This is a genomic window from Serratia sp. TSO36 (assembly GCF_057808395.1).
Window position 1 is genome coordinate 56,267 of the sequence record NZ_JBJZOU010000011.1, and the last position, 57,671, is coordinate 113,937.

The 57,671-nt window shown below is 59.0% G+C and carries 46 protein-coding genes (2 of these 46 running past the window's edge); 28 read left to right on the plus strand and 18 right to left on the minus strand.

Going from position 1 to position 57,671, the window contains the following annotated elements:
- The 3 genes from lolA to serS all read left to right on the plus strand — a co-directional run.
- Positions 1 to 176: the end of an outer membrane lipoprotein periplasmic chaperone LolA gene (gene lolA, locus ACK3CV_RS09000; protein WP_019454555.1), read on the plus strand. It extends 436 nt beyond the left edge of the window; only the last 176 of its 612 coding nucleotides appear in the window; the start codon falls outside the window, past its left edge; its stop codon occupies positions 174 to 176.
- A gap of 67 nt (positions 177 to 243) precedes the next feature.
- A complete protein-coding gene (locus tag ACK3CV_RS09005) occupies positions 244 to 1,530 on the plus strand; it encodes a replication-associated recombination protein A (RefSeq protein WP_048322053.1) in 1,287 nt (428 codons plus the stop codon).
- Between the two features lie 109 nt (positions 1,531 to 1,639).
- Positions 1,640 to 2,932: a serine--tRNA ligase gene (gene serS, locus ACK3CV_RS09010; protein ID WP_033637847.1), complete on the plus strand. Its 1,293-nt coding sequence runs from the start codon at positions 1,640 to 1,642 to the stop codon at positions 2,930 to 2,932.
- A 51-nt stretch (positions 2,933 to 2,983) separates the two neighbouring features.
- Here the strand turns inward: serS and ACK3CV_RS09015 are convergent, their stop codons facing one another.
- The gene (locus ACK3CV_RS09015) at positions 2,984 to 3,349 is read right to left on the minus strand and encodes a DUF1801 domain-containing protein (protein WP_164037156.1); all 366 of its coding nucleotides are present in this window, start codon (positions 3,347 to 3,349) and stop codon (positions 2,984 to 2,986) included.
- 163 nt (positions 3,350 to 3,512) lie between these two features.
- Between ACK3CV_RS09015 and ACK3CV_RS09020 the strand changes: the two genes are divergently transcribed.
- Entirely contained in the window at positions 3,513 to 4,664 is a 1,152-nt protein-coding gene (locus tag ACK3CV_RS09020; RefSeq protein WP_033637849.1) for an MFS transporter, read from the plus strand.
- Between the two features lie 48 nt (positions 4,665 to 4,712).
- Here the strand turns inward: ACK3CV_RS09020 and pflA are convergent, their stop codons facing one another.
- The 4 genes from pflA to ycaO form a co-directional block, all read right to left on the minus strand.
- Positions 4,713 to 5,453 carry a pyruvate formate lyase 1-activating protein gene (gene pflA, locus ACK3CV_RS09025; protein WP_033637850.1) on the minus strand — a complete coding sequence of 247 codons (741 nt, stop codon included), beginning with the start codon at positions 5,451 to 5,453 and terminating at the stop codon, positions 4,713 to 4,715.
- Between the two features lie 279 nt (positions 5,454 to 5,732).
- Positions 5,733 to 8,015, minus strand: coding sequence for a formate C-acetyltransferase (gene pflB, locus ACK3CV_RS09030; protein ID WP_004928286.1), 2,283 nt, complete (start codon positions 8,013 to 8,015; stop codon positions 5,733 to 5,735).
- 54 nt (positions 8,016 to 8,069) lie between these two features.
- A complete protein-coding gene (gene focA, locus ACK3CV_RS09035) occupies positions 8,070 to 8,930 on the minus strand; it encodes a formate transporter FocA (RefSeq protein WP_019454548.1) in 861 nt (286 codons plus the stop codon).
- 468 nt (positions 8,931 to 9,398) lie between these two features.
- Positions 9,399 to 11,162 carry a 30S ribosomal protein S12 methylthiotransferase accessory factor YcaO gene (gene ycaO, locus ACK3CV_RS09040; protein WP_033637851.1) on the minus strand — a complete coding sequence of 588 codons (1,764 nt, stop codon included), beginning with the start codon at positions 11,160 to 11,162 and terminating at the stop codon, positions 9,399 to 9,401.
- Positions 11,163 to 11,310: 148 nt separating this feature from the next.
- Here ycaO and ansB point away from each other — a divergent pair, with 148 nt between their 5' ends.
- The 6 genes from ansB (at position 11,311) to ihfB (ending at position 18,300) form a co-directional block, all read left to right on the plus strand.
- Entirely contained in the window at positions 11,311 to 12,357 is a 1,047-nt protein-coding gene (gene ansB / locus ACK3CV_RS09045; RefSeq protein WP_164037152.1) for an L-asparaginase 2, read from the plus strand.
- Between the two features lie 302 nt (positions 12,358 to 12,659).
- Positions 12,660 to 13,745 (plus strand): 3-phosphoserine/phosphohydroxythreonine transaminase, encoded by a 1,086-nt coding sequence (serC, locus tag ACK3CV_RS09050; RefSeq protein WP_033637853.1) that lies wholly within the window; start codon positions 12,660 to 12,662, stop codon positions 13,743 to 13,745.
- Positions 13,746 to 13,859: 114 nt separating this feature from the next.
- Positions 13,860 to 15,146, plus strand: coding sequence for a 3-phosphoshikimate 1-carboxyvinyltransferase (gene aroA / locus ACK3CV_RS09055; RefSeq protein ID WP_033637854.1), 1,287 nt, complete (start codon positions 13,860 to 13,862; stop codon positions 15,144 to 15,146).
- Positions 15,147 to 15,405: 259 nt separating this feature from the next.
- Complete coding sequence (gene cmk / locus ACK3CV_RS09060) at positions 15,406 to 16,095, plus strand: (d)CMP kinase (protein ID WP_004928270.1); 690 nt, start codon at positions 15,406 to 15,408, stop codon at positions 16,093 to 16,095.
- Positions 16,096 to 16,279: 184 nt separating this feature from the next.
- Positions 16,280 to 17,953, plus strand: coding sequence for a 30S ribosomal protein S1 (gene rpsA, locus ACK3CV_RS09065; RefSeq protein ID WP_004928267.1), 1,674 nt, complete (start codon positions 16,280 to 16,282; stop codon positions 17,951 to 17,953).
- A 62-nt stretch (positions 17,954 to 18,015) separates the two neighbouring features.
- Complete coding sequence (gene ihfB / locus ACK3CV_RS09070; RefSeq protein ID WP_004928264.1) at positions 18,016 to 18,300, plus strand: integration host factor subunit beta; 285 nt, start codon at positions 18,016 to 18,018, stop codon at positions 18,298 to 18,300.
- On the opposite strand, the gene ACK3CV_RS09075 is transcribed toward ihfB, so the two are convergent.
- Positions 18,297 to 18,443, minus strand: a complete 147-nt coding sequence (locus ACK3CV_RS09075; RefSeq protein WP_164037133.1) for a hypothetical protein — start codon at positions 18,441 to 18,443, stop codon at positions 18,297 to 18,299. The genes ihfB and ACK3CV_RS09075 overlap by 4 nt on opposite strands.
- Before the next feature lie 137 nt (positions 18,444 to 18,580).
- Between ACK3CV_RS09075 and ACK3CV_RS09080 the strand changes: the two genes are divergently transcribed.
- Genes ACK3CV_RS09080 through lpxK form a run of 3 tightly spaced genes read left to right on the plus strand, consistent with a single transcriptional unit; the run spans position 18,581 to position 23,615 of the window.
- Positions 18,581 to 20,851, plus strand: coding sequence for a ComEC family protein (locus ACK3CV_RS09080; RefSeq protein ID WP_489009829.1), 2,271 nt, complete (start codon positions 18,581 to 18,583; stop codon positions 20,849 to 20,851).
- A 35-nt stretch (positions 20,852 to 20,886) separates the two neighbouring features.
- On the plus strand, positions 20,887 to 22,635 hold the full coding sequence (gene msbA / locus ACK3CV_RS09085; RefSeq protein WP_021504329.1) for a lipid A ABC transporter ATP-binding protein/permease MsbA: 1,749 nt from the start codon (positions 20,887 to 20,889) through the stop codon (positions 22,633 to 22,635).
- Entirely contained in the window at positions 22,635 to 23,615 is a 981-nt protein-coding gene (gene lpxK, locus ACK3CV_RS09090) for a tetraacyldisaccharide 4'-kinase (RefSeq protein ID WP_033637855.1), read from the plus strand. Before msbA ends, lpxK begins: the two co-directional genes overlap by 1 nt.
- Before the next feature lie 2 nt (positions 23,616 to 23,617).
- Here lpxK and hglS read toward each other — a convergent pair whose 3' ends face one another.
- Positions 23,618 to 25,024: a 2-oxoadipate dioxygenase/decarboxylase HglS gene (hglS, locus tag ACK3CV_RS09095; protein ID WP_164037128.1), complete on the minus strand. Its 1,407-nt coding sequence runs from the start codon at positions 25,022 to 25,024 to the stop codon at positions 23,618 to 23,620.
- 525 nt (positions 25,025 to 25,549) lie between these two features.
- Here hglS and cspE point away from each other — a divergent pair.
- The 6 genes from cspE to ACK3CV_RS09125 all read left to right on the plus strand — a co-directional run bounded on the left by cspE (position 25,550) and on the right by ACK3CV_RS09125 (position 29,814).
- Positions 25,550 to 25,759: a transcription antiterminator/RNA stability regulator CspE gene (gene cspE, locus ACK3CV_RS09100; protein ID WP_019454537.1), complete on the plus strand. Its 210-nt coding sequence runs from the start codon at positions 25,550 to 25,552 to the stop codon at positions 25,757 to 25,759.
- 221 nt (positions 25,760 to 25,980) lie between these two features.
- Entirely contained in the window at positions 25,981 to 26,202 is a 222-nt protein-coding gene (locus tag ACK3CV_RS09105; protein WP_004928241.1) for a cold-shock protein, read from the plus strand.
- A gap of 113 nt (positions 26,203 to 26,315) precedes the next feature.
- On the plus strand, positions 26,316 to 27,542 hold the full coding sequence (locus ACK3CV_RS09110) for a winged helix-turn-helix domain-containing protein (protein WP_033646612.1): 1,227 nt from the start codon (positions 26,316 to 26,318) through the stop codon (positions 27,540 to 27,542).
- A gap of 296 nt (positions 27,543 to 27,838) precedes the next feature.
- Complete coding sequence (locus tag ACK3CV_RS09115) at positions 27,839 to 28,021, plus strand: Trm112 family protein (protein WP_004928237.1); 183 nt, start codon at positions 27,839 to 27,841, stop codon at positions 28,019 to 28,021.
- The gene (gene kdsB, locus ACK3CV_RS09120) at positions 28,018 to 28,767 is read left to right on the plus strand and encodes a 3-deoxy-manno-octulosonate cytidylyltransferase (RefSeq protein ID WP_004928235.1); all 750 of its coding nucleotides are present in this window, start codon (positions 28,018 to 28,020) and stop codon (positions 28,765 to 28,767) included. Before ACK3CV_RS09115 ends, kdsB begins: the two co-directional genes overlap by 4 nt.
- A gap of 150 nt (positions 28,768 to 28,917) precedes the next feature.
- Entirely contained in the window at positions 28,918 to 29,814 is an 897-nt protein-coding gene (locus ACK3CV_RS09125) for a YcbJ family phosphotransferase (protein ID WP_033637859.1), read from the plus strand.
- Positions 29,815 to 29,821: 7 nt separating this feature from the next.
- On the opposite strand, the gene elyC is transcribed toward ACK3CV_RS09125, so the two are convergent.
- Positions 29,822 to 30,595: an envelope biogenesis factor ElyC gene (gene elyC / locus ACK3CV_RS09130; protein WP_033637860.1), complete on the minus strand. Its 774-nt coding sequence runs from the start codon at positions 30,593 to 30,595 to the stop codon at positions 29,822 to 29,824.
- Between the two features lie 152 nt (positions 30,596 to 30,747).
- On the opposite strand from elyC, the gene cmoM reads away from it, so the two are divergent.
- The 7 genes from cmoM (at position 30,748) to ACK3CV_RS09165 (ending at position 41,476) form a co-directional block, all read left to right on the plus strand.
- Complete coding sequence (gene cmoM, locus ACK3CV_RS09135) at positions 30,748 to 31,533, plus strand: tRNA uridine 5-oxyacetic acid(34) methyltransferase CmoM (RefSeq protein ID WP_033646604.1); 786 nt, start codon at positions 30,748 to 30,750, stop codon at positions 31,531 to 31,533.
- Positions 31,530 to 32,852, plus strand: a complete 1,323-nt coding sequence (gene mukF / locus ACK3CV_RS09140; protein ID WP_004928228.1) for a chromosome partition protein MukF — start codon at positions 31,530 to 31,532, stop codon at positions 32,850 to 32,852. Before cmoM ends, mukF begins: the two co-directional genes overlap by 4 nt.
- Complete coding sequence (gene mukE, locus ACK3CV_RS09145; protein ID WP_033637863.1) at positions 32,833 to 33,561, plus strand: chromosome partition protein MukE; 729 nt, start codon at positions 32,833 to 32,835, stop codon at positions 33,559 to 33,561. Before mukF ends, mukE begins: the two co-directional genes overlap by 20 nt.
- Entirely contained in the window at positions 33,558 to 38,006 is a 4,449-nt protein-coding gene (gene mukB, locus ACK3CV_RS09150) for a chromosome partition protein MukB (protein WP_164140792.1), read from the plus strand. Before mukE ends, mukB begins: the two co-directional genes overlap by 4 nt.
- Before the next feature lie 220 nt (positions 38,007 to 38,226).
- On the plus strand, positions 38,227 to 40,035 hold the full coding sequence (gene ldtD, locus ACK3CV_RS09155; RefSeq protein WP_075206130.1) for a L,D-transpeptidase: 1,809 nt from the start codon (positions 38,227 to 38,229) through the stop codon (positions 40,033 to 40,035).
- A 180-nt stretch (positions 40,036 to 40,215) separates the two neighbouring features.
- Positions 40,216 to 40,764 (plus strand): peptidoglycan L,D-endopeptidase MepK, encoded by a 549-nt coding sequence (gene mepK, locus ACK3CV_RS09160; protein WP_033637866.1) that lies wholly within the window; start codon positions 40,216 to 40,218, stop codon positions 40,762 to 40,764.
- A gap of 64 nt (positions 40,765 to 40,828) precedes the next feature.
- The gene (locus ACK3CV_RS09165) at positions 40,829 to 41,476 is read left to right on the plus strand and encodes an MBL fold metallo-hydrolase (RefSeq protein ID WP_049195843.1); all 648 of its coding nucleotides are present in this window, start codon (positions 40,829 to 40,831) and stop codon (positions 41,474 to 41,476) included.
- Between the two features lie 76 nt (positions 41,477 to 41,552).
- Here the strand turns inward: ACK3CV_RS09165 and ACK3CV_RS09170 are convergent, their stop codons facing one another.
- The 5 genes from ACK3CV_RS09170 to ACK3CV_RS09190 all read right to left on the minus strand — a co-directional run bounded on the left by ACK3CV_RS09170 (position 41,553) and on the right by ACK3CV_RS09190 (position 49,173).
- Positions 41,553 to 42,743: an amino acid aminotransferase gene (locus ACK3CV_RS09170; RefSeq protein ID WP_039566691.1), complete on the minus strand. Its 1,191-nt coding sequence runs from the start codon at positions 42,741 to 42,743 to the stop codon at positions 41,553 to 41,555.
- A 244-nt stretch (positions 42,744 to 42,987) separates the two neighbouring features.
- The gene (gene ompC, locus ACK3CV_RS09175) at positions 42,988 to 44,097 is read right to left on the minus strand and encodes a porin OmpC (protein ID WP_033637869.1); all 1,110 of its coding nucleotides are present in this window, start codon (positions 44,095 to 44,097) and stop codon (positions 42,988 to 42,990) included.
- A gap of 301 nt (positions 44,098 to 44,398) precedes the next feature.
- On the minus strand, positions 44,399 to 45,799 hold the full coding sequence (gene asnS / locus ACK3CV_RS09180; RefSeq protein ID WP_033637870.1) for an asparagine--tRNA ligase: 1,401 nt from the start codon (positions 45,797 to 45,799) through the stop codon (positions 44,399 to 44,401).
- A 212-nt stretch (positions 45,800 to 46,011) separates the two neighbouring features.
- Positions 46,012 to 47,217, minus strand: coding sequence for a nicotinate phosphoribosyltransferase (gene pncB, locus ACK3CV_RS09185; protein WP_049195842.1), 1,206 nt, complete (start codon positions 47,215 to 47,217; stop codon positions 46,012 to 46,014).
- A gap of 255 nt (positions 47,218 to 47,472) precedes the next feature.
- Positions 47,473 to 49,173, minus strand: a complete 1,701-nt coding sequence (locus ACK3CV_RS09190; protein ID WP_033637872.1) for a GGDEF domain-containing protein — start codon at positions 49,171 to 49,173, stop codon at positions 47,473 to 47,475.
- A gap of 336 nt (positions 49,174 to 49,509) precedes the next feature.
- On the opposite strand from ACK3CV_RS09190, the gene pepN reads away from it, so the two are divergent.
- The gene (gene pepN / locus ACK3CV_RS09195; protein ID WP_039566687.1) at positions 49,510 to 52,128 is read left to right on the plus strand and encodes an aminopeptidase N; all 2,619 of its coding nucleotides are present in this window, start codon (positions 49,510 to 49,512) and stop codon (positions 52,126 to 52,128) included.
- A 56-nt stretch (positions 52,129 to 52,184) separates the two neighbouring features.
- Here the strand turns inward: pepN and ssuB are convergent, their stop codons facing one another.
- Genes ssuB through ssuE form a run of 5 tightly spaced genes read right to left on the minus strand, consistent with a single transcriptional unit; the run spans position 52,185 to position 56,498 of the window.
- On the minus strand, positions 52,185 to 52,958 hold the full coding sequence (gene ssuB, locus ACK3CV_RS09200; protein ID WP_033637874.1) for an aliphatic sulfonates ABC transporter ATP-binding protein: 774 nt from the start codon (positions 52,956 to 52,958) through the stop codon (positions 52,185 to 52,187).
- Complete coding sequence (gene ssuC / locus ACK3CV_RS09205; RefSeq protein WP_033637875.1) at positions 52,955 to 53,749, minus strand: aliphatic sulfonate ABC transporter permease SsuC; 795 nt, start codon at positions 53,747 to 53,749, stop codon at positions 52,955 to 52,957. The genes ssuB and ssuC overlap by 4 nt, the downstream gene beginning before the upstream one ends.
- A gap of 11 nt (positions 53,750 to 53,760) precedes the next feature.
- Positions 53,761 to 54,909, minus strand: coding sequence for an FMNH2-dependent alkanesulfonate monooxygenase (ssuD, locus tag ACK3CV_RS09210; RefSeq protein ID WP_033637877.1), 1,149 nt, complete (start codon positions 54,907 to 54,909; stop codon positions 53,761 to 53,763).
- Between the two features lie 20 nt (positions 54,910 to 54,929).
- Positions 54,930 to 55,895 (minus strand): sulfonate ABC transporter substrate-binding protein, encoded by a 966-nt coding sequence (locus ACK3CV_RS09215; protein WP_033637878.1) that lies wholly within the window; start codon positions 55,893 to 55,895, stop codon positions 54,930 to 54,932.
- A 24-nt stretch (positions 55,896 to 55,919) separates the two neighbouring features.
- Positions 55,920 to 56,498: an NADPH-dependent FMN reductase gene (gene ssuE / locus ACK3CV_RS09220; protein WP_033654227.1), complete on the minus strand. Its 579-nt coding sequence runs from the start codon at positions 56,496 to 56,498 to the stop codon at positions 55,920 to 55,922.
- Between the two features lie 258 nt (positions 56,499 to 56,756).
- On the opposite strand from ssuE, the gene pyrD reads away from it, so the two are divergent.
- Positions 56,757 to 57,671: the 5' portion of a quinone-dependent dihydroorotate dehydrogenase gene (pyrD, locus tag ACK3CV_RS09225; protein WP_019454516.1), read on the plus strand. It continues 96 nt past the right edge of the window; the window shows 915 of its 1,011 coding nt (coding positions 1-915); its start codon is at positions 56,757 to 56,759; the stop codon falls past the right edge of the window.

The following is a 57,671-nucleotide window of genomic DNA, read 5'->3' on the forward strand; positions in this document are numbered from 1 at the left end:
AGCAGTTCGCCATCAGCGTGACCAACAGCGGCACCATCCGCAGCTTCGCCGCGGTGGAGCAGGACGGCCAGCGCAGTTCCTACACGCTGAAAAGCCAGCAGAACGTCGCCGCCGATCCGGCCAAATTCAAATTTACCCCGCCGAAGGGGGTGACGCTGGACGACCAGCGCCAGTGAGGTGCAAGTGAGTAATAATCTGTCGCTCGATTTTTCCCAGAACGAGTTCCAGCCGTTGGCCGCGCGTATGCGGCCGACCACGCTGGCGCAGTATATCGGCCAGCAGCACCTGCTGGCCGCCGGCAAGCCGCTGCCGCGCGCCATTGAGGCCGGGCAGCTGCACTCGATGATTTTATGGGGGCCGCCGGGCACCGGGAAGACGACGCTGGCAGAACTGATCGGCCGTTACGGCCAGGCGGATGTCGAACGGATCTCAGCCGTGACCTCCGGTATCAAGGAGATCCGCGAGGCGATCGAGCGGGCGCGGCAAAATCGCGACGCCGGCCGCCGCACCATCCTGTTCGTCGACGAAGTGCACCGCTTCAATAAGAGCCAGCAGGACGCTTTCCTGCCGCACATCGAAGACGGCACCATCACCTTTATCGGCGCCACCACCGAAAATCCGTCGTTCGAGCTGAACTCGGCGCTGTTGTCCCGCGCCCGCGTTTACCTGCTGAAGGCGCTGACCGCCGAAGATATCGGTCAGGTGCTGGATCAGGCGATGGGCGATAAGGCGCGCGGCTTTGGCGGCCAGAATATCGAGCTGCCGGCGGAAACGCGCCGCCTGCTGTCGGAGCTGGTGGGCGGCGACGCGCGCCGGGCGCTGAACAGCCTGGAAATGATGGCCGACATGGCGGAGTTGGACGCCAAAGGCGTGCGGGTGCTGACGCCGGAGCTGCTGAAAGAAGTGTCGGGCGAGCGCAGCGCGCGCTTCGACAACAAGGGCGACCGTTATTACGATCTGATTTCCGCGCTGCATAAATCGGTGCGCGGCTCGGCGCCGGACGCCGCGCTGTATTGGTATGCGCGCATCATTACCGCCGGCGGCGATCCGCTTTACGTGGCGCGCCGTCTGTTGGCGATTGCCTCTGAAGACGTGGGCAACGCCGATCCGCGCGGCATGCAGGTGGCGATCGCCGCCTGGGATTGCTTCACCCGCGTGGGGCCTGCGGAGGGCGAGCGCGCCATCGCGCAGGCGATCGTCTACCTGGCCTGCGCGCCGAAGAGCAATGCGGTTTACACCGCGTTCAAGGCTGCCATGCGCGACGCCAAAGAGCAGGCCGATTATGACGTGCCGGAGCACCTGCGCAACGCGCCGACCAAGCTGATGAAGGAAATGGGGCTGGGGGCGGAGTACCGTTACGCCCACGACGAACCCAACGCCTACGCCGCCGGCGAGAACTATTTCCCGCCCGAAATGGCCCATACGCGCTACTATCAACCGACCTCGCGCGGGCTGGAAGGGAAAATCGGCGAAAAGTTGGCATGGCTGGCTGAGCAGGATCAAAATAGCCCGACAAAACGCTACCGCTAGCGAGGCCGTTGCGGTAAGGTTAGCGGGTATCACTCTTCTTTTATGCGGCTATAAATCAGCCGCATAGAACAACAACACTTCTTTCAATAACAACAAGCACAGGATTAGCATGCTCGATCCCAATCTGCTGCGTAATGAGCTAGACGCAGTCGCCGTCAAACTGGCTCGCCGAGGCTTTAAACTCGATCTGGATCTGCTGCGTTCGCAGGAAGAACGTCGCAAAGTTCTGCAGGTAGAAACTGAAACGCTGCAAGCGGAACGCAACTCCCGATCGAAATCCATCGGCGCGGCCAAAGCGCGTGGGGAAGACATCGAGCCGCTGCGTCGCGAAGTGAACGAGCTGGGTGACAAGCTGGATGCCGCCAAGGCGGCGCTGGATGCGTTGCAGAGCGAGATCCGCGATTACGCCCTGACGCTGCCTAACCTGCCGGACGACGCCGTGCCGGATGGTAAAGACGACAGCGAAAACCTGGAAGTTGCCCGCTGGGGCGAACCGCGCCAGTACGACTTCGCGGTGCGCGATCACGTCGATCTGGGCGAAATGGCCGGCGGGCTGGATTTTGCCGCCGCGGTTAAGCTGACCGGTTCGCGCTTCGTGGTGATGAAAGGGCAAATCGCCCGCATGCACCGCGCGCTGTCCCAGTTCATGCTGGATCTGCACACCGAGCAGCACGGCTACCTGGAGGCCTACGTGCCTTACCTGGTTAACCACGCCACGCTGTACGGTACCGGCCAGCTGCCGAAGTTCGGCGAAGACCTGTTCCATACCCGTCCGCTGGAAGAAGAAGCCGACAGCAGCAACTACGCGCTGATCCCAACGGCGGAAGTGCCTCTGACCAACCTGGTGCGCGACGAGATCGTGGAAGAGGAAACTCTGCCGCTGAAAATGACCGCACACACGCCATGCTTCCGCGCGGAAGCCGGTTCTTACGGCCGCGACACCCGCGGTTTGATCCGCATGCACCAGTTCGACAAGGTCGAGATGGTGCAGATCGTTCGTCCGGAAGATTCGATGGATGCCCTGGAAGAGCTGACCGGCCACGCGGAAAAAGTGCTGCAGCTGCTGAACCTGCCTTACCGCAAGGTGCTGTTGTGCACCGGCGACATGGGCTTCGGCGCGTGCAAAACTTACGATCTGGAAGTGTGGCTGCCAGCGCAGGATACCTACCGCGAGATCTCGTCCTGCTCCAACATGTGGGACTTCCAGGCGCGTCGCATGCAGGCGCGCTGCCGCAGCAAAGCCGACAAGAAACCGCGTCTGGTTCACACCCTGAACGGCTCCGGCCTGGCGGTTGGCCGTACGCTGGTAGCGGTGCTGGAAAACTACCAGCAGGCCGACGGCCGCATTCAGGTGCCTGAAGTGCTGCGTCCTTATATGGGCGGCCTGGAATATATCGGCTAAACGGCAAACCACGAAAAAAGCGCCTGCGGGCGTTTTTTTTATGTCGAGAATTCAGTCTGTCGCCAGCGTATAAGCCTGTTGAAGGTAGTCCGCCAGATGCTTGCTTTTCACCTCGGCGGGCGAGTGGAGCTTGATGTGTCGCCGATACTGGCCGCTGCCTTCGAGCTGGTGATAACGATCTTCCAATCGGTAGCCGTGGCCGAACTCCACCGTGACGTGGTGGCGATAGGCGAAAACGCCGCAGAAAAATTGGCTATGCGCAAACATGATGCCGCCGTATTTTACCGATTCGGTGACGCCACTGCCGCACGCTGCAGCTATCCGGCGCACCTGCTGCACAATGGCCAGCAGGTCACCGTGCGTGCTGCCGATGTCTGCCAGCAGGGCCTCTACCGCCGCATTATTTGCCTGACTCATCTTGCCTCTTTGTCGTTAAATTCGCTCAGCGCTGAGCATAGCGCTTTTTCAGCCGGTTAGCCGGAAACAAATCGTGCGGTGCAATGATAAGAGGCGATTGACTTTTTTATCGCCAGTGGCATGATGCGCGCACTCTCATTGCGCGTTCGGTCACAATTTCACTATGTCCGCATACTCCCGCCCAGTGCTCTTATTGCTCTGCGGCCTTTTGCTGCTCACGGTATCCATTGCCGTTTTGAATACGTTAGTGCCCCTTTGGTTAACCCATGCTCAGCTGTCGACTTGGCAGGTGGGAATGGTCAGCTCTTCTTACTTCAGCGGCAACCTGTTGGGCACGCTGGTGGCGGGCAAACTGATCCAGCGCGTCGGTTTTACCCGCAGCTATCATCTTTCTTGTCTGGTGTTCGCCGCCGCGACTGCCGGCATGGTGCTGTCGATCGATTTTTGGAGCTGGCTGGGCTGGCGCTTCTTCGCCGGCGTCGGTTGCGCCTGGATCTGGGTGATCGTGGAGAGCGCGCTATTGCGCAGCGGCAACCTGAGCAACCGCGGCCAGCTGCTGGCGGCCTATATGATCGTTTATTACCTTGGTACGGTGACCGGCCAATTGCTGTTGAGCATGACCTCGACCGAATTGCTGCACGTGGTGCCGTGGGTGACCGCCATTGTGATCAGCGCCATGCTGCCGATGCTGTTCGCGCGGGTCAACCGCCATGAAGACGAGCCGCAGCAGGCGGCGGTATGGACCATGCTGAGACGCCGCAGCGCGCGCCTCGGCATCAACGGTTGCATCATTTCCGGCATCGTGCTCGGTTCGCTGTACGGCCTGATGCCGTTGTACCTCTCCCATCAGGGCATGAGCGACGCCAACGTCGGCTACTGGATGGCGCTGCTGGTCAGCTCCGGCATCGTCGGCCAATGGCCGGTCGGGCGCCTGGCCGATCGTTACGGGCGCCTGCTGGTGCTGCGCATTCAGGTGTTCGTGGTGATCCTAGCCAGCGTGGCGATGCTCGGCAACTACGCCATGGCGCCTTCGCTGTTCATCCTCGGCTGCGCTGGCTTTACCCTGTACCCGGTGGCGATGTCCTGGGCCTGCGAGAAGGCGCTGCCGCACGAGTTGGTGGCGATGAACCAGGCGCTGTTGATGAGTTACACCATCGGCAGCCTGCTGGGGCCGTCGATGACGGCGTTGCTGATGCAAAACTATTCCGACCGCGTGCTGTTCGTGATGATCGCCGCCGTGGCGCTGGTTTACCTGCTGATGCTGCTGAAGAAACAGAAGCCGGATCACCATCACACGCCGTTCGCCGCCGCCTGAGCATGAAAAAACCGGCCATGAGCCGGTTTTTCTTTTGGCGTGCGCCAATCAGTAAATCACTTTGTGGCCGTAGCTTTCCAGGATGCCTTTGACGCGATCCATGGTCTCGGCTTTCGGCGGGTGCACGCCGTCCAGCTTGTACTCTTCCCCCATCGCTATCCATTTGTGCTTGCCCAGCTCGTGGTAAGGCAGCAGCTCGATTTTCTCGATGTTGGTCATGTCTTTGGTGAACTCGCCCAGCAGGTGCGCCGACTTATCGTCGTCTGACCAGCCCGGCACCACCACGTAGCGGATCCAGGTGCGCTGGTTGCGTTTCGCCAGGTAGCGGGCGAATTCCAGCGTGCGGTGATTGGAGACGCCGACCAGGTTCTGGTGGATCTCGTCGTTCATCTGTTTCAGATCCAGCATCACCAGATCGGTGGTGTCCAGCAGCTCGTCGATCACCGGATCGTAGCGGCGCACAAAGCCATTGGTGTCCAGGCAGGTATTGATGCCTTCGGCGTGGCAGGCGCGGAACCAGTCGCGCACGAATTCAGCCTGCAGGATCGCCTCGCCGCCGGACGCGGTTACGCCGCCGCCGGAGGCGTTCATGAAGTGGCGGTAGGCCACCGCGTCTTTCATCAGCTCTTCGACGGTCACTTCCTTGCCGCCGTGGGTGTCCCAGGTGTCGCGGTTATGGCAATAGAGGCAGCGCATCAGGCAGCCCTGGAAGAAGACGATAAAACGAATCCCGGGCCCATCGACGGTGCCGCAGGATTCGAAGGAGTGGATGCGACCAATTGCTGACATTGCGGGGTTTTCTCCAATATTGACTGTCAAACGCAGTCTAAAAATAGGCGCGTGGCCGCCGGCCAGGTATCTGCGATGCAGCAGCGGGTGGAACCGCCACCGGGGTAATGATGCCTGTCGGCCGGTCAGTTGCCGGATAACTGTTTTGCCGGCTATCCATTCAGTATAGATGTCCGGCAAAACAGACTCGTACAGAGTCAGGGGAGAGCGCTGGGAGAAAAGGGCCGGCAAAACCGGCCCCTGCGTTGGTGCCGAGCGGTTTCCCGCCCGGCCGGCGTATTACATCGTTTGAGTGAAGGTACGAGTAATCACGTCCTGCTGTTGCTCTTTGGTCAGCGAGTTGAAGCGCACGGCGTAACCGGAAACGCGGATGGTCAGCTGAGGGTATTTCTCAGGGTTTTCCATCGCGTCCAGCAGCATTTCGCGGTTCATCACGTTGACGTTCAGGTGCTGGCCGCCTTCGATGGAGGCTTCATGGTGGAAGTAACCATCCATCAGGCCCGCCAGGTTGGCTTTACGCACGTCGTCGTCTTTACCCAGCGCGTTAGGCACGATGGAGAAGGTGTAGGAGATCCCGTCTTTCGCGTAGGCAAACGGCAGTTTGGCTACCGAGGTCAGGGAGGCTACTGCGCCTTTCTGGTCGCGGCCATGCATTGGGTTGGCGCCAGGGCCGAACGGTGCGCCTGCGCGGCGGCCATCCGGGGTGTTACCGGTTTTCTTACCGTACACCACGTTGGAGGTGATGGTCAGCACGGACTGGGTCGGTACCGCATTGCGGTAGGTGCGCAGTTTCTGAATTTTCTTCATGAAACGTTCCACCAGGTCGCAGGCGATATCATCGACGCGAGCGTCGTTGTTACCGAACTGCGGATACTCGCCTTCCACTTTGAAGTCGATGGCCAGGCCGTCTTCGTCGCGAATGGTGGTGACTTTCGCGTACTTGATGGCAGACAGGGAGTCGGCTGCAACGGACAGGCCGGCGATGCCGCAAGCCATGGTGCGATAAACGTCACGGTCATGCAGGGCCATCAGCGCAGCTTCGTAGCTGTATTTGTCGTGCATGTAGTGAATGATGTTCAGCGCGGTCACGTACTGCTTGGCCAGCCAATCCATAAAGTGGTCCATGCGCGCCATGACTTTGTCATAGTCCAGCACTTCGTCCATCATCGGCGCTTCTTTAGGGCCGACCTGCATTTTCAGTTTTTCGTCAACGCCGCCGTTGATGGCGTACAGCATGGTTTTCGCCAGGTTGGCGCGGGCGCCGAAGAACTGCATTTGTTTGCCGACGATCATCGGGCTGACGCAGCAAGCGATGGCGTAGTCATCGTTGTTGAAGTCAGGGCGCATCAGGTCGTCGTTTTCGTACTGAACGGAAGAGGTGTCGATGGACACTTTCGCCGCGAATTTCTTGAAGTTCAGCGGCAGCTTCTCAGACCACAGGATGGTCATGTTCGGCTCCGGAGACGGCCCCATGGTGTACAGGGTGTTCAGGAAGCGGAAGCTGTTTTTGGTGACCAGAGTACGGCCGTCGACGCCCATACCGGCCAGGGATTCTGTCGCCCAGATTGGGTCGCCGGAGAACAGCTCATCGTACTCAGGGGTACGCAGGAAGCGCACCATACGCAGTTTCATCACCAGGTGGTCGATCAGTTCCTGCGCTTGTTCTTCGGTCAGTTTGCCCGCCTTGATGTCGCGCTCGATGAACACGTCGAGGAAGGTGGACACGCGGCCGAAGGACATGGCGGCGCCGTTCTGGGATTTCACCGCGGCCAGGTAGCCGAAGTAGGTCCACTGCACCGCTTCTTGCGCGCTGGTGGCCGGGCCGGAGATGTCGTAGCCGTATTTGGCGGCCATCTCTTTGATCTGAGCCAGAGCGCGATGCTGTTCAGCGATCTCTTCGCGCAGCTGGATGGTCATTTCCAGATCTTCGCCGTTTTCCAGTTTTTCCTGCAGCGATTTGAACTGGTTCAGCTTGTCGGCCATCAGGAAGTCGATGCCGTACAGCGCCACGCGGCGGTAGTCGCCGATGATGCGGCCGCGGCCGTAGGCGTCCGGCAGGCCGGTCAGCACGCCGGATTTACGGCAGTTCAGGATGTCTTTGGTGTAAACGTCGAATACGCCCTGGTTGTGGGTTTTACGGTATTCGGTGAACACTTTTTTCAGCTGCGGATCCAGCTCGCGGCCGTACACTTTGCACGAACCTTCGACCATTTTGATGCCGCCGAACGGGATCAGCGCGCGTTTCAGAGGGGCGTCGGTCTGCAGACCGACGATGGTTTCCAGCTCTTTGGCGATGTAACCCGCGTCGTGAGAAACGATGGTTGAAGCAACGTTGGTGTCGAAATCAACCGGCGCATGAGTGCGGTTTTCCAGTTTGATTCCTTCCATAACCTTGTCCCACAAGGTGGTGGTGGCCTGAGTTGCCCCAGCCAGGAAGGACTCGTCACCTTCATAAGGCGTGTAGTTTTTCTGGATGAAGTCACGAACGTTGACTTCATTCTGCCAGTCACCCTTGCTGAAACCTTCCCAAGCGTTGGCTAATTTCTCGTTAAGTTCGGTCATTGTACACCTACCTTTGATTGTGGATTTCTAACTCTGCGCGCGGTAACTCACAGCTTAGTGCTGTTCGCGGCCCCCGCGCAGATAAATTACCCAGTAAGTCAACCCAACCAGCAGACCGCCACCGATGATGTTGCCGATGGTGACCGGAATCAGGTTGTCGATGATGAAGTTGCTTACTGTCAGATGAGCGAATTGCTCAGGTACCGCCCCTACGGCTTGCCAGAATTCCGGCGTGGCGAAGTGTTTGACCACGATGCCCATAGGGATCATAAACATGTTGGCGATGCTGTGCTCGAAGCCGCTGGCGACAAACATCCCGACCGGCAGCACCATGGCGAGCATCTTGTCGGTCAGGGTGCGGCCGGAGTAGCTCATCCAGACCGCCAGGCAGACCATCAGGTTAGCCAGAATGCCGAGGCACACGGCTTCGATAAAGGTGTGATGCAGCTTGTGGTCTGCGGTTTGCAGGACATTCAGGCCCCACTGGCCGTTGGCGACCATATACTCGCCGGAGAACCAGATCAGCGCCACGAAGAACAACGCGCCGACCAGATTGCCGAGATAAACGTTCAGCCAGTTGGCGCCCAGCTGGCCCCAGCTGATGCGGCCGCTGGCCTTGGCGATGACGATGAGCACGGTAGAGGTGAACAGGTCGGCGCCCGACACCACCACCAGCATTAACCCGAGAGAGAAGCAGATGCCGCCGACCAGTTTCGCCAGCCCGAAAGGCACGCCGGCGGTGCCGGTGGTCGCCGTGATGTAGAAGACGAAGGCGATGGAAATGAAGACACCGGCGGTGATCGCCAAATAAAACGTTTTCAGCGGATGTTTGGTGGCTTTATACACGCCGGCATCTTCAGCGATTTTCGCCGTTGCCGCAGGTAAAATCAGATCGAAGGGGCTGTCAGTTTTCAAACTAACTCTCGCTCTTAAGGGTTAAAACAACGCAATGAGATACTAGCAAAGCAGTATAGGGGAAAATTTGATTTGGATCATAAGGCGGGGAAGTAGAGCGGCAAAATGGCGTGTTTTTTGTATGGTTTTTATGGTTAACTTGTTGATTTTTAAATTAAAACAAATTTTTAATGTTTGCAAATTTTTTTGAATGAGCAGGGTGGGCCGCAGGCGCTAAAGTTAAATTTTTAGGCGTTTTGTCGCCGCGCAGCGCTGAGAGTTTAATTATCGGTTAATTATTATTTCACCGTCCGGCAACAATTGACGGTTTATTTATTTTTATGGTCGTTTAACCGCCTATTTTCCGGCGAAAAAATAAAATCGCATGCGTTGAAATAAACCGCAAAAATGAAAACGCCGCAACGCCGCAACGGCGTGCGGCGTTTGGCAACAGGGGTACTCCCAAAGTGGCAGTACCCCTGATGACGCTTAGGCTTTGGCCCAGTGGCGGCGTTTGGCCGCCTGCAGCTTCTCGTAGGCCGCCAGCAGCGCCTGATGGGCCGGCAGCGCCTTCAGATCGGCATCGACGGCGAACAGCCCGTTGAAGCGTTCTTCACCGCTGATGGCGGCGGAGGCGGCGTCGACCGCTTCCTGGCCATACATCTTCACGAACGCGGTATAGTATTGCGCCGCTTCGCGTTCAGGCTCCTGCGCCAGCAGCAGCAGCGTTTGCAGGCAGCGGTAGTAGTTGCTGCGCGCCGGGCTCAGCACCGAGGCGTTGAAGTCCTGCGTCCATTCGGTCCAGATCAGCGCCTGATCCAGATCGCCGCCCGCCAGCGCCAGCATCGCCTTCAGCTCGCCCACGCGCAGGGTATGCCAGGCGTTGTCTTTGCCGCTGGCAATGCCCAACAGTTCGCGTACGCGGGTGAAATCGTCCAGCCCTTCGTCGTCCAGCTGCTCGATCAGCGCCAGGTATTCTTCCGGCTCCCACTCGCTGCCCGGCAGCGCCAGCAGCGTGTCGCGCAGGTGCGCGCCCATGCTGTTGTTGGCCAGCAGCAGGTCTTCCGCCGGATAAATGTCGGACATGCCCGGCACGATGATGCGGCAAGCGTAGACGCCCAGGTGCTCGTAGTCGGCGATGTACACTTCCGCGTCTTCCTTGTCGAAGATGCTCATCAGGGTGGCGAACTCTTCCTGCGTGCTGCCGCTGAAGTTCCAGTCAACGAACGGGTAATCCGCGTCCTGTTTGAACAGATCCCAGGAGATCAGGCCGCTGGAGTCGATGAAGTGCGTTTCCAGGTTGGTGTGTTCCGCCACTTCTTCGTCATCGAAGGTCGGCGCGGTGAACACGTCGAGATCTTTCAGGCTGCGGCCCTGCAGCAGTTCGGTCACCGTGCGCTCCAGCGCCACGCCGAAGTCCGGGTGCGCGCCGAACGAGGCGAAGCAGGTGCCGTTGGTCGGGTTGAACAGCACCACGCAGATCACCGGGTAGTTGCCGCCCAGCGAGGCGTCATAGGAGAGGATCGGGAAACCTTCCTCTTCCAGTTTGGCGATGGCTTCCACCACGCCCGGGTAGCGGTTCAGCACTTCGTCCGGGATCGCCGGCAGGCTGATGGATTCGGCGATGATGCGGTTTTTCACATAGCGCTCGAACACTTCCGACAGGCCCTGCACGCGCGCTTCGTTGGCGGTGTTGCCGGCGGACATGCCGTTGGAAACATACAGGTTGCCGATGATGTTCATCGGGATGTACACGGTTTGCTGGTCGGACTGACGGGTAAACGGCAGCGCACACACGCCGCGATCGGCGTTGCCGGATTGCAGATCGACCAGATCGCTGGCGCTCAGCTCTTGCTGCGGATCGTAGAAGGCGTGCAGGCGTTCGTCGAGGATGCCGGCCGGCAGCGCGTCGTCTTCAGGGATCGGGAACCATTTCTCATTCGGGTAGTGCACGAAGTCGCCTTCGGCGATCTGCCGGCCCAGATAGAAATCGGCGAAGAAGTAGTTGGTGGACAGGCGCTCGAAATATTCACCCAGCGCGGAGGCCAGCGCGGCTTTTTTGCTGGCGCCTTTGCCGTTGGTGAAGCACAGCGGGCAATCGCGATCGCGAATGTGTACTGACCACACGTGCGGCACCGGGTTCAGCCAGGAGGCTTCTTCGATGTTGAAACCGAGATCGCTCAGTTTCTGCTGGAAACGGGCGATGGAGTCTTCCAGGGCGGCGTCTTTACCGGGGATAAAAGTTTGCGTCATTGTCTTCACTTTTTGCGCGTACTAAAAACGCGCAATGATACGGGGTTTTACGCTGGAGCTCCACGTATTCCTAAAGCGGCGGCAAAGTCACAGTTTTTTTAAGGATAGGCGCCATAATTCAGCGAGTTATCTGTCACGGAGAAATCTAATGAAATCAGTGAAACTCAGCGCGTTAACCCTCTTGTTGACCGGCGTCAGCGCCTCGGCGCTGGCGCTGCCCAACATCACCCTGCTGGCGACCGGCGGCACTATCGCCGGTGGCGGTGAGTCGGCGACGAAATCCAACTATACCGCGGGCAAGCTGGGCGTCGAGGCGCTGGTCGATGCGGTGCCGGAGTTGAAGAACGTCGCCAACGTGCAGGGGGAGCAGGTGGTGAACATCGGCTCGCAGGACATGAACGATCAGGTCTGGCTGACGCTGGCGAAGAAAATTGACGCCGACTGCGGCAAGACCGACGGCTTCGTCATCACCCACGGCACCGATACGCTGGAGGAGACGGCCTATTTCCTCGATTTGACGGTGAAATGCGACAAGCCGGTGGTGCTGGTGGGGGCGATGCGGCCGGCGACAGCGATGAGCGCCGACGGCCCGTTCAATCTGTACAACGCGGTGGTGACGGCGGCGGATCCGCAATCGGCCAACCGCGGGGTGCTGGTGGCGATGAACGACACCGTGCTGGATGCGCGCGACGTCACCAAGACCAACACCACCGCCGTGCAGACCTTCCAGTCGCCGAACTTCGGCCCGCTGGGCTATATCCACAACGGCAAGATCGATTACCAGCGCTCGCCGCAGCGTAAGCATACCCGGGATACGCCGTTCGACGTCAGCAAGCTGAACGAATTGCCGAAGGTCGGCATCGTCTACAACTATGCCAACGCCTCCGATGCGCCGGCCAAGGCGCTGATCGCCGAAGGCTACCAGGGCATCGTCAGCGCCGGGGTCGGCAACGGCAACCTGTATAAAACCGTGTTCGACACCCTGGCGACGGCGGCGCACAATGGTGTGGCGGTGGTGCGCTCATCGCGCTTGCCGACCGGCGCCACCACCGAAGATGCGGAAGTGGACGACGCCAAGTACGGCTTTGTGGCCGCCGGCACGCTGAATCCGCAAAAAGCGCGCATACTGCTGCAGCTGGCGCTGACGCAAACCAAAGACGCGAAGCAGATCCAGCAGATGTTCAATCAGTACTGATCGTTTTCTCTCCTGCGGGGGCCGGCCGGGCTCTCGCAGCCATCTTGGCTGAATACAGCATAAAACACCGCGTTAACCCGCTGAATTTCCCCATGTCACAGGGTTTTATCGTCCAAACAATCGCGACGGCCGCAGAGCCTGTCATCACCCGGCGCGGCCGTTTGCCGCCGACGGGCGAATAAGCGTTGCAGCCATGGGGCGTGAGTGATAAAACCGATGGGTTGGTTAACGCGAGCGTTAACTTCGGGCGTCTTTTCGACAGGTCGCTTTTCTGCGGCGAACAGTGAATGTGGTGAGGGGAAATGACTCAGGTTTATAATTTTAGCTCTGGCCCGGCGATGCTGCCGGTGGAAGTGTTGCGTCGTGCGGAACAGGAACTGTGCAACTGGCACGGGCTGGGCACGTCAGTGATGGAGATCAGTCACCGCAGCAAAGAATTCATCGCCGTTGCCGAGCAGGCGGAACAGGATCTGCGCGATCTGCTGAAAGTCCCCTCCAACTATAAAGTGCTGTTTTGCCACGGCGGCGCCCGCGCGCAGTTCGCGGCGCTGCCGCTGAACCTGCTGGGCGACAAGGCCACCGCCGACTATATCGACGGCGGCTATTGGGCGCACAGCGCCATCAAGGAAGCGGAAAAGTATTGCGCCCCGAACGTCATCGACGTGAAAACCCGCATCGACGGCCTGAGCGGCATCAAGCCGATGAAAGAGTGGCAGCTCAGCGACGACGCGGCTTACGTGCACTATTGCCCGAATGAGACCATCGACGGCGTGGCCATCGATGAAACGCCGGACTTCGGCGACAAGGTGGTGATCGGCGATTACTCCTCGACCATCCTGTCCCGCCCGCTCGACGTCAGCCGCTTCGGCGTGATTTACGCCGGCGCGCAGAAAAACATCGGCCCGGCCGGCCTGACGCTGGTGATCGTGCGCGACGATCTTTTGGGCAAGGCGCGCAAAGAAGTGCCGTCGATCCTCGATTACACCGTGCTGGCCGAGAACGACTCGATGTTCAACACCCCGCCGACTTTCGCGTGGTACCTGTCCGGGTTGGTGTTCAAATGGCTGAAAGAGCAGGGCGGCCTGGTGGAGATGCAAAAACGCAATCAGGCCAAGGCCGAGCTGCTGTACGCGACCATCGATAAATCCGACTTCTACCGCAGCCAGGTGGCGATCGCCAACCGTTCCTGGATGAACGTGCCGTTCCAACTGGCCGATGCGGCGCTGGACAAGGTGTTCCTCAGCGAAGCCGAGGCCATCGGCCTGCAGGCGCTGAAAGGCCACCGGGTAGTTGGCGGCATGCGCGCTTCTATTTACAATGCCATGCCGCTGGCCGGCGTGCAGGCGCTGACCGATTTCATGGCCGACTTCGAACGTCGTCACGGTTGATTCCGTCAGCCTGCCAGGCGCGGGCTGCCTCAGGCTGTTGTCCTTTTGCATTAAAGCGGCTCCGGCATTATTCCGGAGCCGTTTCGTTTATCAGAATTGGAGAGTTTTGTTCACATGGTGGATTCCCTGACGTTACAACCGGTCGCCCTGGTCAATGGCACCGTCAACTTACCCGGCTCGAAGAGCGTTTCTAACCGCGCTCTGCTGCTGGCGGCGCTGGCGAAAGGCACGACCCGGCTGACCAACCTGCTGGACAGCGACGACGTGCGTCATATGCTGAACGCGCTGCAGGCGTTGGGCGTGAACTACCAGCTTTCCGCCGATCGCACCCTGTGCGAAGTGACCGGCGTGGCCGGCCCGCTGGTGGCCGAACGGCCGCTGGAACTGTTCCTCGGCAATGCCGGGACGGCGATGCGCCCATTGGCGGCGGCGCTGTGCCTCGGCGAAGGCGACGTGGTGCTGACCGGCGAACCGCGCATGAAAGAGCGCCCGATCGGCCATCTGGTGGACGCGCTGCGCCAGGGCGGGGCGCAGATTGATTACCTCGAGCAAACCGATTACCCGCCGATTCGCCTGCGCGGCGGCTTCCAGGGTGGCGACGTCACCGTTGACGGCAGCGTCTCCAGCCAGTTCCTGACCGCGTTGCTGATGACTGCGCCGCTGGCGCCGCAGGATACGCAGATCCACATCAAGGGCGAGCTGGTTTCCAAGCCGTACATCGACATCACGTTGCATCTGATGCGCACCTTCGGCGTATCGGTGAGTCACGACAACTACCGGGTGTTCCATATCCAGGGGCGCCAGACGTATATCGCGCCGGGCGATTACCTGGTTGAGGGCGACGCGTCTTCCGCTTCTTACTTCCTGGCGGCGGCGGCTATCAAGGGCGGCACCGTGCGCGTGACCGGCATCGGCCGCAAAAGCGTGCAGGGCGACACCAGGTTTGCCGACGTGCTGGAGAAAATGGGCGCGCGTATTACCTGGGGCGACGATTTCATCGAGTGCAGCCGCGGTGAACTGCGCGGCATCGACATGGACATGAACCACATTCCGGACGCGGCGATGACCATCGCCACCGCGGCGCTGTTCGCCGAGGGGCCGACCACCATCCGCAATATCTACAACTGGCGGGTGAAGGAGACCGACCGTCTGGCAGCGATGGCCACCGAGCTGCGTAAAGTGGGGGCGGAAGTGGACGAAGGGGAAGACTACATTCACGTCGTGCCGCCGGCCAAACTGCAGTTCGCCGAGATCGGCACCTACAACGATCACCGCATGGCGATGTGTTTCTCGCTGGTGGCGCTGTCGGATACACCGGTTACCATTCTCGATCCGAAATGCACCGCGAAAACCTTCCCGGACTATTTCGAACAGTTGGCCCGCATCAGCCAGCCGGCGTAACCCGTCAAATCGTTTATTTTAAGGCCCCTTTGTGGGCCTTTATCGTTTTTAACCTTTGGCGGCCGGCATTTCTTCTATACTTTTTCGCGGTTGTGCGCTTATTTTCAACAACCGGACAGTTCCAGGGTAACAGATCGCCGTAGGGCAGCGTATAATACGCCACCGTATTTGCCCCTGATTGGGCAGGTGACAGAGCGCACGGGCTTCGAGTCGAAGCACGCCGTGTCTCTGTGAGGTTTTCTACCTGAAGGAGAGAGAAATGACGGCTACAGCCCCGGTGATAACCGTTGATGGACCAAGTGGCGCAGGCAAAGGCACGCTGTGTAAAGCGTTGGCCGAGTCTCTGGGTTGGCGTTTGCTGGACTCCGGCGCGATCTATCGCGTGCTGGCGCTGGCAGCGTTGCATCATCAGGTGGATATCACTTCTGAGGAAGCGCTGGTTCCGCTGGCCGCACATCTCGATGTTCGCTTCGTTGCCCAGGACGGCAAGCTGCAGGTGATTTTGGAAGGTGAGGACGTCAGCAACGAGATCCGCACCGAAACCGTCGGCAACACCGCGTCGCAAGCGGCGGCGTTTCCGCGTGTGCGCGAGGCGCTGCTGCGCCGCCAGCGCGCATTCCGCGAGGCGCCCGGCCTGATTGCCGATGGCCGCGACATGGGCACGGTGGTGTTCCCGGACGCGCCGGTCAAGATTTTCCTCGACGCCAGCTCGGAGGAGCGCGCGCACCGCCGCATGCTGCAGTTGCAGGAGAAGGGCTTTAATGTTAACTTTGAACGTCTTTTAGCCGAGATAAAGGAACGGGACGACCGTGACCGTAATCGGCCTATCGCGCCTCTGGTGCCCGCTTCTGACGCCCTCGTGCTGGACTCTACCAGCATGTCGATCGAAGAAGTGATCCGGCAGGCGCTGACGTATGCACAGAAAGTGTTGGCGTTGCCGCAGCAATAAGCGCGGCGGCGCTATTGGCTTTTTGTCATATTTGTCATAGCGGTATCGCAATATATCGGGTAAAATTTTACCCCTGTAACCTTAAACCCTGTCGGCATGGAGCCAATGGCGGGGTATGTGAAACAACCCCATTCGGCGGGACGCTAAATGGACGTTAAACTAAAGAACCCTGAAGATTAACAACATGACTGAATCTTTCGCTCAACTCTTTGAAGAATCCTTAAAAGAAATCGAAACCCGCCCGGGTTCCATCGTTCGTGGCGTCGTTGTTGCTATCGACAAAGATATCGTGCTGGTTGACGCCGGTCTGAAATCTGAGTCTGCCATCCCGGCTGAGCAATTCAAAAACGCCCAGGGCGAGCTGGAAATCCAGGTTGGTGACGAAGTTGACGTTGCTCTGGATGCTGTTGAAGACGGCTTCGGTGAAACCCTGCTGTCCCGTGAGAAAGCTAAGCGTCACGAAGCTTGGATCACGCTGGAAAAAGCTTACGAAGAAGCTGAGACTGTAACCGGTGTTATCAACGGCAAAGTGAAGGGTGGCTTCACCGTCGAGCTGAACGGCATCCGCGCGTTCCTGCCAGGTTCCCTGGTTGACGTGCGTCCGGTACGTGACACTCTGCACCTGGAAGGCAAAGAGCTTGAGTTCAAAGTCATCAAGCTGGATCAGAAGCGCAACAACGTTGTCGTTTCTCGCCGTGCGGTTATCGAATCCGAGAACAGCGCTGAGCGCGATCAACTGCTGGAAAACCTGCAGGAAGGCATGGAAGTTAAAGGTATCGTTAAGAACCTCACTGACTACGGTGCATTCGTTGATCTGGGCGGCGTAGACGGCCTGCTGCACATCACTGACATGGCTTGGAAACGCGTTAAGCACCCAAGCGAAATCGTCAACGTTGGCGATGAAATCACTGTTAAAGTGCTGAAGTTCGACCGCGAGCGTACTCGTGTATCCCTGGGCCTGAAACAGCTGGGCGAAGATCCATGGGTTGCTATCGCGAAACGTTACCCAGAAGGCACCAAGCTGACTGGTCGTGTAACCAACCTGACTGATTACGGCTGCTTCGTAGAAATCGAAGAAGGCGTTGAAGGTCTGGTACACGTTTCTGAAATGGATTGGACCAACAAAAACATCCATCCGTCCAAAGTTGTTAACGTGGGCGACGTAGTGGAAGTGATGGTTCTGGACATCGATGAAGAACGTCGTCGTATCTCCCTGGGCCTGAAGCAGTGCAAATCCAACCCGTGGCAGCAGTTCGCAGAAACCCACAACAAGGGCGACCGCGTTGAAGGTAAAATCAAGTCTATCACTGACTTCGGTATCTTCATCGGCCTGGACGGCGGCATCGACGGCCTGGTTCACCTGTCTGACATCTCCTGGAACGTTGCAGGCGAAGAAGCAGTTCGTGAATACAAGAAAGGCGACGAAATCGCAGCGGTTGTTCTGCAAGTTGACGCAGAGCGCGAGCGTATCTCCCTGGGCGTGAAGCAGCTGGCTGAAGACCCGTTCAATAACTACCTGTCTATGAACAAGAAAGGTGCTATTGTTACTGGTAAAGTCACTGCAGTTGACGCCAAAGGTGCTACAGTTGAATTGGCAGGCGGCGTAGAAGGTTACCTGCGTGCATCTGAAGCCTCTCGCGACCGCATTGAAGATGCAACTCTGGTTCTGAACGTAGGTGACGAAGTTGAAGCCAAATTCACCGGCGTTGACCGTAAGAACCGCGTTGTAAGCCTGTCCGTACGTGCTAAGGACGAAGCTGACGAGAAAGACGCCATCGCAACTGTTAACAACAAACAGGAAGAAGGCAACTTCTCTAACGCAATGGCTGAAGCTTTCAAAGCGGCTAAAGGCGAGTAATGACGGGGGGCGGTCTCTGACCGCCCCGATACGGTAGTTTAGCTGCAAAGCTTGGAGGTACTATGACCAAGTCTGAACTTATTGAAAGACTTGCTGGCCAGCAATCTCATATTCCGGCGAAGGCCGTTGAGGATGCAGTGAAAGAGATGCTTGAGCACATGGCCGCAACGCTGGCCGAGGGCGAACGCATTGAGATCCGCGGATTCGGCAGTTTTTCTCTTCACTACCGTGCCCCGCGTGTAGGCCGCAACCCGAAAACCGGCGACAAAGTCGAGCTGGACGGCAAGTACGTTCCTCACTTCAAACCAGGCAAAGAGTTGCGTGACCGCGCCAATATCTATGGCTAGTCGCTGACTGACTGCCCATAGCGTTGTTGCTTGTAAAGAATATAAAACGGTGCCTTTAAGGCGCCGTTTTTTTTCGCCTGCAATTCCCCGAGATCTGCTTGTGAATTGCGTACCGCGCCGCATTTGCGGTGTGGCTGCTGCATATGCTTCTCTTATCCTGCCGTGCTCGCCGCATCCTCACTAAAGCCCGCTGGCGGCGACATGTCGCTTGAATAATCCTGCTTGCTCTTCGTGACGCGTTTTGGCTCATGGTGAAGCTGATGGGAGAAGAGCGATCAAAATTTCGCTGGATCTGGCGATATTCGCCGTTATCTGCGGCATCCTGCCGCTGCTGCTTTTACCGCAGTTGCCAGAGCAATGGTTGCTGTGGCCGATGCTGCTGGTCGCCGGTTTACTGCTGCGCACCCGTTGGCCGTTCTGCCGTTATTTGGCCTGCCTGGGATTGGGATTCATATGGGCAGTTTTCAACGCCGGAAGCCTGCTCGGGCAAATGGATCGCTTAAGCCGCGTGCCGGAAGTGACGGCGGTGGTGCAGATAAGCAGCGTCGCACTGGAGCCTGCCGTCAGTAAGCAGACCCTGATGCGCATCGAGCGGGTCGACGGTCATTGGCTGGTGCCTGCGCTGGCGTTTACCACGACATGGGCTCCGAAAGAGCAACGGCTGTGTGCCGGGCAGCGTTGGCAATTGAAACTGCGCATGCGGCCGGTGCATGGCAAGCTCAATGAAGGAGGCTTCGACAGCCAACGTTGGGCGATCGCACAGCGCCAGCCGTTGACCGCTCAGGTCAGGCAGGCGCGCTTGCTGGAGGGGAACTGCGGCCTGCGCCAGCGCATTATCAGCCATGCTGAAGCCAACATTGGTGAATTGCGTTACAAGACGGTGTTGCTGGCGTTGGCGTTTGGGGAAAGAACCGCGCTCGAACAGGCTTTGCGCACGCTGATGTTGAAAACCGGTATCGCTCATCTGATGGCCATATCGGGGCTACATGTTGCGATGGTCGCCATTTTGTTCTGGGCAGTGCTGCGCGCGCTGCAGTTTTTCCTCCCCGCCCATCTGATTGGTTATCGATTTCCGTTGATCGCGGGCTGGGTGGCGACGCTGATCTATGTTTGGTTGGTGGGCGCCCAGCCGCCGGCGGTGCGTACCGCGTTGGCGATGACGCTGTGGATGCTGCTGCGTTTGCGCGGCGTGCATTGCTCTTCATGGCAAGTGTGGCTGTGGTGCATCGGGCTTATTTTGCTGTGCGATCCGTTGGCGGTCTTGTCAGACAGTTTCTGGTTGTCGGTACTGGCGGTCGGGTGCCTGATTTTTTGGTTCGAGTGGGCACCGCTCGGCGAGCGATTTCGTTCGGCGTGGTATTGGGCGCCGGTGCGCTGGCTGCATATTCAGCTAGGCATGACGTTGCTGCTGGTGCCGATGCAGGCCGCGCTGTTTCTGGGCCTGACGTTGACCTCGCTGCCGGCCAATCTCTGGGCGGTGCCCATCGTCTCATTGGTGACGGTGCCGTTGATTTTGCTGGCGTTGATTTGCGGCATCTTCCCCTCGCTAAGTTACGGGCTTTGGTGGTTGGCGGATTTCACGTTGGGATGGGTGTTTGTGCCGTTAAATTATCTGCAGCGCGGTTGGGTGGATTTGGGGGCCGCCTCGTTGCTTGCCAGCGCGTCGGGATGGCTTCTCGTTATCTGTTGGCGCTTTCATTGGTGGTGGCGCTATGCGCCTGGACTGGCAGCGATAGCCATATGCTGCGTGTTATGGCGAGGTAAAGCACCGGATTACCATTGGCGAGTCGACATGCTCGATGTCGGGCACGGCCTGGCGGTGGTGATCGAGCAAAACGGCAAGGGGATACTGTACGACACCGGCGATCGTTGGGCGACAGGCAGTGCCGCAGAACGGCATATATTGCCGATGCTGAACTGGCGGGGCATTGAGCTGGAGCAGATCATTATCAGCCATATTCATCTCGATCATATCGGCGGGCTCCCGACGATGCGGCGAGCGTTCCCGCAAGCTACCGTGCGCAGCCCGATACGCGGGGAAGGGCATTTACCCTGCATCGCCGGCGAGCGTTGGCGCTGGCAGTCGTTGCAATTCGAGGTACTGTGGCCGCCGAAAATGCTCAAAAGGCCGGTTAATGACGACTCTTGCGTGATCCGTATCGACGACGGGAAATACAGTCTGCTGCTCACCGGCGATGCGGAAAAGAGGGCGGAGGCGCAGCTGCTCCGATTGCGGCGCGACCGCTTAACGGCCACGGTATTGCAGGTGGGGCACCATGGCAGCAAAACTTCCTCAACACCGCCTTTTTTGCGCGCGGTTAATCCCGAAGCTGCGCTGGCGTCCGCATCTCGTTACGGTAAATGGCGTTTGCCGGCGCGTAAAGTGGTCGCCCGATATCGGGCAAATGGCATTACATGGCACGATACGACGCGCTCCGGCCAGTTGTCGGTGCTTTTTTTCGACAACGATTGGCAAATTAAAGGCTTTCGCGAACAATTAATGCCCCGTTGGTACCATCAGCGGTTTGGCGTAGAGGGCGATAATGAGTAAAATAGGCCGCTATTTCTTCCGATGCTGGTATTTGCATGATGAATGATAAAGATCTCTCGACCTGGCAGACGTTCCGTCGACTCTGGCCGATGATCACTCCTTTTAAGACCGGGCTGATTGTGGCCGCCATTGCGTTGATTATGAACGCAGCGGGGGACACGCTGATGCTGTCTCTGCTTAAACCGTTATTGGACGATGGGTTTGGAAAAACCGACAGCAGCGTGCTGGTGTGGATGCCGCTGGCGGTGATTGCGCTGATGCTGATGCGCGGCGTGACCAGCTTTGTTTCAAGCTACTGCATTTCCTGGGTTTCCGGCATGGTGGTGATGCAGATGCGCCGCCGCCTGTTTGGCCACATGATGAGAATGCCGGTGGCCTTCTTCGATCAGCAATCCACCGGGACGTTGCTGTCGCGCATTACCTATGATTCCGAGCAGGTGGCGTCTTCTTCTTCCAGCGCGCTGGTGACCGTGGTGCGCGAAGGGGCCTCGATCATTGGCCTGTTCATCATGATGTTCTACTACAGCTGGCAGCTGTCGGTGATCCTGATCGTGCTGGCGCCGATCGTTTCCATCGCCATTCGCCTGGTGTCCAAGCGTTTTCGCAACATCAGCAAGAACATGCAGAACACCATGGGGCAGGTGACCACCAGCGCCGAACAGATGCTGAAAGGCCATAAAGAAGTGCTGATCTTCGGTGGCCAGCAGGTGGAAACCGAGCGCTTTAACTCGGTGAGCAACCGCATGCGTCAACAGGGCATGAAACTGGTCTCTGCGTCTTCCATTTCCGATCCGATCATTCAGCTGATCGCTTCGCTGGCCCTGGCGTTCGTGCTGTTTGCCGCCAGCTTCCCGAGCGTGATGGAAACCCTGACCGCCGGCACCATTACCGTGGTGTTCTCGTCAATGATCGCGCTGATGCGTCCGCTGAAGTCGCTGACCAACGTCAATGCCCAGTTCCAGCGTGGGATGGCGGCCTGCCAGACGCTGTTCTCCATCTTGGATATGGAACAGGAAAAAGACACCGGCACCCGCGAAGTGAAGCGCGCGAAAGGCGACATCGAATTCCGCAACGTCACCTTCTACTATCCGGCTAAAGAAACGCCGGCGCTGCGTGATATCAACCTGAAAATCGCCGAAGGCAAGACTGTGGCGTTGGTGGGCCGCTCGGGTTCGGGTAAATCCACCATCGCCAACCTGCTGACGCGCTTCTACGATATTCAGGAAGGCGAAATCCTGATGGATGGCCACGATCTGCGTGAATATACCCTGGCCTCACTGCGTAATCAGGTGGCGCTGGTCTCGCAAAACGTGCACCTGTTCAACGATACCATCGCCAATAACATCGCCTATGCGCGCGAGAGCGAATACAGCCGCGAGCAGATTGAGAAAGCGGCCGAAATGGCGTACGCGATGGACTTCATCAACAAGATGGAAAACGGCCTGGATACGGTGATCGGTGAAAACGGCGTGATGCTGTCCGGCGGCCAACGTCAGCGCATCGCCATCGCGCGTGCTTTGCTGCGCGATTGCCCGATCCTGATCCTGGATGAGGCGACTTCTGCGCTGGATACCGAATCCGAGCGTGCCATTCAGGCCGCACTGGACGAGCTGCAGAAAGACCGCACTTCGCTGGTGATCGCACACCGTCTGTCGACGATTGAGAAGGCGGACGAGATCCTGGTGGTGGAGGACGGTCGCATCGTCGAACGCGGCGAACACGCCGAGTTGCTTGAACGGCAGGGCGCCTATGCGCAACTGCACCGCATGCAGTTTGGTCAATAATGATTGAGCGCATTTGGTCCGGCGGTTCGCTGCTTTATCTGGCGCTGTTGCCGCTCTCCTGGCTGTATGGCCTGTTCAGCTGGCTGATCCGCCTCAGCTACCGCTGTGGCCTGCGCAAAAGCTGGCGTTCGCCGGTGCCGGTGGTGGTGGTGGGCAACCTCACCGCCGGTGGCAACGGCAAAACGCCGATGGTGATCTGGCTGGTGGAACACCTGCAGCAGCGGGGCTATCGCGTTGGTGTGGTGTCACGCGGTTACGGCGGTAAGTCGGCGGTCTATCCCCTGGTGCTCAATCAGAATACCTCGACCCGCGAGGCGGGCGATGAGCCGGTGCTGATTTATCAGCGGACCGGTGCGCCCGTGGCGATCGCGCCCAAGCGAGCAGAGGCGGTGCAGGCCTTGCTGCAACAACAGCCGCTGGATGCGATCGTCACCGACGATGGCTTGCAGCACTATGCTTTACAGCGTGACTTCGAGCTGGTGGTCATCGACGGCGTGCGTCGCTTCGGCAACGGCTGGTGGTTGCCGGCCGGGCCGATGCGCGAGCGTGCTGCGCGGCTTGGCAGCGTCAATGCGCGCGTCGCCAATGGCGGCGTGGCGCAGGCCGGGGAAATTGCCATGCGCCTGCAGGCGCGTGATGCGGTGAACCTGCTGAGCGGTGAACGTCGCCCGGCGGCCGAGCTGCCGCGCGTGGTAGCGATGGCGGGCATCGGCCATCCGCCGCGTTTCTTCGCGACGTTGGAAAAATTGAACGTCGAGGTGGTGCAGGAAGTGGCGTTTGCCGATCATCAGGAATATCAGCAGGCGCAGCTGGCGGCGCTGGTTGCTGCCGATCAAACGCTGTTGATGACGGAGAAGGACGCGGTGAAATGTCGCGCCTTTGCCCAGCCCAATTGGTGGTATTTGCCGGTTGATGCGGTGCTACCGTCCGCTCAGGCTGAGCAACTGCTGCAGGATATCGAATCTCTGCTGACCAAGTAACCTCAGGATGTCAGCGTGGCAAGCCCCAAGGCTTGCGCGCAGGCTTCCAGCGAACGCTGCTGGGTTTGCTGATACAGCGCCAGCTCGTCGATCACCTCACTGCCCAACGATTGTTCAAACGTTGCCCGGCTGGAAGCGGCGTTGTACTGCGCGTGGTGGCTGTCCCCCAGATTCGACTGGAAAATCCCCGCGGCGCTGACCGGCAGAAAATCTTCATACACCAGCGGCTGGAAGCGAACGTGTTCCTTCTCGATCAGTTGCTCCAGAGTGCTGTGCTTATCCAGCGACTCTTTGGCCGCCAGGCCGCATTCGGTCGGGAAATAGCGGAACCAGGCCAGCTGTTGCTCGCGCAGCGTGGCGTAATCATCCGGAAACGCCCGGAAGTTTTCCTCCAACAGTTGATAGTAGCGCTCGGCATTCTTCTCGCTCGGCGGCCCCTGCAGCGCATCGTTGGTGGCCTGCAGCAGACGGTCGTAGAGTTCTCGTCCTTTCGTCGTCAGCGCCACACCGCGCTGTTCGATCTCGCCGAAGCGCGCGGTATGGTGGCCGGCGACGGCGCGGCCGTCATGCTCAACGAAATCGACGCGTTCTTCCAACGCCTTGAAGCTGGTTTGGCGCAGCAGGATCGCGCGACGGCGGCGCGGCGGGCCCTCGATGACCGCCTTGGGCGTAATGCCGCGGCCGGGCATCGCCTGCTGAACGCGATCGATATCCAGCGTGCGCGGTGTCAGATGGTTGATATGCGGCCCTTTAAACGCCACCACGTCGGCGATCAGGCGATGCTGATCGTGCAGCTGCCGGTATTCTTCGGCGCTGACCGTCGCCTGGTTGTGCCAGCGGAAGGTTTCCAGTGCTTGCTCGACAAATTCTTGCGCCTGCACTTCATTCAGCCCGCCTTGCGCTTCCTGCAGCGCGATCAGCTCCAGCGCGCGATCGGTAAAGATGCGGCGGCGCGCCAGCAAGCGCTCGGCCAGCGCACGCAGCGCGGGATCTTCTATCAGTTCCAGGCGCAGCAGGGAGGTGAACACGCGGAAAGGGCTGATCTGCAGCGCGTCTTCGTGTACGGCGCGAAAAGCGGTGGAGTGCACCGGAACGCCCGCCACCGACAGGTCATAGTAACCGACCGGCGCCATGCCCATCACCCGGAACAGGCGGCGCAGGGTGGCCAGCTCGTCCGCGGTGCCGACCCGGATGGCGCCGTGGCGCTCCATCGCCAGGCGTTCTATCTCGCCGGTAATTTGCAGTTGATGAGCCAGTGCGGCATCTTCGCGCAGAACCTGTCGGTTGGTTTCCGCCACCAGCTCCAGCAGATCGCCGTACAGCGGCACCTCCTTTTGATACATGTCCGACATCGCGTGAGAGAATCTGGCGCGGATTTCATTAGGTGAAACGAACTGCTGGGCGGTCATGCGCATAGCTCCTTGATTCAGCATAATCTGAAAAATCGTGTTTTTAGCGGCAAAAGTGCTGGCGAAAAAGCCGTCTGCCTTGTTTTCCCCTCAAGTTTAGCTATCTGGTTTGGGATTTGTTATAGACGTGGCAAGCATATTAGAGTTTTATGCGTCAGCTCTCATTTGCAGCGCACAGACGGGCAAAAGATGCCCTGGCGAGGGGAGATACGCGGTGGTTCGGCCGCGGCGACCATTAAATTAAGTCATGCATATTCAGGGAGATAAAAATAAATTCGGCTTATTTATGAATTTAAGGCAATAAACCTCTTGTGCATTCACCAGTTTTATGAGTAAATGCAAGTCGGCCTGTAATCCAGACCTATTTATGTTCGAGTTTAGAGTTAAGCAGTTCCTCCAAAAACGTTATCATCCGATTCCGCTTCAAAGACGAACCTTCTAAGTACCTCCCATAAGTAATGTTTCTGAAACGGCCCCAATTGCCTCTTATGGCAGGTTTTGTAAATATATTTAAAGGTAAATGTAATGTCTAAGAAGACTGGTCAGGTTAAGTGGTTCAACGAAAGCAAAGGTTTTGGTTTCATTGAGCAGAACGACGGCGGCAAAGATGTATTCGTACACTTCTCCGCAATCATGACCGACGGTTTCAAGACCCTGGCTGAAGGCCAGCGCGTCGAGTACACCATCCAGGACAGCCCGCGCGGGCCGGCTGCCGCCAACGTAGTTGCTCTGTAAGAATACAGGGAACGCGTATAAGAGATCTTAATACAACCATGGTGATGCGTCAGCGCTGAGTCATGCGGAAGATATTAAGTTCAACAAGCCCGCCTTAGTGCGGGTTTTTTATTTTTTGCTCACGAGAGGTTTGTTACGAAAAACTTTAGGATGGGCTGGTAGCGTCCAGACAATATAAAAAATGACGTTGTCAAGGATGCTCAAGTAAAAGGATATAAGTTATGTTTAAAAATACTGTGTTAAAAATGGGCCGCGTGAAATGGTTTAATCAGGCCGAAGGCTATGGTTTTATTTCACCGGTAGATGGTAGCGACGAAATCTATGTCAATCGCAACGCTATCGCCAACACCAAAAATAAGTCGTTGAACGAAGGTCAGAACGTCGAGTTCTCGATCTATCGCAGCTCACATGGGCTGTCCGCGGCAGACGTTATCGCGTTCTGATCGCATCCACCTTCCTCGCCAGTGCCGGTGTCGCCACCCGCATGCACTGGCGAAGATAAATCCCTCGATATCCACTATTATCAGGCCATTGCCTACTTGCCACGGATATCAGGATGACCACCCCGATAATTTCCCTTACCGCCGCTCGCGCGCTGCACCTTGCCGCCCAGGGGCTGCTTTCTCCGCTTAAACGCCAGGCTCGGCCCGACGACGTCGTGAACGCGATCCAGCGCATGGGGCTGTTACAAATCGATACCATTAGCGTCGTTGCCCGCAGCCCGTATCTGGTGCTGTTCAGCCGTTTGGGGGCCTATCAACCGGAATGGCTGGAGCAGGCGCTCGCCGGCCGCAAGCTGTTCGAGTATTGGGCGCACGAAGCCTGTTTCCTGCCGATCGAGGATTTTGGTCTGCTGCGGCATCGCATGCTGGCGCCGCATGATATGGGCTGGAAATATTCCGCCGACTGGGTGCAGCAGCACCAGGCGGCGATGGACAACCTGCTGCGGCACATCGAACAACAGGGGCCGGTGCGCTCCGCCGATTTCAGCGCCGAGAAGAAAGGCAACAGCGGATGGTGGGACTGGAAACCGGAGAAGCGGCATCTGGAGATCCTGTTTACCGCCGGTAAGCTGATGGTGGCCGAGCGTCGCAACTTCCACCGGGTTTACGATCTGACCGAAAGGCTGCTGCCGGCCTGGGACGATGCGCGTCATGCGCTGCCTGCGGAGCGGGCGCGCCGGCAAATGTTGCATCGCACCTGCCGCTATCTGGGCATTTTCCGCGCCGAATGGTTGGCGGATTACTATCGGCTGAAACGCGTGGCGCCAAAAACTTTGCTGGCAGAGCTGCAGGATCAGGGGGAGATTTCGCCGGTGCGGGTAGAGGGGCTGGAAGGGCAGTTCTATGTGCATGGCTCACTGACGGAACTGCTGCCGCTGGCGGAACAGGGCAAGCTGAAATCGACGGTCACCAGCCTGCTGTCGCCGTTTGATCCGGTGGTTTGGGATCGCCGCCGGGCGCTCGAGCTGTTCAACTTTGACTATCGGCTGGAGTGCTACACGCCGAAAGAAAAACGCCGCTATGGCTACTTCACCTTGCCGGTGCTGCATCGGGGTGAACTGGTGGGGCGCATTGACGCCAAGGCGCACCGCCGCCAGGGGGTGTTTGAGATCATCAGCTTTCATGCGGAGCCGCGGGTGCGCTTTGGCAAACGGCGGGCCCAGGATATTCGGCAGGCCATCGCGCGTATGGCCAAATGGCACGGCGCGCAACGCGTCGCGCTGGGCGACATTCCGGCGGCGTTGGCCGCTGAATGGGGTGCCGGCTGGGAAGTGGGATAACGAGCGACGCCGTCGGTGGGGTAAAACGAAGTTCAGCGCCGCTCGTTACAAAGGGGCTCAGTGGCTGAAGTTAGCGAACAGAGCGATGATTTTATGCAGACGTTTGATCACGTATCACGGCCTTTTTGTGATTTGTATCACAAAATTCTACGCCGGGATGCGCCGCAGTTCAAGCTGTTGCGCCGGCGCGCTGAGGAAATATCGGTGGGTTGGCGCCGCCGGTGATTAACCTGAGGCCGGGCGTTATGCTATCCTCACTGCCTTTCCCTGATGACCAATCCCCTAGCGGAGGATGCATGGACCACCGTTTACTCGAAATCGTTGCCTGCCCGGTATGTAACGGCAAACTCTATTTCAATAAAGAAAACCAGGAACTGGTGTGCAAAGCGGACGGGTTGGCTTACCCGCTGCGCGACGGCATTCCGGTGCTGTTGGAAAATGAAGCGCGTGCGCTGTCGCTGGATGAGAAGCACGCATGAGTTTTATCGCTATTATTCCCGCCCGCTACGCCTCAACCCGTTTGCCGGGCAAACCGCTGGCCGATATTCACGGCAAGCCGATGGTGGTGCACGTGATGGAGCGCGCCCGCGAGTCCGGCGCCAGCCGCGTCATCGTGGCGACCGATCACCCTGAAGTCGCCAAAGCGGTGGAAGCCGCCGGCGGCGAAGTGTGCATGACCAGCCCGGATCACCATTCCGGCACCGAGCGTCTGGCGGAAGTGATCGCGCACTACGGCTTTGCCGACGATCAGATCATCGTTAACGTGCAGGGCGACGAACCGCTGATCCCGCCGGTGATCGTGCGTCAGGTGGCTGAGAACCTGGCGGGCAGCCAGGCCGGCATGGCGACGCTGGCAGTGCCGATCGAGAGCGCCGAAGAGGCTTTCAACCCCAACGCGGTGAAGGTCGTGATGGACGCGCAGGGCTACGCGCTCTATTTCTCTCGCGCCACCATTCCGTGGGATCGCGAGCGTTTCGCCGCGTCGAAAGAGAGCATCGGCGACAGCCTGCTGCGTCATATCGGCATCTACGCCTATCGCGCCGGCTTCGTGCGCCGCTACGTCAGCTGGGCGCCGAGCCAACTGGAGCAGATCGAGCTGTTGGAACAGCTGCGGGTGCTGTGGTACGGTGAAAAAATCCACGTGGCGGTCGCGAAAGCGATCCCGAGCGTGGGGGTCGATACGCCGGAAGATCTCCAGCGCGTGCGCGACAGCATTCAACCCTGAGCCTGAGTTCGTCGGCGCGGCGCGCAACGCGCCGACGATGTAATACCCTCCATTATTGATCCCCGTTTTGTTGATCTGCGTTGAAGAATTTTTCCGCTCACCGTTCGATGATGTTACGCATCCCCCCTATTAGCCAGAGGTGAATGCCTTATGGAGCAGTTACGCGCCGAACTGAGCATTGTGCTGGGTGAGTCCATCAGCCGGCTGGAGCGGGTGAGCGAGCAGCCTTATGCGCATATGTATTCGCTGTACGATCGGCAGGGCAACGCGATCCCGCTGATGGCGAAAAGCTTTATCTGTCAGGGTATCGCCCAGCAGGAGGCGTACAAGCTGTCAATGCTGGCGCGCGACGGGGATATTCGCCTGCCTACGGTGTACGGCGTGGTGTGTACCCACCAGGCGCCGTACAAGGAAATCCTGCTGATCGAGCGCCTGCGCGGCGTGTCGGCTGAAGCGCCGACGCGTTCGCCGGATCGCTGGAATATGCTGATGGAGCAGATCGTTGACGGGATATTGGCCTGGCACCGCATCGACAGCCACGGCAGCGTCGGCAGCGTTGACAGCACGCAGGAGAACGACTGGTTTTGCTGGTATCAACAGCGGGTCGAAGTGCTGTGGGCGACGGTGGTCAATCTCACCACCCCGCAGCTGACCATGGCGGATCGCCGTTTGCTGTACCGCACGCGCGAAGCGCTGACCCATTTTTTCGTCGGCTTCGACGATCCTTGCGTTCTGGTGCACGGCAACCTGTCGCTGCGCAGCATGCTGAAAGATCCCAAAAGCGATCAACTGCTGGCGATGCTCAATCCCGGCGTGGTGCTGTGGGCGCCACGCGAATACGATCTTTTCCGCCTGTGCGAGGCGGGTATGCCCAGCCAACTGCTGTTCAGCTATCTGCAGCGCGCGCCGGTCGCCGACGCTTTTCTGGCGCGGCGCTGGCTGTACGTGGTGTGGGAAGCGGTGGGGCGTTTGATCCATACCGGCAAGCTGGAGCGGCGGCCGTTCGACTATGCGTCGCAACAGCTGCTGCCCTGGCTGGCCGGTTGAACGGGCCTTACTCGGCGCCGGCGCGGTCCGCGCCTTTCAGCCACTGCCACAGGCTGCCCAGCGTTTCATACCAGGCGCGCTCGGTATGGCCGAGGAACATTGACGACGGCGTGGCGCGATCCCAGATATTCAGCGGCGAGTCGATCGCCAACTGGTTGGCCGGCGCCGGGATCGGGTGCAGGCCCTTGGCCTTGAAGAAACGCATGGCGCGCGGCAGATGGTTGGCGGAGGTCACCAGAATGAACGGTTGATCGCCGACCAACTTGGCGACCTGAGCGGCCTCTTGCTCGGTATCGCGCGGTTCCCCCAGGATCACCATATCGCTGCGCGGCACGCCCAGGCTTTCGGCCACCAGCGCCGCCGTGGCGGCGTTGCTTTGCATGCGTCCGGCGGACGCGCCGGTAAACACCATCCTGGCGCCGGGATGCGCAAGATAAAGCCGCACGCCTTCCGTCACGCGCGGCAGACTGTTGCCGAGCAGGTTCGAGCTGGGCGCCCAATCGGGATTGTAGGTATAGCCCCCGCCCAATACCACGATGTAGCTGACCGGATCGTTGCCGCGATAAGTCTGGTATTCGGCTTCGATCGGCCGCAGCAGCCGGTCGGCCACCGGTTGCAGGCTGAAAAGCAGTAAAAACAGCCAGCTCAGCGTGAAAATCGTCTTACCGCTTTTTTGCCAGCGGGTGAACCACAGCAGCAGCAGCGCCAGCCCCATCAGCAGCATCAACAGCGGCAGCGGCATCAGCAGGGCGCCAAAGAACTTTTTCAGGTTGAACAGCATCGAAAATCAGATCCTTTTGGGTGAAAAAGCGGCATCCAGGCATAAACCGGCCGCAAGAAGATACATTCTAAGCCAGTCTGTGCCAAAATAGCAGGTTTGAATGGGCGTGCGCTTTGCCGCCGACAAGAATGAGATCAGCGGAGCCGTTGTCCATGCAGGATCGCAATTTTGACGATATTGCTGAAAAATTTGCGCGTAATATTTACGGCACCACGAAAGGAAAAATCCGCCAGGCGGTGGTTTGGCAGGATCTGACCGGGCTGCTGGCGCAGTTGCCGCAGCGGCCGCTGCGCATCCTCGACGCCGGGGGCGGTGAAGGCCATATGGCCTGCCAACTGGCAGAATTAGGACATCAGGTGTTGTTGTGCGATCTTTCTGGTGAGATGATCCAGCGCGCCGCGCAGCTGGCGGAGCAGAAAGGTGTGAGCCAGAACATGCAATTCGTACAAAGTTCTGCGCAGGATATCGCTCAACATTTGGAACAGCCGGTTGATCTGATATTGTTTCATGCAGTGCTTGAATGGATTGCCGAGCCCGAAGCGGCGCTGCGGGCGTTGTATGACTGCCTGACGCCGGGCGGCGCGCTGTCGCTGATGTTTTTCAACGCCAACGGCCTCTTGATGCGCAACGTGGTGTTGGGTAATTTCCAACTGGTGGATCCCGAGGTCAGGCGGCGCCGCAAGCGTTCGCTGTCGCCGCAATATCCGCACGATCCGCTATTGGTCTACGGTTGGCTGGAACAGCTGGGCATGCGCATCAGCGGCAAAACCGGGGTGCGGGTGTTCCACGACTATCTGCAGAGCAGACAGCTGCAAACACAAAAATTTGAAGAGTTACTGGCGCTTGAACAGCACTATTGCCGGCAGGAGCCGTACGTGAGTTTGGGGCGCTATATTCACGTCATGGCGCATAAACCAAACCTGAAGGACGAACTATGAGTGAATTTTCCCAGACAGTACCCGAACTGGTCGCCTGGGCACGGAAAAATGATTTCTCTATTTCGCTCCCTACTGAGCGTCTCGCATTTTTGCTCGCCATCGCCACCCTGAACGGCGAACGGCTGGACGGCGAGATGAGCGAAGGTGAGCTGGTTGATGCATTTCGCCATGTCAGCAAGGGTTTTGAACAGACGCATGAAACGGTGGCGATGCGCGCCAACAATGCGATCAACGACATGGTGCGCCAGCGCCTGTTGAACCGCTTTACCAGCGAACTGGCGGACGGTAACGCGATTTACCGCCTCACGCCGCTGGGCATCGGCATTACCGATTACTATATTCGCCAACGCGAATTCTCCACGCTGCGTCTGTCGATGCAGCTGTCTATCGTGGCGCAGGAGCTCAAGCGCGCCGCCGACGCCGCCGACGAGGGCGGTGACGATTTCCATTGGCACCGCAACGTGTTCGCGCCGTTGAAATATTCGGTGGCGGAAATCTTCGACAGCATCGACATGACCCAACGCGTGATGGACGAGCAGCAGCAGAGCGTGAAAAACGACATCGCGGCGCTGCTGAGCAAAGACTGGCGGGCGGCGATCTCCAGCTGCGAGATGCTGCTGTCGGAAACCTCGGGCACCCTGCGCGAGCTGCAGGATACGCTGGATGCGGCGGGCGACAAGCTGCAGGCCAACCTGCTGCGCATCCAGGACGCCACCCTCGGCAACGTGGAGCTGGGCTTCGTCGACAAGCTGGTGTTCGATCTGCAAAGCAAGCTGGATCGCATCATCAGCTGGGGCCAGCAGGCGATTGACCTGTGGATCGGCTACGATCGCCACGTGCATAAATTTATCCGTACCGCTATCGATATGGATAAAAACCGCGTGTTCGCCCAACGCCTGCGCCAGTCGGTGCAAACCTATTTCGACCACCCGTGGGCGCTGACCCATGCCAATGCCGATCGTCTGCTGGACATGCGCGACGAAGAACTGGCGCTGCGCAGCGAGGAAGTGACCGGGGAACTGCCGCCGGATCTGGAGTTCGAAGAGTTCAGCGAAATTCGCGAACAGCTGGCGGCGATGATCGAAGAGGCGCTGAAGGTGTATCAGGAACAGCAGATGCCGCTCAACCTTGCAGCGGTGATGCGCGATTATCTGGCGCAATATCCGCGTGCGCGTCATTTCGACGTGGCACGTTTAGTGGTCGACCAGGCAGTGCGCCTCGGTGTGGCTGAAGCAGATTTCTCAGGGTTGCCGGCGGAATGGCAGGCAATCAATGATTACGGAGCCAAGGTCCAGGCCCATGTCATCGACAAATATTGAACAAGTAATGCCAGTCAAGCTGGCCAAGGCACTGTCCAACTCGCTGTTCCCGGCGCTGGACAGCCAACTGCGCGCGGGTCGTCACATCGGTATCGATGAGCTGGACAACCACGCTTTTTTAATGGATTTCCAGGATGAGCTGGAAGAATTTTACACCCGTTACAGCGTCGAGCTGATTCGGGCGCCGGAAGGTTTCTTCTATTTGCGCCCGCGCTCTACCACGCTGATCCCGCGCTCGGTGCTGTCCGAGCTGGATATGATGGTGGGTAAGATCTTGTGCTACCTGTACCTCAGCCCCGAGCGCCTGGCGCACGAAGGCATTTTCAGCCATCAGGAGCTGTACGACGAGCTGCTGAGCCTGGCCGATGAGAACAAGCTGCTGAAGTTCGTTAATCAGCGCTCCACCGGTTCGGATCTCGATCGGCAGAAGCTGCACGAAAAGGTGCGCACCTCGCTGAACCGCCTGCGCCGCCTTGGCATGGTTTACTTCATGGGCAATGACAGCAGCAAGTTCCGCATTACCGAGGCGGTGTTCCGCTTCGGCGCCGACGTGCGCAGCGGCGACGATCCGCGTGAAGCGCAGCTGCGCATGATTCGCGACGGCGAAGCGATGCCGGTTGAAACCAGTCTGTCGCTGAACGATGAGAATGAGGCTGAGGATCAGCAGGTTGATAACGCTCCTGACGGTGCAGAGGATGAACAGGAATGATTGAACGCGGTAAATTTCGCTCGCTGACGCTGGTTAACTGGAACGGCTTCTTTGCCCGCACCTTTGATCTGGATGAGCTGGTGACCACGCTGTCCGGCGGTAACGGGGCAGGGAAATCCACCACCATGGCGGCTTTCGTCACCGCACTGATCCCCGATCTGACGCTGCTGCACTTCCGTAACACCACCGAAGCGGGCGCCACCAGCGGCTCGCGCGATAAAGGCCTGCACGGCAAGCTGCGCGCCGGCGTGTGCTACTCCACCCTCGACGTCGTCAACTCGCGCCACCAGCGCGTGGTGGTCGGCGTGCGCTTGCAGCAGGTAGCGGGGCGCGATCGCAAGGTCGACATCAAACCGTTCACCATCCAGGGCCTGCCGACTGCGGTGCAGCCGACCGAACTGCTGACCCAGACCGTGGGTGAGCGCCAGGCGCGCGTGCTGTCGCTGCAGGAACTGAAGGATCGCGTGGAAGAGATGGAGGGCGTGCAGTTCAAGCAGTTCAACTCCATCACCGATTACCACTCGCTGATGTTCGATCTGGGCGTGATCCCGAAACGCCTGCGTTCGTCCGCCGATCGCAGCAAATTCTACCGTCTGATTGAAGCGTCGCTGTACGGCGGTATCTCAAGCGCCATCACCCGCTCGCTGCGCGACTACCTGCTGCCGGAAAACAGCGGCGTGCGCAAGGCGTTCCAGGATATGGAAGCGGCGCTGCGCGAAAACCGCATGACGCTGGAAGCGATCCGCGTCACCCAGTCGGATCGCGATCTGTTCAAGCATCTGATCTCCGAGGCCACTTCCTATGTGGCGGCGGACTATATGCGCCACGCCAACGAACGCCGCATCCATCTGGACGGCGCGCTGGCGCTGCGCAGCGATCTGTTGGGCAGCCGCAAGCAGCTGGCCGCCGAACAGTATCGCCATGTGGAAATGGCGCGCGAGCTGAGCGAACAGAGCGGTGCCGAATCCGATCTGGAAACCGATTACCAAGCCGCCAGCGACCACCTGAATCTGGTGCAGACGGCGATGCGTCAGCAGGAGAAGATCGAGCGCTATGAAGCCGATCTGGAAGAGCTGACCTACCGTTTGGAAGAGCAGAACGAAGTGGTGGCCGAGGCCAGCGAGCAACAGGCCGAAAATGAAGCGCGCGCCGAAGCGGCCGAGCTGGAAGTGGATGAGCTGAAGAGCCAACTGGCCGACTACCAGCAGGCGCTCGACGTGCAGCAGACCCGCGCCATTCAGTACCAGCAGGCGCTGCAGGCGCTGGAGCGCGCACGCGCGCTGTGCCAACTGCCGGACCTGACCGCAGACAACGCCGAACAGTGGCTGGATACCTTCCAGGCCCGCGAGCAGGAGGCGACCGAAGCGCTGCTGATGCTGGAACAGAAGCTGAGCGTGGCCGACGCCGCGCACGGCCAGTTCGAACAGGCCTATCAGCTGGTGGGTAAAATCGCCGGCCAGGTCAGCCGCAGCGAAGCCTGGCAGTGCGCGCGCGAATTGCTGCGCGACTGGCCTTCGCAGCAACACCTCGCCGAGCGCGTTCAGCCGCTGCGCCTGCGCCTGAGCGAACTGGAACAGCGCCTGCGCTCGCAGCAGGACGCCGAGCGCCTGCTGCAAGAGTTTTGCAAACGCCATGGCCAAGAGTACCAGCCTGACGATCTCGATATGCTGCAGCAGGAGCTGGAAGAGCGCCTGGAAGCGCTGTCGCAGAACGTCAGCGAAGCCGGCGAACGCCGCATGGAGATGCGCCAGGAGCTGGAGCAGATCCAGCAGCGCATCCGTGAGCTGACGGCGCGCGCGCCGGTGTGGCTGGCGGCGCAGGACGCTCTGAGCCAGCTCAGCGATCAGAGCGGAGAGCCGCTGGAAAACAGCCAGCAGGTGACCGAATACATGCAGCAGCTGCTGGAGCGCGAGCGTGAAACCACCGTCGAGCGCGACGAAGTGGCGGCCCGCAAACGTGAAGTGGAAGCGCAGATCGAACGTCTCAGCCAGCCGGGCGGCGCGGAAGATCAACGCCTGGTCACGCTGGCCGAACGTTTCGGCGGCGTGCTGCTGTCGGAAATTTACGATGACGTCACCATCGACGACGCGCCTTACTTCTCGGCGCTGTACGGCCCTTCGCGCCACGCCATCGTGGTGCCGGATCTGTCGCTGGTGCGCGAGATGCTGGAAGGGCTGGAAGATTGCCCGGAAGATCTTTACCTGATCGAAGGGGATCCGCAGTCGTTCGATGACAGCGTATTCGCCGTCGAAGAGCAGGAAAAAGCGGTGGTGGTGAAAATCGCCGATCGCCAGTGGCGTTATTCCCGCTACCCGGAAGTGCCGCTGTTCGGCCGCGCGGCGCGCGAAAACCGCCTGGAAGTGCTGCATGCCGAGCGTGAAACGCTGGCGGAGCGCTATGCCACGCTGTCGTTCGACGTGCAGAAAACCCAGCGTTCGCACCAGGCTTTCAGCCGCTTTATCGGTACCCATCTGGCGGTGGCGTTCGACGCCGATCCAGAAGCGGAGATCCGCGGCCTGAACGCCCGCCGTGGCGAGATCGAACGTGCGCTGAACAATCACGAAGCGCAGAACCAGCAGCAGCGTCAGCAGTACGATCAGGCCAAAGAGGGTATTTCCGCGCTCAACCGCCTGATGCCGCTGGTGTCGTTGCTGAACGATGAAACGTTGCAGGACCGCGTCGACGAGATGCGCGAAGAGCTGGAAGAAGCGCAGGACGCCGCGCGTCATATTCAGCAGCACGGCGTGTCGCTGGCCAAGCTGGAGCCGCTGCTGTCGGTGCTGCAGAGCGATCCGCAGCAGCATGAACAGCTGCAGCAGGATTACGCGCAGGCGCAAAGCGTGCAGCGTCAGGCGAAACAGCAGGCGTTCGCGCTCACTGAAGTGGTGCAGCGTCGCGCGCACTTCAGCTATACCGACTCCGCCGGCATGCAGAACGCCAACAACGATCTGAACGACAAGCTGCGCCAGCGTCTGGAGCAGGCGGAAGCCGAACGCGCCCGCGCCCGTGAGCAGCTGCGTCAGTATCAAACCCAGTTCACCCAGTACAGTCAGGTGCTGGCTTCGCTGAAAAGCTCGTACGACGCCAAGCGCGACATGCTGAAAGAGCTGAGCCAGGAGCTGGTGGATATCGGCGTGCAGGCCGACGCCAACGCCGAAGCGCGCGCGCGTCAGCGCCGCGACGAGCTGCATGCGGCGCTGAGCAACAACCGCGCTCGCCGCAATCAGCTGGAGAAACAGCTGACCTTCTGCGAAGCCGAAATGGACGGCCTGCAGAAGAAGCTGCGCAAGCTGGAACGCGATTATCACCAGCTGCGCGAGCAGGTGGTGACCGCCAAGGCGGGCTGGTGCGCGGTGATGCGCCTGGTGAAAGACAACGGCATGGAACGCCGCCTGCACCGCCGCGAGCTGGCGTATATGGATGGCGACGAGCTGCGCTCGATGTCGGATAAGGCGCTCGGTGCGCTGCGTCTGGCCGTGGCAGATAACGAACACCTGCGCGATGTGCTGCGCCTGTCGGAAGATCCGAAGCGGCCGGAGCGTAAGATTCAGTTCTATATCGCGGTGTACCAGCACCTGCGCGAGCGCATCCGCCAGGACATCATCCGCACCGACGATCCGGTCGAGGCCATCGAACAGATGGAAATCGAGCTGGGCCGTCTGACCGAAGAGCTGACCGCGCGCGAGCAGAAGCTGGCGATCAGTTCGAAAAGCGTGGCCAACATTATTCGCAAAACCATTCAGCGCGAACAGAACCGCATTCGCATGCTGAACCAGGGGCTGCAGGCCGTTTCCTTCGGCCAGGTGAAGAGCGTGCGGCTGAACGTCAATGTGCGCGAAGCGCACGCCACTCTGCTGGACGTGCTCTCCGAGCAGCAGGAACAGCATCAGGATCTGTTCAACAGCAACCGCCTGACCTTCTCCGAAGCGTTGGCCAAACTGTATCAGCGCCTGAATCCGCAGATCGACATGGGGCAGCGCACGCCACAGACCATCGGCGAGGAGTTGCTGGACTACCGCAACTACCTGGAGATGGAAGTGGAGGTATACCGTGGCTCCGACGGCTGGCTGCGTGCGGAAAGCGGCGCGTTGTCTACCGGTGAAGCCATCGGTACCGGGATGTCAATCCTGGTGATGGTGGTGCAGAGCTGGGAAGAAGAGTCCCGTCGCCTGCGCGGCAAAGACATCTCGCCGTGCCGCCTGCTGTTCCTCGATGAAGCGGCGCGTCTGGATGCCAAGTCGATCGCCACGCTGTTCGAACTGTGCGACCGTCTGGAGATGCAGCTGATCATCGCGGCGCCGGAAAACATCAGCCCGGAGAAGGGCACCACCTATAAACTGGTGCGTAAGGTGTTTCAGAACCACGAGCATGTGCACGTGGTGGGGCTGCGCGGTTTCGCCGGCGAGCCGCCGGCGCTGGGTGCTGCGCCGGTTGAAACGCCGTAACGTAGAAAAACGCCCTAAAAATCCGAAAATAGCCGCCGCAGGGTGGCTATTTTTTTGTGCGCGTGGATGATAGTCCTGCTTTTTTATCCGTTGAAAAGCGGTTAGTTTAATCACATAAACAGTTATTCGGCGCCCGCAGGGCGAAACGGCCTTTCTGTTTGTATACTGAAACTATATGCAGTTTTTGACGTTTTTTTTGTGAGCATACAGGGGGCAAGGGATGTTGCTTAAAAAGGGAAACTCTCTACGACGTTTGGCGCTGAGTGGCGCTATCGCCTGTAGTCTTGTGTCGTCGTTTTCCGCATCGGCCACCGTCCCGGCGTTGCCGGTGGCATCAGCAGGCATGTCCGTTGCGCAGAGCCGTTCTGAACTGCTGGCCGCGTTGCCGCGCGGCATGGATTTGCACTACCTGTCCACGCTGGCGCCGCTGTATGCGGCGAATCACATGCAGCCGATGTGGCAAGATCGCGAAGCCGTTCAGCAGTTTCAGCAGCAGCTGGCCGAGCTGGCGATGTCCGGCGTGCAGCCACAGTTCACCCAATGGGTGAAGATGTTGACCGATCCGGCGCTCAGTGAAGCGGGCCGCGATGCGGTGCTGTCCGATGCGATGCTGGGCTATTTGCAGTTCGTCTCCGCCATCGGTGCCAACGGCAACAACTGGCTGTACAGCAATATTCCCTACAAGCTTGGCTTGCCGCCCACCGCGGTGATCAACCAATGGCAGCTGGCGGTGCGCCAGGCGCGTACTCTGAGCTACGTGAATTCGCTCGCGCCGCAGCATCCGCAATACGCCAAGATGCATCAGGCGCTGCGCGACATGCTGGCGGACAATCGTCCCTGGCCGCAGGTGGGCAGCGGCCCGAGCCTGCGTCCAGGCCAAATGAGCAATGATATTCCGGCGCTGCGTGAGATCCTGACGCGCACCGGTATGCTCGCCGCCTCGGCGCCGGAAGCGGATCCGGAACCGGCGGTGGTCTCGGCGAAGATCAATGAGCCCGACGACGGCGGGCTGACGGTAGACGAAGAGAAAAGCCGCGTGACGGTCAGCCCATCGGCAGCGCCGGTGACGGAGCTGACCGCGGAACAGACGCCGCCGCAGATTGGCAGCGTGGTGAGCGATAACCTCTATACCGACGAACTGGTGGAGGGTGTCAAGCGCTTCCAGAAATGGCAAGGGCTGACGGCGGATGGCGTGATCGGCGTGCGCACCCGCGAGTGGCTCAACGTGTCACCGAAAACCCGCGCCGCGCTGCTGGCGCTGAATATCCAGCGCCTGCGGATCCTGCCGGGGCATGTCGGTACCGGCATCATGGTGAACATTCCCAACTACTCGCTGACCTACTACCAGAACGGCAATGAGGTGCTGTCTTCCCGCGTTATCGTCGGGCGGCCGAGCCGCAAGACGCCGCTGATGAGCAGCGCGTTGAATAACGTGGTGGTCAACCCGCCGTGGAACGTACCGACTACCCTGGTGCGTGAGGACATTGTGCCGAAGGCGATGCGTGACGGTAACTACTTCCAGAAACACGGCTATACCGTGCTGTCGGGCTGGAGCAACGATGCGGAAGTGATCAACCCGGCGATGATCGACTGGAGCATGGTCTCTGCGCGCAACTTCCCGTATCGCGTGCGTCAGGCGCCGGGCGCCACCAACTCGCTGGGGCGCTTCAAGTTCAATATGCCGAGTTCGGACGCCATCTACCTGCACGATACCCCGAACCACAGCCTGTTCCAGAAAGACATCCGCGCGCTCAGCTCCGGCTGCGTGCGGGTGAACAAGGCTTCCGATTTGGCGAATATGCTGCTGCAGGACGCCGGCTGGAACAACAGCCGCGTATCTTCCACGCTGAAAGAAGGGAATACCACTTATGTGAATATTCGCCAGCGTATTCCCGTAAAACTGTATTATCTGACCGCCTGGGTTTCGGATGACGGCCAACCGCAATTCCGTACAGATATTTACAATTATGATAATACGGTGCGATCGGGCGCACAAATTTTGGCTCAGGCCAAAAAATTAATGCAGTAAATGCAGTAATTATAAATAAATAACGGTCAGAATGTTTGGCTATACCGCAGGCCCTCGTAGCCGGGGGCCTGTAAACCTAGGCGTATCGCGGGTTGACTCAGCATACGCAGGCGGTTATGGTTCGGACAGTGCGCTGCTTTGTGCATTTATTTTGACATTCTTGCCGGGTTTAACAGAGTCATGGACAAAATTGATCATCACCGCCGTAAATGGCTGGCGCTAGGTGGCGCCGCTATGGGCATAGCGCTGCTTCCAGGGCAGGCGTTTGCCAGTATTTCCACCGCTCGACCGCGTATTTTAGTGTTGAATAACCTGAATACCGGTGAATCTATTAAAGCCGAGTTCTTTGACGGCAAAGGTTACAATAAAGAAGAGTTGGTGCGGCTAAATCATCTGTTCCGCGATTATCGCGCCAACAAGGTTAAATCGATCGATCCCCGCTTGTTTGATCACCTCTATCGCCTGCAGGGGCTGCTGGGCACCAGCAAGCCGGTGCAGCTGATCTCCGGATACCGTTCCGTAGATACCAACAACGAACTGCGTGCGCATAGCCGCGGCGTGGCCAAGCACAGCTACCACACCAAAGGCCAAGCGATGGATTTCCATATCGAAGGCATCCAATTGAGTAATATCCGTAAAGCGGCGTTAAAAATGCGCGCCGGTGGTGTAGGATATTACCCACGTAGCAACTTCGTACACATCGATACCGGCCCGGTTCGGACCTGGTAATCGCTGTGCCATCAGTGAATAACGCCGCCCCTTGCGGATGCGGCGTTATTGTCGTTGGAGCCTTATGAAATACCATCTTATTCCCGTTACCGCCTTTAGCCAGAATTGCAGCCTGATTTGGTGCGAAAACACGCAGCAGGCGGCGTTGGTCGATCCCGGCGGTGAAGCCGAGAAAATCAAAGCGGAAGTCGCGCGGCAGGGGGTGACGATCACTCAGATTCTGCTGACGCACGGTCATTTGGATCACGTCGGTGCGGCGGCGGAGCTGGCGGACCATTATCAGGTGCCGATCTACGGCCCGGATAAAGAAGACGCGTTTTGGCTGGACGGTTTGCCGGCGCAGAGTCGGATGTTTGGACTGGAAGAGTGCGCGCCGCTGACGCCGACCCGCTGGCTGTTGGAAGGCGATGAGATGCAGGTGGGCGAGATGACGCTCAAGGTGTTGCATTGCCCTGGGCACACGCCGGGCCACATCGTCTTTATCAATGAGCAGGCGCGTTTGGCGCTGGTGGGCGACGTGCTGTTTAACGGTGGCGTGGGGCGCAGCGACTTCCCGCGCGGTGACCATCAGGCGCTGATCGCCTCTATTCGCACCAAACTGCTGCCGTTGGGCGACGACATGCGCTTTATTCCCGGCCACGGCCCGATGTCGACCTTCGGCCACGAGCGCCAGACCAACCCGTTCCTGCGCGAAGAGCCGGCGGTGTGGTAACGATTATTTCCCGGCAGAAATAATCAAGGGCGCATAGAGCGCCCTTTTTTACGATTTATGGCCTGCTTCGATGCCTTTAGAGCACGGCGACGATGGCTTCACACAGCGGCGCCATGTTGTCCGGCGTCATGCCGGCCACGTTCACCCGGCCCGAGTTCACGGCGTAGACGCCGAACTCTTCGCGCAGACGCAGCACCTGTTCTTTGGTCAGGCCGCTGAACGAGAACATGCCGTTCTGTTGGATGATGAAGCTGAAGTCCTGCTGCGCGCCTTTCTCCTGCAGGGTGTTCACGAACAGCTGACGCATGCGGTGAATACGCTGGCGCATGTCGGTCAGCTCCTGCTCCCACATCGCGCGTAGCGCATCGTTGCCCAGAATGGTGGCGACAACCGCCGCGCCGTGTGACGGCGGGTTGGAGTAGTTGGCGCGAATGGCCGCTTTCACCTGGCTGAAGGCGCGATCGGCGGTTTCGGCATCGGCAGCCACAAGGGTGCAAGCGCCGACGCGCTCATTGTACAGGCCGAAGTTTTTCGAGTAGGAGCTGGCAACGATCAGCTCTTGATGTTTGGCGGCGAAAATACGCAGGCCCTGCGCATCTTCTTCCAGACCGTTGGCGAAGCCCTGGTAGGCGAAATCGAACAGCGGCAGCCAGCCATTGGCGACGGAAAGCTCAGCCAGCTGTGCCCACTGTTCCGCCGTTGGATCGATACCGGTCGGGTTATGGCAGCAGCCGTGGAACAGCACCACATCACCGGCCTGTGCCTGTTTCAGGCTGTTCAGCAGGCCGTCAAAGTCCAACGCGTGGTTGGCGGCGTCGTAGTAGGCGTACTCCAGCACTTCCAGGCCTACGGCGCTAAAGACGTTCTTGTGGTTTGGCCAGCTTGGGTTGCTGATCCAGATGCGCTTGGCGCTGGTCTGGTTGGCGATAAAGTCTGCCGCCACGCGCAGGCCGCCGGTGCCGCCGGGCGTCTGTGCGGTACGCGCGCGCCGCGCGGTAACGATCGGGCTCTCTTTGCCGAACAGCAGCTCTTGCGTGCAGCTGGCGAACGCCGGGATGCCTTCAATGCCGAGATAGTTTTTGGTGGTCTCGTTTTCCAGCAGATACTGTTCAGCTTTTTTTACGCTGGTCAGCACCGGCGTTTTGCCGGTTTCGTCTTTATAAACGCCAATCCCTAAATTGATTTTATTCGGGCGGGCGTCGGCGCGGAAAATGTCGGTCAGGCCCAGGATCGGGTCGGCGGGTGCGGCGGTGATTTTTTCAAACATGTCAGGTGCTTCCAAATCTCGGAGTTAAGCAGACAGAAGCATCAGGGTAGCGCCAGTTATCGGCTTTGCCAACCGTTTGCGATAAAAACACCGCGATCTTGTGAACGGGAAGGATTCGACAGAAAAAATGATGGGGAAGGGGAAATCTGCAGGATAAAACGTTACCGGAAGACAAAAATAAAAACAGGGCCGAAGCCCTGTTTTTTAACTTAGCCGACGATAAACCGCCGTTAAGCGAGACAACTTAGAACTGGTACACCAGACCAACGGCTACGATATCGTCGGTAGCAGTGCCGGTTGCTTTGGTGAACTCGTTCTCATCCAGCAGGTTGATTTTGTAATCAACGTAGGTGGACATGTTTTTGTTGAAGTAGTAAGTGGTACCAACAGAAACATATTTAACCAGATCGGCATCGCCGCCGCCGAAGCTTGCATTGTGTGCGGTACGGCCAGCCAGGTTTTTGCCTTTAGACTGCAGGTAAGACACTTCTGGACGCAGACCGAAGTCGAATTGGTACTGTGCGGTCACTTCAAAGTTCTGAGTTTTGTTCGCAATGCCGCTATCGAAATCGCCATACGGAGTCATGTTGCGGGTTTCTGCGTACATCGCTGCCAGGTAGACGTTGTTGGCGTCGTATTTCGCGCCTACGGTCCAAGCGTCAGCCTTGTCGCCGCCAGCGGTAGACTGACGGGTCTGGGCATCTGTGCGGTCAGAGGACGCGTATGCAGCACCGAAGCTTACGCCTTCGCCGATGTCATACGTTGAAGACAGGCCCCAACCGTCGCCGTTTTGTTTCTTCAGCGCGCGGCCATCGTTTTCGTTCTTGCCCTGGTACTGAACGGCGAAGTTCAGACCGTCAACCAGACCGAAGAAGTTGTTGTTACGATAGGTCGCAACGCCGTTGGTACGGCCGGTCATGAAGTTGTCGGAGTAGGTGTAGGTATCGCCACCGAACTCTGGCAGCATATCGGTCCAGCCTTCCACGTCGTACAGTACGCCGTAGTTACGGCCGTAGTCGAAGGAGCCGTAGTCAGCGAATTTCAGACCGGCGAAGCCCAGACGGGTTTTGGTGCCTTCGGTGCCCTGAGATTCGGCGTGGTTGGACTGAACGTTGTATTCCCACTGGCCGTAACCGGTCAGTTGGTCAGTAATCTGGGTTTCACCTTTGAAGCCGAAACGAACATAGGTCTGATCGCCGTCATTGCCTTCGTCGTCGGAGAAGTAGTGCAGACCGTCAACTTTGCCGTACAGATCCAGCTTGTTGCCGTCTTTGTTGTAGATTTCAGCTGCGTTTGCTGCACCAGCAGCCAACAGAGCCGGGATAACCACTGCAAGAATGTTGCGCTTCATCATTATTACCCTCATTGGTGTTATTCGGACACCTTTGCCACTGCCGCCAATAATTCTTTGGGAACTATTGTTGATAGATTGGTGTCGTCCTGTGTCTGAACGCAGTGTTCCATTCACAGGCGGGTTAATCTAGGACGAAAATGATACCAATGTCCCAATCAGGTTGCAAAAGGAAAGTATGTGTAACCAAATGTAATTTTTCGGGAACTTTGTGATGTGCGTCAATATTAAAAAATGCGAAAGGCCAGCGAGGCTGGCCTTTGTTTTGTAACGAAATCGTTTAAAAAACGTTTGATCGTATGAATTAGAAGCTTGCGTTACGTGGTGTGCGTGGGAACGGGATCACATCGCGCACGTTTTGCACGCCGGTGACATAGGCGATTAAACGTTCAAAACCCAGGCCGAAACCGGAATGCGGCACGGTGCCGTAACGACGCAGATCGCGATACCACCAGTAGTCTTCTTTATTCAGACCCATCTCTTCCAGACGTTGATCGAGCATGTCGAGGCGTTCTTCACGCTGCGAACCGCCGATGATTTCACCGATGCCCGGCGCCAGCACGTCCATGGCCGCGACGGTTTTACCGTCTTCGTTCATGCGCATATAGAACGCTTTGATGTCTTTCGGGTAGTTCTTCACCACCACCGGCGCCTGGAAGTGTTTCTCCGCCAGATAACGTTCATGTTCGGAAGAGAGATCGATGCCCCAGGAAACCGGGTTTTCGAAGGTTTGGCCAGAGGCCAGCAGGATCTCAATGGCGTCGGTGTAGTCCACCTGGGCGAAATCGGAAGAGACGAAGCGCTCCAGACGAGAGATTGCGTCTTTATCCACGCGTTCGGCGAAGAATTTCAGATCGTCTGCACGTTCATCCAGCACCGCCTGGAACACATACTTCAGCATGCTTTCGGCCAGGCCGGCGACATCGTCCAGCGTCGCGAAGGCCACTTCCGGCTCGATCATCCAGAACTCCGCCAGGTGGCGGCTGGTGTTGGAGTTTTCGGCACGGAAGGTTGGGCCGAAGGTGTATACCTTGGACAGCGCACAGGCGTAGGTTTCGCCGTTCAGCTGGCCGGAAACGGTGAGGAAGGCTTCCTTACCGAAGAAGTCCTGGCTGAAATCGACGGCGCCCTTGTCGGTGCGCGGCAGGTTTTCCAGATCCAGCGTGGACACGCGGAACATCTCGCCGGCGCCTTCGGTGTCGGAGGCGGTGATCAGCGGGGTGGACACCCAGAAATAACCATTTTCATGGAAGAAGCGGTGGATCGCCTGCGCCAGGGTATGACGCACGCGCGCCACGGCGCCGATCAGATTGGTGCGCGGGCGCAGGTGGGCCACTTCGCGCAGGTATTCGATGCTGTGGCGTTTGGCCGCCATTGGGTAAGTATCCGGATCGTCGACCCAGCCGACCACGTTGATCGCGGTGGCCTGCAGCTCGAAGCTCTGGCCTTCGCCCGGTGAGGCGACGACCTTGCCGGTAACTTCAACTGAGCAACCGGTGGTCAGGTGCAGCACTTCATCCTGATAATTCGGCAGAGAATTATTAACGACGGCCTGTAACGGATCAAAGCAGGAACCGTCATAGACGGCCAGGAAGGAGATACCAGCTTTTGAATCTCTCCGGGTACGTACCCAGCCGCGTACGGTGACTTCACTGTCAACCGCAGCACGACCTTGCAGTACGTCGACTACAGGCACTACGCTCATAGATTTCTCTCTTTAATAATTTGGTTTAGAAATAGCTTACAACCCAAGAATATGGGGGTAATGGCTATGTTACTTGCCGCGGTGCAGAGCACAAGCAGAAATCATCGGATTGGCGCAACATTTATCGTGGCTGGCTGAAAAGAGGACTGTCGGGATAAAACAAAAAAGCCGGCGCCTGAACCGGGCCGGCTTTCTCTCTATATATAGAAGGCTCAGCTGGCTTTCTTCACCAGCGGCAGATCGAAGGCCTTGCGCAGGGCCCTGACGAACGCCTGATCCTGACAAATGGTTTTGCCGGGGCTGTCGGAGAGCTTGGCCACCGGCTTGCCTTTGCACTCGACCAGCTTGATCACGATATTCAGCGGTTTGACGCCGGGAATATCGCAGGTCAGGCGCGTGCCGATGCCGAAGCCGAGATTGATGCGCTGGTAGAAATGGCGATAGAGCGCCAGCGCTTTTTCCAGATCCAGGTTGTCCGAGAACACCAGCGTTTTGCTCATCGGATCGATGCCCAGCTTTTGATAATGGGCAATGGCCTTTTCACCCCACTCGACGGGATCGCCCGAATCATGGCGCAACCCCTGATAACGTTCGGCGAACTGAGGGCCGAAGTCGCGCAGGAAGGCATCCATGGTGATACAGTCGGTGAGCGCGATGCCAAGCTGATCCGGGTATTCATCCAACCAGGCTTGCAAGGCGGCGCGCTGGCTGTTGGCCAGCACCGGGCTTATTTGCTGATGCGCCTGGAACCACTCATGCGCCTGAGTGCCGACCGGCGCCAGGCCGAGCTGATGCGCCAGATCGTAATTGCTGGTGCCCGACAGGTACGGGAATTCGGTCTGCAAGGTGCTGACGATGGCCTGTTGCACGCCCTGAGAGAAACGGCGACGGGTGCCGAAGTCCATCAGCTTGAAGCGCGAAAGATCCAGATCGCCCGCCAGCGTCTTGAACTGAGCCAGCTTGGTTTGCAGATGCGCCACCGCCTGTTCCGGCGTCGCCAGCGGAGAGCGCCGACGGTGCACCACTTCGCTGATCACCGCCAGCAACGGCACTTCCCACATGATCACTTCACGCCAGGGGCCGGCGATGCGGATTTGCAGCTTGCCGTCGCGGCTGTCTATGGTGACCTGTTGCGGATCGTAGCGGAACGTTCGCAGCCAGCTCAGGTAATCCTGACGGAAGAAGGGCAGGCCCGAAAGATAAGCGAATTCGGCATCGGTCAGCGCCAGCCGGCTCATCAACGCCACCTGCGCGCGGATCTCGTCGGCATATTCGCCCAGCAGTTCGTCGCCGCGGCAGCGGAATTCCGCCGCCACGCTGATCGCGGGATAGCGATGGAACACTGCTTGCTGCATATGAAGCTTATAAGCATCGGTATCAAGCAGTGATGTCAAAATCGGGGAAGCGTATTGAGTCATAGCGCGTTACAGCATCCTCGTCAGGCGCGTGTCCAAATCCGGATAATCATAAAAGTGGGGGTGGAGTATACCCGGATTATCCTGTTATTGAAGCTGCATCACACCATAAATCACCAAAGCGGGTCGAGGATTAAACGTGCCTTTATGGCGGCCTGATAGCGGCGGGGAGGAAAAAAAGCCAGATATGCCTGTAAGGTGAATGACTTAGCCTAATTAGTCATAAAAATTATAATGTTAATTATTTTAAACAGCGAATCAGATATAGCCGGCCTGGGTATGCACGCTGACCCGATCCTTGCCGTTCTTTTTGCAAAAATAGAGCGCTTCGTCCGCCTGTTTGATCGCCGCCTGCAGCGCGGTGAATGCGTTGACCGGCGCAATGCCGCAGCTGGTGGTGAAACGCACTTGCCGTCCATCGGCCAGATTTAGCGTCAGGCGATGAGTGCGGGCGCGCAATTGCTCCATGATGTCCCGCGCGTTGTCCAACGAACAGTTGCCCAGCAGCACCGCGAACTCTTCGCCGCCGTAGCGGCAGAAGATGTCGCTGGCGCGGAACGCGCGTTGCAGCAGGTGGCCGAATGCCACCAGCGCCCGGTCGCCCACGTCGTGGCCGTAGCTGTCGTTGAGCTGTTTGAAGTTGTCGATGTCGATCAGGCAAAAGGCCTGCGGGTAGCTGCCGTCGCCCAGCAGCTGACATTCAAGGAAAAATTTACGGCGGTTGTAAATATTGGTGAGCGGATCGAGGAAAGAAGAGGCCTCGAGCTCTTTAATCAGCAGTTGTTTCTCGCTTTCCAGCGAGACCTTGTCCAACTGGTATTGCCTGAGCTGCTGAATGGCGTCGCTGATGGCGATCAATTCCTGGCTGTAGAAGGCGTCGTTGCGATCGATATTTATCTCGCCGCGCGACAGCCGCACGATATTGTTGTGGGTCTTGGTCAGCCAGCGGTTGATGCTGGTGCAGAACACCAGCGCCGGCAAAATGAACAGCAACACCACCAGGCCGGCGAGTGCAATCATGCCGTAAATGGTCGTCTGGCTGTCGTAAATCTTGTGACGCGACGCGAGGGTTTCCAGCTCGAAGCTGCGTTGATACAGCGCCTGCGAAAGCCCGCTCACATCGTCGACATAACGCGAAATAAGCGCGGTGGGGTAGGGCTGATGGGTATCGATAGCGGTGTACAGCCCATGGGTAATCTGCTGGAGGCGCTCAGCGGACACCTGGGCGAGCAATGCATTGACGATGTTGGTGATTTGTCCATCGTCGTAGTTGATCTTCATGAAGATCAATCGGGTGCTCAGCGCATTCAGCACGCCGGTCAGCTGAATGGACTTCAGGTAGGCGTCTTTGCGAACGAGCGGCCTGACGTTGACGTCGATAATCTGATCGCTCAATTCTGTCAGTGACATATTCAGCCGGTTATTAAGGCGGATGGCCTCGAGAAACATAAAAGAGTCGGTATCCACCATCCGGGTATCGTAGGTGTAGCGATAATAGCTCTTGCTGGTTTGCGAGATGTAATAGGCGCTGTTGATGTTGAACAGATTGGCGTTGGTGTTATTGACCTGCGAAAGCTGCAGGTTGTCATTATCCAGCAGCTGTTCCATCAGGCTGATCATCGACAGCGCGGCGATTTTTTGCCGAACCCCGAGCTGTCTGGCGACCTCATCGTCCAGATGTTCGCGGATGCGGGTAATTCTTTCGCGCGCCGCCCGATCGGCGGCCAAACATTGCGCTCGGGTGATTTGCGGATCGATCAGGCTCAAGCGTTTGAGGCGGTGCGCCTGCAACGCAGCCTGAAAGGCTTCGGAGATTTCTTTGGCGCGATCAATTTTGTACAGATTGAGTTGGTTATCGCGGTAGTCGGTATGGGCTTCGAGCAGCTCATCGACGATGAACAGAGAGAAGGAAGTCATCAGGCACAGGGTAAAAAAATAGATTGCGTATTTAATTTTCATAGTGCGAGTCATCCTGGGCCTGATGCCGCAATTATACCACCATGCCGCCTGCGTCGCCTCAACTATGCCGGCGCCCCCCGGTGGCGGTTTTTTAGCATTAAATGCTGATTTTTATTTAGCCATTGGTCACCTGCGCTATCGCCTGGCGGGCGATTTATGATTTGCCTCTGATTTCTCTCTCGTGGTCGCCCGGCGACTCTGGGCTTTTCGGCCAGCTGTGATACAGTTTATTCACAATTCAGGCCCACCGCGCGCCGCAGGGGAACACTCCGGCTGCGGTACGAAGCAGAAGAGCGGCCTGGCACCTATAACTCACCGAGACGTTTAAGGGTTTTTATGACACAACAGCCACAGGCAAAATACCGCCACGATTATCGCGCGCCCGATTACACCACGACCGATATCGATTTGGACTTCAGTCTGGACGCGGAAACCACGCGCGTGACCGCCGTCAGTAAAATCAAACGTCAGGGCGCGGCCGACGCACCGCTGGTGCTGGATGGCGAAGATCTGACGCTGGTGAGCATTCAGGTGGACGGCCAACCGTGGAGCGCCTACCGCCAGCAGGATAACCAGCTGATCATCGAAGCGTTGCCGGCACAATTCACTCTTACCATCGTCAACGACATTCACCCGGCGAAAAACACCGCGCTGGAAGGGCTGTACCTGTCCGGCGATGCGCTGTGCACGCAATGCGAAGCCGAAGGTTTCCACCACATTACCTATTATCAGGATCGCCCGGACGTGCTGGCGCGCTTTACCACCCGCATCGAGGCCGACAAGGCGCGCTATCCGTTCCTGCTGTCGAACGGCAACCGCATCGGCCAGGGCGAATTGGCCGATGGCCGCCACTGGGTGCAATGGCAGGATCCGTTCCCGAAACCTTGCTACCTGTTCGCGCTGGTGGCGGGAGACTTCGATGTGCTGCGCGACAGCTTCACCACCCGTTCCGGCCGTAAGGTCGCGCTGGAGCTGTTCGTCGATCGCGGCAACCTGGATCGCGCCGACTGGGCGATGACGTCATTGAAGAACTCGATGAAGTGGGACGAGACCCGCTTCGGCCTGGAATACGATCTCGACATTTATATGATTGTGGCGGTCGATTTCTTCAATATGGGCGCGATGGAGAACAAAGGGTTAAACATCTTTAACTCCAAATACGTGCTGGCGAAGGCGGAAACCGCCACCGACAAGGATTACCTGAACATTGAAGCGGTGATCGGCCACGAATACTTCCACAACTGGACCGGTAACCGCGTAACCTGCCGCGACTGGTTCCAGCTCAGCCTGAAAGAGGGGCTGACGGTGTTCCGCGACCAGGAGTTCAGTTCCGATCTGGGATCGCGTTCGGTCAACCGCATCGACAACGTGCGCGTGATGCGCGGCGCGCAGTTCGCCGAAGACGCCAGCCCGATGGCGCACGCCATCCGCCCGGACAAAGTGATCGAGATGAACAACTTCTACACCCTGACGGTGTATGAAAAGGGTTCCGAAGTGATCCGCATGATGCACACCTTGCTGGGGGAGGAGAACTTCCAGAAAGGGATGCAGCTCTATTTCGAACGCCACGACGGCAGCGCCGCCACCTGCGACGATTTCGTGCAGGCGATGGAGGACGCGTCCAACGTCGATCTGTCGCGCTTCCGCCGTTGGTATAGTCAGTCCGGCACGCCGCTGTTGACGGTGCGCGACGATTACGACGCGGAAACCCAGCAGTATCGCCTGCATGTCAGCCAGCAAACCGCGCCGACCGCCGATCAGCCGGAGAAATTGCCGCTGCATATCCCGCTGGATATCGAACTGTACGACAGCGAAGGCAACGTCATTCCACTGCAAAAGGGCGGCCTGCCGGTCAACAACGTGCTGAACGTCACCGAAGCGGAGCAGACCTTCGTGTTCGACGGCGTGGCGCATAAGCCGGTGCCGTCGCTGCTGCGCGAATTCTCCGCGCCGGTGAAGCTGGACTATCCGTACAGCGATCAGCAGCTGACCTTCCTGATGCAGCACGCGCGCAATGAATTTGCGCGTTGGGATGCAGCGCAGAGCCTGCTGGCGACCTATATCAAGCTGAACGTGGCGCGGCACCAGCAGAAGCAGCCGCTGTCGCTGCCGCTGCACGTGGCCGATGCGTTCCGTGCAGTGCTGCTGGACGAAAAACTGGATCCGGCGCTGGCGGCGCAGATCCTGACGTTGCCGTCGGAGAACGAAATCGCCGAGCTGTTCGCCACCATCGATCCGGAAGCGATCGCCGCGGTGCATGAAGCGATCGTTCGCTGCCTGGCGCGGGAGCTGGCCGATGAGTGGCTGGCGGTATATCACGCCAACAAGACCGACGGCTACCGCGTGGAGCACGCCGAGATCGCCAAGCGCGCCTTGCGCAATGTATGCCTGGGCTATCTGGCGTTCGGCGAAGATGTGGCGTTGGCGGACCAACTGGTAAGCGAACAGTATCGCCAGGCAGACAACATGACCGACTCGCTGGCGGCGCTGTCTGCTGCGGTCGCGGCCCAGCTGCCGTGCCGCGATGCGCTGCTGGCGGCGTTCGACGAGCGCTGGCATCAGGATGGTCTGGTGATGGATAAATGGTTCGTGCTGCAGGGCAGCAGCCCGGCGGCAGACGTGCTGAGCAAGGTGCGCGCGCTGCTGCAACACCGTTCGTTCAGCCTGAGCAACCCGAACCGCACCCGTTCGCTGATCGGCGGCTTCGCTTCCGGCAACCCGGCGGCGTTCCATGCCGCAGACGGCAGCGGCTATCAGTTCCTGGCGGAGATCCTCAGCGATCTCAACCAGCGCAACCCGCAGATCGCCGCGCGCCTGATTGAACCGCTGATTCGCCTGAAGCGTTACGACGCGGGCCGCCAGGCGCTGATGCGCAAGGCGCTGGAACAGCTGAAAGGATTGGAAAACCTGTCCGGCGATCTGTACGAGAAGATCAGCAAGGCGCTCGACGCCTGATCTTTTCGCGCTGAATAGATCAAGGGACGGCCTGCGCCGTCCCTTTTTTCATCCTTTCAATTCGCCGCCCGACGGCCGCTGGCCGCTGTGGCCGGCGGTGATAACACCCGCTCCAGCACTTCGGCCTCCAGTTCCGCCAGCCGTGCGGAACCCTTGCGGCGCGGCCGCGGCAGATCGAGAGTCAGATCCAGCCCGATGCGCCCCTCTTCGATCAGGATCACCCGATCCGCCAGCGCGATGGCTTCGCTGACGTCGTGCGTGACCAGCAGTACGGTAAAACCGTGCTGTTGCCACAGCGTTTCTATCAGCCCCTGCATCTCGATGCGCGTCAGGGCATCCAACGCCCCGAGCGGTTCGTCCAGCAGCAGCAGGCGGGGGCGGTGGATCAGCGCGCGCGCCAGGGCGACCCGCTGCTTTTGCCCGCCGGACAGCGCCGCCGGCCAGTCGCGGGCGCGATCCGCCAAGCCGACCGCGTCCAGCGCCTGCAGCGCCGCATCGCGCCACTGGCCGCGCAGCCCCAGGCCCACGTTGTCGATCACCGTTTTCCACGGCAGCAGGCGCGCATCCTGAAACATCAGCCGGGTATCCTCTTTAGCGGCGGCAAGCGGCGCGTTGCCGCTGAGCAGCGCGCCGCTGCTGGGCTGTTCCAGGCCGGCCAACAGGCGCAGCAGGGTGCTCTTGCCGCAGCCGCTGCGGCCGACCACCGCCACGAACTGCCCGGCGGAAATGCGCAGCTGAATATTGTCCAGCACGGTGCGGTTGCCGTAACCTTTGCCGATGGACTCCAGCGTCACCGGCGTGCCTTGCGCAAGGCGAGCGGGAAGGGTCATAGCGCTTCTCCCTGTTTCAGTTGATAGGCCGGATGCCAGCGCAACCAGACGCGCTCCAGCAGTTGCGCGCCCACGTCCGCCAGCTTGCCGAGCAGTGCGTACAGCACGATCGCCACCACCACCACGTCGGTTTGCAGGAATTCACGCGCGTTCATCGCCAGGTAGCCGATGCCCGAATTGGCCGAAATGGTTTCGGCGACGATCAGCGTCAGCCACATGAAGCCGAGAGCGAAACGCACGCCGACCATAATCGACGGCAGCGCGCCCGGCAGCACCACCTGCGTAAACAGGCGGAAACCGCTCAGGCCGTAGCTGCGGGCCATCTCCAACAGGCCGCGATCGATGTTCTTGATGCCGTGATAGGTATTGAGATAAATCGGGAACAGCGTACCGAGCGCCACCAGAAAGATCTTGGCGGATTCATCGATGCCGAACCACAGGATCACCAGCGGGATCAGCGCCAGGTGCGGCACGTTGCGGATCATTTGCACCGAGCTGTCCAGCAGGCGTTCGCCCCAGCGCGACAGCCCGGTAATAAAGCCGAGGATCAGCCCGATGCCGCCGCCGATGGCAAAGCCGATCAGCGCGCGCTGGCTGCTGATGCTCAGGTGCTGCCACAGTTCGCCGCTTTGGCTCAGGCTCCAGAAGGCGGCCAGCACCGCGCTCGGCGCCGGCAAAATGCGGTTGGACAGCCAGCCGGTTTCGACGGCGATCTGCCAGAGGATCACCAGCGCCAGCGGCAGCGCCCAGGGAGCCAGCCGATACAGGATGCGTTGCGCGTTCTTTGCCATCGGGGCGCTCCTCAGCTCTGCGACACTTTTTGCGGAACATAAATGTTGGCCACCACTTCGCCCTGCGGGCGCACCGGCTGAAGGCGCACGGGCGTTTCCTCCTGCGCCAGATCGAGGTGCGGGAACAGCAGTTCGCCGACGCGGTAGGCCTCTTCCAGATGCGGATAGCCGGAGAGAATAAAGGTGTCGATGCCCAGATCGGCATATTCCTGCATGCGCGCCGCGACCGTCGGGCCATCGCCCACCAGCGCGGTGCCGGCGCCGCCGCGCACCAGGCCGATGCCGGCCCACAGGTTCGGGCTGATCTCCAGGTTGTCCTTCTTGCCGCCGTGCAGCGCCGCCATGCGCCGTTGGCCGACGGAGTCGAAGCGCGCAAAGGCCTGCTGCGCGTCGGCGATGGTTTCCTCATCGAGATGTGCGATCAGCCGATCGGCGGCGCGCCAGGCCTCTTCGGTGGTTTCCCGCACGATGACATGCAGGCGGATACCGAAGCGTACCTGGCGGCCTTTCGCCGCCGCTTTGGCGCGCACCTCTTCGATTTTCTCTTTAACCTGCGCCGGCGGCTCTCCCCAGGTGAGATACATTTCTACCTGTTCGGCGGCCAGATCCTGCGCGGCGGCGGAGGATCCGCCGAAATAGAGCGGCGGGCGCGGCTGCTGCACCGGCGGGAACAGCAGTTTGGCGCCTTTCACCTGAATGTGCTTGCCGTCGAAATCGACGGTTTCGCCTTCCAGCACCCGGCGCCAAATGTGGGTGAACTCGGTTGAGGCTTCGTAGCGCTCTTCATGATTGAGATGCAACCCCTCCGCCGCCAGCTCTTCCGGATCGCCGCCGGTGACCAGATTGAACAACGCGCGCCCGTTGGACAGGCGATCCAGCGTCGCCGCCTGGCGCGCCGCCAGCGTAGGGGAGATGATGCCCGGCCGCAGCGCGACCAAAAACTTTAGCCGCTGGGTGACCGGGATCAGCGAGGCGGCCACCAGCCAGGAGTCTTCGCACGAGCGGCCGGTGGGGATCAATACGCCGCCGAATCCCAGCCGATCCGCCGCCTGGGCGATCTGCTGCAAGTAACCGTGATCGACGCTGCGCGCCCCCTGTGCGCTGCCGAGATAGTGGCCGTCGCCGTGGGTGGGTAAAAACCAGAAAACGTTCAGGCTCATCGTCAGTGTTCTCCCATTGTTTATTGCGCGCTTGGGCGCCAGATGCGTTGCGAGATGTCGACCTTCACCGGCACCAGCCGGTTGGCGTAAAACAGGTCGGCGGTTTGCTGCTGCGCGGCGATCGTCTGCGCATCGAGCGGTGTGATGGCGGTCGGCGGGCGGTGATCCAGATAGCTGGCGATCACCGGCTCCGGCAGCCCCATGGCGTTGGCCAGCAGGGTCACGCTTTGCGCCCGGTCGCTGCGGGTGAGCGCATCGGCCTGGGTCAGCACGGTCAGAACCTGGCTGATAAAGCTGCCGTTGGCTTCGGCGTAGGGGCGCGCCGCCAGATAGAAGGAACCGGTCTGGTTCAGATCGGTGCCGTCGCCGAGCACCCGTACGCCGCCCTGCAGCAGCGCGGCGGAATAATAAGGATCCCAGATGGCCCAGGCATCGACGTTGCCCTGCTGGAAGGCGGCGCGCGCATCGGCGGGGGTCAGATAGGCGGGCTGGATATCCGTAAATTTCAGGCCGGCCTTTTGCAGCGATCGCAACAGCAGGTTGTGCGAGCTGGATCCTTTCTGGAAAGCGACCTTATGGCCTTTCAGATCGGCGACGGTTTTGATCGGGCTGTTTTCCGGCACCAGGATCACCTCCGCCTTCGGTTTGGGCGGCTCAACGCCGACATACAGCAGGTCTGCGCCGGCGGCCTGCGCGAAGATCGGCGGAATATCGCCGGTGCTGCCCAGATCGATGCTGCCGACGTTCAAGGCCTCGAGCATTTGCGGGCCGGCGGGAAACTCGATCCAGCTGATGCGGGTGGCGGGGAAACGTTCCTCCAGCAGCCGGTGGCTCTTCGCCAGCACCAGGCTGACCGATCCTTTTTGGTAGCCGATGCGGAACTGCGCCGGATCCTGCGCAGCGGCGGCAGTGGCCCAAACCAACGACAGCAGGCCGGTGAAGGTAGCGGCGCTCAGCCAGCGCCGTAAAACGATGCGTTTTTTCATTCAGGCTCTCCTTTTCCAGGTGTTTCAGGCGGTCTGACGCGCCGCCAGCGGCGAGGCGACGCGCAGCGCGGGCGGTTTGCGGCGGCCAAGTGCCAGATAGAAACTGGCCAGCGCCTCTTCCAGCCGGGCGGCGACGGCGTCGGTGAGCGTGGCGCCTTCGCCGGCCAGTTGGATCTGGCTGTCGTCGGCGAACACGCCATGCAGCACCTCTTGCGCTTTCAGCGCCGCCAGCACCGGTTTCAGCGCGTAGTCCACCGCCAGCATGTGGCCGATCGAACCGCCGGTCGCCAGCGGCAGCACCACCTTATGATCCAGCGCGCGTTCCGGCAGCAGATCCAGCAGGGTTTTCAGCGCGCCGGAGAACGACGCTTTATAAACCGGCGTGGAAATCAGCAGGCCGTCGGCCTGTGCCAGCTGCTCGGCAAACGCCTTGATCGCCGGGCTGTTGAAGTTGGCGTACAGCAGGTCTTCGGCATCGAAGTCGTGCAGGGTATAAGCCGTCACTTCCACCCCTTGCTGCCGCAGCCAGTTCTGACTCAGCGCGAGCAGCGCGGCGGAACGTGATGGGATGCGTGGGCTGCCGGCCAGTGATATAACGCGCATTACCACTCCTTATAACTAAAAGTTAGGTTTAATTAGAAAATCAAAAGGAAGTGTTTTAAACCTACCAGCAACCGGGCGCGTTTTTTAAATCTCATTTTTTGATTTCGATATGCGCAAAAGCGGATTGGCGCCGATTTGGCGGTGAAGAGAGAAAACGATTGCGTAAAAACGGCTTTTTTTGCCTTTAATCAATTCCAATTGGGCGGGGGATACCGGATAATACGCCCCCGGTTTGCAACCGGGAAATCAGGAGAGTCCATGTACTACCCCCTCATCAGGAAAGCGTTGTTCCAGCTCGATCCCGAGCGCGCGCACGAAGTGACCTTTCGTCAGCTCAGCCGTATTACCGGCACCCCATTAGCGTTTCTTGTCCGTCAGTCCGTGCCGACCAAACCGGTCAGCTGCATGGGGCTGTCGTTCAAAAATCCGCTGGGATTGGCCGCCGGTCTGGATAAAAACGGCGAATGCATCGATGCGTTCGGCGCGATGGGCTTCGGCCATGTGGAAGTCGGCACCGTGACGCCGCGCCCGCAACCGGGCAACGACAAGCCGCGCTTGTTCCGCGTGGTTGAGGCGGAAGGCCTGATCAACCGCATGGGGTTCAATAACCATGGCGTGGACAATCTGGTTGAAAACGTTAAGAAATCCCATTTCGGCGGCATTCTTGGGATCAATATCGGCAAGAATAAAGACACCCCGGTCGAACAGGGTAAAGACGATTATTTGATCTGCATGGATAAAGTTTATCCGTATGCCGGTTATATCGCGATTAACATCTCTTCACCGAATACCCCGGGGTTACGATCCTTACAGTATGGCGAAGCGCTGGACGATCTTTTAGCTGCGATTAAAAATAAGCAGCAGGAATTACATGCGCGCCATCACAAATATGTGCCGGTGGCGGTAAAGATCGCGCCGGATCTTTCAGAAGAAGAATTGATCCAAATTGCCGATAGCCTGGTGCGGCATAATATCGATGGCGTGATCGCCACCAATACCACCTTGGATAGAAAATTGATCCAGGGATTAAATTACTGCGAACAAGCGGGCGGGTTAAGTGGGCGTCCGTTGCAATCACGCAGCACGGAAGTGATCCGTCGTCTTTCCACCGAACTGCAAGGACGCCTGCCGATTATCGGCGTGGGCGGCATCGATTCGCTGACGGCGGCGCGC

What these genes read in the sequence shown, in the direction of transcription:
- rpsA (WP_004928267.1), top strand. Translation starts at nt 16,280, where the DNA reads ATGACTGAATCTTTCGCTCAACTCTTTGAAGAATCCTTAAAAGAAATC.
- mukB (WP_164140792.1), top strand. Translation starts at nt 33,558, where the DNA reads ATGATTGAACGCGGTAAATTTCGCTCGCTGACGCTGGTTAACTGGAAC.
- ldtD (WP_075206130.1), top strand. Translation starts at nt 38,227, where the DNA reads ATGTTGCTTAAAAAGGGAAACTCTCTACGACGTTTGGCGCTGAGTGGC.
- ACK3CV_RS09125 (WP_033637859.1), top strand. Translation starts at nt 28,918, where the DNA reads ATGGAGCAGTTACGCGCCGAACTGAGCATTGTGCTGGGTGAGTCCATC.
- elyC (WP_033637860.1), bottom strand. Translation starts at nt 30,595, where the DNA reads ATGCTGTTCAACCTGAAAAAGTTCTTTGGCGCCCTGCTGATGCCGCTG.
- ompC (WP_033637869.1), bottom strand. Translation starts at nt 44,097, where the DNA reads ATGATGAAGCGCAACATTCTTGCAGTGGTTATCCCGGCTCTGTTGGCT.
- cmk (WP_004928270.1), top strand. Translation starts at nt 15,406, where the DNA reads ATGACGGCTACAGCCCCGGTGATAACCGTTGATGGACCAAGTGGCGCA.
- ihfB (WP_004928264.1), top strand. Translation starts at nt 18,016, where the DNA reads ATGACCAAGTCTGAACTTATTGAAAGACTTGCTGGCCAGCAATCTCAT.
- ACK3CV_RS09215 (WP_033637878.1), bottom strand. Translation starts at nt 55,895, where the DNA reads ATGAAAAAACGCATCGTTTTACGGCGCTGGCTGAGCGCCGCTACCTTC.
- pncB (WP_049195842.1), bottom strand. Translation starts at nt 47,217, where the DNA reads ATGACTCAATACGCTTCCCCGATTTTGACATCACTGCTTGATACCGAT.
- pflB (WP_004928286.1), bottom strand. Translation starts at nt 8,015, where the DNA reads ATGACCGAACTTAACGAGAAATTAGCCAACGCTTGGGAAGGTTTCAGC.
- ACK3CV_RS09115 (WP_004928237.1), top strand. Translation starts at nt 27,839, where the DNA reads ATGGACCACCGTTTACTCGAAATCGTTGCCTGCCCGGTATGTAACGGC.
- pepN (WP_039566687.1), top strand. Translation starts at nt 49,510, where the DNA reads ATGACACAACAGCCACAGGCAAAATACCGCCACGATTATCGCGCGCCC.
- ACK3CV_RS09165 (WP_049195843.1), top strand. Translation starts at nt 40,829, where the DNA reads ATGAAATACCATCTTATTCCCGTTACCGCCTTTAGCCAGAATTGCAGC.
- aroA (WP_033637854.1), top strand. Translation starts at nt 13,860, where the DNA reads ATGGTGGATTCCCTGACGTTACAACCGGTCGCCCTGGTCAATGGCACC.
- ACK3CV_RS09110 (WP_033646612.1), top strand. Translation starts at nt 26,316, where the DNA reads ATGACCACCCCGATAATTTCCCTTACCGCCGCTCGCGCGCTGCACCTT.
- cmoM (WP_033646604.1), top strand. Translation starts at nt 30,748, where the DNA reads ATGCAGGATCGCAATTTTGACGATATTGCTGAAAAATTTGCGCGTAAT.
- ACK3CV_RS09075 (WP_164037133.1), bottom strand. Translation starts at nt 18,443, where the DNA reads ATGCAGCAGCCACACCGCAAATGCGGCGCGGTACGCAATTCACAAGCA.
- ACK3CV_RS09170 (WP_039566691.1), bottom strand. Translation starts at nt 42,743, where the DNA reads ATGTTTGAAAAAATCACCGCCGCACCCGCCGACCCGATCCTGGGCCTG.
- mepK (WP_033637866.1), top strand. Translation starts at nt 40,216, where the DNA reads ATGGACAAAATTGATCATCACCGCCGTAAATGGCTGGCGCTAGGTGGC.
- ssuC (WP_033637875.1), bottom strand. Translation starts at nt 53,749, where the DNA reads ATGGCAAAGAACGCGCAACGCATCCTGTATCGGCTGGCTCCCTGGGCG.
- ACK3CV_RS09190 (WP_033637872.1), bottom strand. Translation starts at nt 49,173, where the DNA reads ATGAAAATTAAATACGCAATCTATTTTTTTACCCTGTGCCTGATGACT.
- ycaO (WP_033637851.1), bottom strand. Translation starts at nt 11,162, where the DNA reads ATGACGCAAACTTTTATCCCCGGTAAAGACGCCGCCCTGGAAGACTCC.
- ssuE (WP_033654227.1), bottom strand. Translation starts at nt 56,498, where the DNA reads ATGCGCGTTATATCACTGGCCGGCAGCCCACGCATCCCATCACGTTCC.
- ACK3CV_RS09015 (WP_164037156.1), bottom strand. Translation starts at nt 3,349, where the DNA reads ATGAGTCAGGCAAATAATGCGGCGGTAGAGGCCCTGCTGGCAGACATC.
- kdsB (WP_004928235.1), top strand. Translation starts at nt 28,018, where the DNA reads ATGAGTTTTATCGCTATTATTCCCGCCCGCTACGCCTCAACCCGTTTG.
- cspE (WP_019454537.1), top strand. Translation starts at nt 25,550, where the DNA reads ATGTCTAAGAAGACTGGTCAGGTTAAGTGGTTCAACGAAAGCAAAGGT.
- msbA (WP_021504329.1), top strand. Translation starts at nt 20,887, where the DNA reads ATGATGAATGATAAAGATCTCTCGACCTGGCAGACGTTCCGTCGACTC.
- lpxK (WP_033637855.1), top strand. Translation starts at nt 22,635, where the DNA reads ATGATTGAGCGCATTTGGTCCGGCGGTTCGCTGCTTTATCTGGCGCTG.
- mukE (WP_033637863.1), top strand. Translation starts at nt 32,833, where the DNA reads ATGTCATCGACAAATATTGAACAAGTAATGCCAGTCAAGCTGGCCAAG.
- ACK3CV_RS09020 (WP_033637849.1), top strand. Translation starts at nt 3,513, where the DNA reads ATGTCCGCATACTCCCGCCCAGTGCTCTTATTGCTCTGCGGCCTTTTG.
- ssuD (WP_033637877.1), bottom strand. Translation starts at nt 54,909, where the DNA reads ATGAGCCTGAACGTTTTCTGGTTTTTACCCACCCACGGCGACGGCCAC.
- pflA (WP_033637850.1), bottom strand. Translation starts at nt 5,453, where the DNA reads ATGTCAGCAATTGGTCGCATCCACTCCTTCGAATCCTGCGGCACCGTC.
- serS (WP_033637847.1), top strand. Translation starts at nt 1,640, where the DNA reads ATGCTCGATCCCAATCTGCTGCGTAATGAGCTAGACGCAGTCGCCGTC.
- ACK3CV_RS09005 (WP_048322053.1), top strand. Translation starts at nt 244, where the DNA reads ATGCGGCCGACCACGCTGGCGCAGTATATCGGCCAGCAGCACCTGCTG.
- mukF (WP_004928228.1), top strand. Translation starts at nt 31,530, where the DNA reads ATGAGTGAATTTTCCCAGACAGTACCCGAACTGGTCGCCTGGGCACGG.
- ssuB (WP_033637874.1), bottom strand. Translation starts at nt 52,958, where the DNA reads ATGACCCTTCCCGCTCGCCTTGCGCAAGGCACGCCGGTGACGCTGGAG.
- serC (WP_033637853.1), top strand. Translation starts at nt 12,660, where the DNA reads ATGACTCAGGTTTATAATTTTAGCTCTGGCCCGGCGATGCTGCCGGTG.
- ansB (WP_164037152.1), top strand. Translation starts at nt 11,311, where the DNA reads ATGAAATCAGTGAAACTCAGCGCGTTAACCCTCTTGTTGACCGGCGTC.
- hglS (WP_164037128.1), bottom strand. Translation starts at nt 25,024, where the DNA reads ATGACCGCCCAGCAGTTCGTTTCACCTAATGAAATCCGCGCCAGATTC.
- ACK3CV_RS09105 (WP_004928241.1), top strand. Translation starts at nt 25,981, where the DNA reads ATGTTTAAAAATACTGTGTTAAAAATGGGCCGCGTGAAATGGTTTAAT.
- asnS (WP_033637870.1), bottom strand. Translation starts at nt 45,799, where the DNA reads ATGAGCGTAGTGCCTGTAGTCGACGTACTGCAAGGTCGTGCTGCGGTT.